This is a genomic window from Mucilaginibacter lappiensis (genome assembly GCF_900155965.1).
GTDB lineage: Bacteria > Bacteroidota > Bacteroidia > Sphingobacteriales > Sphingobacteriaceae > Mucilaginibacter > Mucilaginibacter lappiensis.
Genome location: NZ_FTMG01000001.1, coordinates 576,716 through 634,386 on the forward strand (window position 1 = coordinate 576,716; position 57,671 = coordinate 634,386).

At 40.3% G+C, this 57,671-nt stretch carries 43 protein-coding genes (2 of these 43 running past the window's edge); 13 read left to right on the plus strand and 30 right to left on the minus strand.

Translation table 11 applies throughout. From position 1 onward, the window contains the following. Nucleotides 1-351 carry the 5' end (the start) of a CheR family methyltransferase gene (locus BW976_RS02415; protein ID WP_076370629.1) on the minus strand. 2,538 nt of this gene lie to the left of the window's left edge, so the window shows 351 of its 2,889 coding nt (coding positions 1-351); it begins with the start codon at nt 349-351; its stop codon lies off the left edge, out of view. A gap of 329 nt (nt 352-680) precedes the next feature. Here BW976_RS02415 and BW976_RS02420 point away from each other — a divergent pair, with 329 nt between their 5' ends. The 3 genes from BW976_RS02420 to BW976_RS02430 all read left to right on the plus strand — a co-directional run bounded on the left by BW976_RS02420 (nt 681) and on the right by BW976_RS02430 (nt 4,163). After that, nucleotides 681-1,748 carry a fatty acid desaturase gene (locus BW976_RS02420; protein ID WP_076370007.1) on the plus strand — a complete coding sequence of 356 codons (1,068 nt, stop codon included), beginning with the start codon at nt 681-683 and terminating at the stop codon, nt 1,746-1,748. 140 nt (nt 1,749-1,888) lie between these two features. Beyond that, a complete protein-coding gene (locus BW976_RS02425) occupies nt 1,889-2,671 on the plus strand; it encodes an alpha/beta fold hydrolase (protein ID WP_245834603.1) in 783 nt (260 codons plus the stop codon). 19 nt (nt 2,672-2,690) lie between these two features. Next, nucleotides 2,691-4,163, plus strand: a complete 1,473-nt coding sequence (locus BW976_RS02430) for a sensor histidine kinase (protein WP_076370011.1) — start codon at nt 2,691-2,693, stop codon at nt 4,161-4,163. Nucleotides 4,164-4,241: 78 nt separating this feature from the next. Here the strand turns inward: BW976_RS02430 and BW976_RS02435 are convergent, their stop codons facing one another. The 5 genes from BW976_RS02435 to BW976_RS02455 form a co-directional block, all read right to left on the minus strand. Next, nucleotides 4,242-4,913: a flavodoxin family protein gene (locus BW976_RS02435; RefSeq protein ID WP_076370012.1), complete on the minus strand. Its 672-nt coding sequence runs from the start codon at nt 4,911-4,913 to the stop codon at nt 4,242-4,244. A 61-nt stretch (nt 4,914-4,974) separates the two neighbouring features. Beyond that, entirely contained in the window at nt 4,975-5,430 is a 456-nt protein-coding gene (locus BW976_RS02440; protein WP_076370631.1) for a ferritin-like domain-containing protein, read from the minus strand. A gap of 325 nt (nt 5,431-5,755) precedes the next feature. Further along, nucleotides 5,756-7,099 (minus strand): paraquat-inducible protein A, encoded by a 1,344-nt coding sequence (locus BW976_RS02445; RefSeq protein ID WP_139332172.1) that lies wholly within the window; start codon nt 7,097-7,099, stop codon nt 5,756-5,758. Nucleotides 7,100-7,134: 35 nt separating this feature from the next. Further along, nucleotides 7,135-8,460 (minus strand): paraquat-inducible protein A, encoded by a 1,326-nt coding sequence (locus BW976_RS02450; protein WP_076370016.1) that lies wholly within the window; start codon nt 8,458-8,460, stop codon nt 7,135-7,137. A gap of 75 nt (nt 8,461-8,535) precedes the next feature. Then, the gene (locus BW976_RS02455) at nt 8,536-9,150 is read right to left on the minus strand and encodes a hypothetical protein (protein ID WP_139332173.1); all 615 of its coding nucleotides are present in this window, start codon (nt 9,148-9,150) and stop codon (nt 8,536-8,538) included. A gap of 35 nt (nt 9,151-9,185) precedes the next feature. Here BW976_RS02455 and BW976_RS02460 point away from each other — a divergent pair, with 35 nt between their 5' ends. Beyond that, nucleotides 9,186-9,710 carry a DUF1003 domain-containing protein gene (locus BW976_RS02460; protein WP_076370020.1) on the plus strand — a complete coding sequence of 175 codons (525 nt, stop codon included), beginning with the start codon at nt 9,186-9,188 and terminating at the stop codon, nt 9,708-9,710. A gap of 1 nt (nt 9,711) precedes the next feature. Here BW976_RS02460 and BW976_RS02465 read toward each other — a convergent pair whose 3' ends face one another. After that, on the minus strand, nt 9,712-10,179 hold the full coding sequence (locus BW976_RS02465) for a low affinity iron permease family protein (RefSeq protein ID WP_076370022.1): 468 nt from the start codon (nt 10,177-10,179) through the stop codon (nt 9,712-9,714). A gap of 124 nt (nt 10,180-10,303) precedes the next feature. On the opposite strand from BW976_RS02465, the gene BW976_RS02470 reads away from it, so the two are divergent. The 7 genes from BW976_RS02470 (at nt 10,304) to BW976_RS02500 (ending at nt 17,601) form a co-directional block, all read left to right on the plus strand. Further along, nucleotides 10,304-10,459, plus strand: coding sequence for a lmo0937 family membrane protein (locus tag BW976_RS02470; protein ID WP_139332174.1), 156 nt, complete (start codon nt 10,304-10,306; stop codon nt 10,457-10,459). Between the two features lie 9 nt (nt 10,460-10,468). Then, nucleotides 10,469-10,939, plus strand: a complete 471-nt coding sequence (locus BW976_RS02475) for an ankyrin repeat domain-containing protein (protein ID WP_076370026.1) — start codon at nt 10,469-10,471, stop codon at nt 10,937-10,939. An 87-nt stretch (nt 10,940-11,026) separates the two neighbouring features. Next, complete coding sequence (locus BW976_RS02480; protein WP_076370028.1) at nt 11,027-13,147, plus strand: catalase; 2,121 nt, start codon at nt 11,027-11,029, stop codon at nt 13,145-13,147. A gap of 48 nt (nt 13,148-13,195) precedes the next feature. After that, a complete protein-coding gene (locus BW976_RS02485; RefSeq protein ID WP_076370030.1) occupies nt 13,196-13,726 on the plus strand; it encodes a YciE/YciF ferroxidase family protein in 531 nt (176 codons plus the stop codon). A 71-nt stretch (nt 13,727-13,797) separates the two neighbouring features. Next, nucleotides 13,798-15,285 carry an alpha-amylase gene (locus BW976_RS02490; RefSeq protein ID WP_076370032.1) on the plus strand — a complete coding sequence of 496 codons (1,488 nt, stop codon included), beginning with the start codon at nt 13,798-13,800 and terminating at the stop codon, nt 15,283-15,285. Nucleotides 15,286-16,006: 721 nt separating this feature from the next. Continuing rightward, nucleotides 16,007-16,429 carry a MarR family winged helix-turn-helix transcriptional regulator gene (locus BW976_RS02495; protein WP_076370034.1) on the plus strand — a complete coding sequence of 141 codons (423 nt, stop codon included), beginning with the start codon at nt 16,007-16,009 and terminating at the stop codon, nt 16,427-16,429. 50 nt (nt 16,430-16,479) lie between these two features. After that, nucleotides 16,480-17,601, plus strand: coding sequence for an FUSC family protein (locus tag BW976_RS02500; protein WP_084192029.1), 1,122 nt, complete (start codon nt 16,480-16,482; stop codon nt 17,599-17,601). Nucleotides 17,602-17,923: 322 nt separating this feature from the next. On the opposite strand, the gene BW976_RS02505 is transcribed toward BW976_RS02500, so the two are convergent. The 3 genes from BW976_RS02505 to BW976_RS02515 all read right to left on the minus strand — a co-directional run bounded on the left by BW976_RS02505 (nt 17,924) and on the right by BW976_RS02515 (nt 23,016). Next, nucleotides 17,924-18,586, minus strand: a complete 663-nt coding sequence (locus tag BW976_RS02505; RefSeq protein ID WP_262494180.1) for a M16 family metallopeptidase — start codon at nt 18,584-18,586, stop codon at nt 17,924-17,926. Between the two features lie 352 nt (nt 18,587-18,938). After that, the gene (locus BW976_RS02510) at nt 18,939-21,434 is read right to left on the minus strand and encodes a DUF5686 and carboxypeptidase-like regulatory domain-containing protein (RefSeq protein ID WP_076370633.1); all 2,496 of its coding nucleotides are present in this window, start codon (nt 21,432-21,434) and stop codon (nt 18,939-18,941) included. A 940-nt stretch (nt 21,435-22,374) separates the two neighbouring features. Further along, on the minus strand, nt 22,375-23,016 hold the full coding sequence (locus BW976_RS02515) for a FadR/GntR family transcriptional regulator (RefSeq protein ID WP_076370040.1): 642 nt from the start codon (nt 23,014-23,016) through the stop codon (nt 22,375-22,377). A 336-nt stretch (nt 23,017-23,352) separates the two neighbouring features. On the opposite strand from BW976_RS02515, the gene BW976_RS02520 reads away from it, so the two are divergent. Continuing rightward, nucleotides 23,353-24,534, plus strand: a complete 1,182-nt coding sequence (locus BW976_RS02520) for a cupin domain-containing protein (protein ID WP_175614024.1) — start codon at nt 23,353-23,355, stop codon at nt 24,532-24,534. 105 nt (nt 24,535-24,639) lie between these two features. On the opposite strand, the gene BW976_RS02525 is transcribed toward BW976_RS02520, so the two are convergent. The 16 genes from BW976_RS02525 to BW976_RS02600 form a co-directional block, all read right to left on the minus strand. Next, nucleotides 24,640-25,452, minus strand: a complete 813-nt coding sequence (locus BW976_RS02525) for a PKD domain-containing protein (protein WP_175614025.1) — start codon at nt 25,450-25,452, stop codon at nt 24,640-24,642. A 36-nt stretch (nt 25,453-25,488) separates the two neighbouring features. Beyond that, the gene (locus BW976_RS02530) at nt 25,489-26,922 is read right to left on the minus strand and encodes a PA14 domain-containing protein (RefSeq protein WP_175614026.1); all 1,434 of its coding nucleotides are present in this window, start codon (nt 26,920-26,922) and stop codon (nt 25,489-25,491) included. A gap of 31 nt (nt 26,923-26,953) precedes the next feature. Next, nucleotides 26,954-28,654 (minus strand): alkaline phosphatase family protein, encoded by a 1,701-nt coding sequence (locus BW976_RS02535; RefSeq protein WP_076370048.1) that lies wholly within the window; start codon nt 28,652-28,654, stop codon nt 26,954-26,956. 30 nt (nt 28,655-28,684) lie between these two features. Further along, nucleotides 28,685-30,295, minus strand: a complete 1,611-nt coding sequence (locus tag BW976_RS02540) for a DUF5008 domain-containing protein (protein WP_076370049.1) — start codon at nt 30,293-30,295, stop codon at nt 28,685-28,687. 39 nt (nt 30,296-30,334) lie between these two features. After that, complete coding sequence (locus tag BW976_RS02545) at nt 30,335-31,057, minus strand: class I SAM-dependent methyltransferase (RefSeq protein ID WP_076370051.1); 723 nt, start codon at nt 31,055-31,057, stop codon at nt 30,335-30,337. A 30-nt stretch (nt 31,058-31,087) separates the two neighbouring features. Continuing rightward, on the minus strand, nt 31,088-32,611 hold the full coding sequence (locus tag BW976_RS02550) for a RagB/SusD family nutrient uptake outer membrane protein (protein ID WP_076370053.1): 1,524 nt from the start codon (nt 32,609-32,611) through the stop codon (nt 31,088-31,090). Nucleotides 32,612-32,622: 11 nt separating this feature from the next. Continuing rightward, entirely contained in the window at nt 32,623-35,769 is a 3,147-nt protein-coding gene (locus tag BW976_RS02555; protein WP_076370055.1) for a SusC/RagA family TonB-linked outer membrane protein, read from the minus strand. A 21-nt stretch (nt 35,770-35,790) separates the two neighbouring features. Continuing rightward, nucleotides 35,791-36,897, minus strand: a complete 1,107-nt coding sequence (locus BW976_RS02560; RefSeq protein ID WP_139332175.1) for a DUF5007 domain-containing protein — start codon at nt 36,895-36,897, stop codon at nt 35,791-35,793. Between the two features lie 27 nt (nt 36,898-36,924). Further along, nucleotides 36,925-38,034, minus strand: coding sequence for a discoidin domain-containing protein (locus tag BW976_RS02565; protein ID WP_076370057.1), 1,110 nt, complete (start codon nt 38,032-38,034; stop codon nt 36,925-36,927). Between the two features lie 10 nt (nt 38,035-38,044). Further along, a complete protein-coding gene (locus BW976_RS02570) occupies nt 38,045-39,544 on the minus strand; it encodes a RagB/SusD family nutrient uptake outer membrane protein (protein ID WP_084192057.1) in 1,500 nt (499 codons plus the stop codon). A 34-nt stretch (nt 39,545-39,578) separates the two neighbouring features. Continuing rightward, complete coding sequence (locus BW976_RS02575; protein ID WP_076370061.1) at nt 39,579-42,590, minus strand: SusC/RagA family TonB-linked outer membrane protein; 3,012 nt, start codon at nt 42,588-42,590, stop codon at nt 39,579-39,581. 951 nt (nt 42,591-43,541) lie between these two features. Further along, entirely contained in the window at nt 43,542-44,435 is an 894-nt protein-coding gene (locus BW976_RS02580) for an SMP-30/gluconolactonase/LRE family protein (protein ID WP_076370063.1), read from the minus strand. Between the two features lie 37 nt (nt 44,436-44,472). Beyond that, nucleotides 44,473-45,252 carry an SDR family NAD(P)-dependent oxidoreductase gene (locus BW976_RS02585; RefSeq protein ID WP_076370065.1) on the minus strand — a complete coding sequence of 260 codons (780 nt, stop codon included), beginning with the start codon at nt 45,250-45,252 and terminating at the stop codon, nt 44,473-44,475. Between the two features lie 14 nt (nt 45,253-45,266). Next, a complete protein-coding gene (locus tag BW976_RS02590; protein ID WP_076370067.1) occupies nt 45,267-46,433 on the minus strand; it encodes a mandelate racemase/muconate lactonizing enzyme family protein in 1,167 nt (388 codons plus the stop codon). A 36-nt stretch (nt 46,434-46,469) separates the two neighbouring features. Then, complete coding sequence (locus BW976_RS02595) at nt 46,470-49,388, minus strand: glycoside hydrolase family 2 TIM barrel-domain containing protein (RefSeq protein WP_076370069.1); 2,919 nt, start codon at nt 49,386-49,388, stop codon at nt 46,470-46,472. Further along, entirely contained in the window at nt 49,375-50,082 is a 708-nt protein-coding gene (locus tag BW976_RS02600) for an RraA family protein (RefSeq protein ID WP_076370071.1), read from the minus strand. The genes BW976_RS02595 and BW976_RS02600 overlap by 14 nt, the downstream gene beginning before the upstream one ends. Before the next feature lie 172 nt (nt 50,083-50,254). Here BW976_RS02600 and BW976_RS02605 point away from each other — a divergent pair, with 172 nt between their 5' ends. Next, complete coding sequence (locus tag BW976_RS02605; RefSeq protein ID WP_076370073.1) at nt 50,255-51,154, plus strand: AraC family transcriptional regulator; 900 nt, start codon at nt 50,255-50,257, stop codon at nt 51,152-51,154. Nucleotides 51,155-51,173: 19 nt separating this feature from the next. On the opposite strand, the gene BW976_RS02610 is transcribed toward BW976_RS02605, so the two are convergent. The 4 genes from BW976_RS02610 to BW976_RS02625 all read right to left on the minus strand — a co-directional run. Continuing rightward, entirely contained in the window at nt 51,174-53,336 is a 2,163-nt protein-coding gene (locus BW976_RS02610; RefSeq protein WP_076370075.1) for an alpha-galactosidase, read from the minus strand. A 525-nt stretch (nt 53,337-53,861) separates the two neighbouring features. After that, nucleotides 53,862-56,018, minus strand: coding sequence for a GH92 family glycosyl hydrolase (locus tag BW976_RS02615; protein ID WP_076370077.1), 2,157 nt, complete (start codon nt 56,016-56,018; stop codon nt 53,862-53,864). 80 nt (nt 56,019-56,098) lie between these two features. Further along, nucleotides 56,099-57,271: a glycoside hydrolase family 76 protein gene (locus BW976_RS02620; protein WP_076370079.1), complete on the minus strand. Its 1,173-nt coding sequence runs from the start codon at nt 57,269-57,271 to the stop codon at nt 56,099-56,101. 58 nt (nt 57,272-57,329) lie between these two features. After that, nucleotides 57,330-57,671 carry the 3' end of a SusE domain-containing protein gene (locus BW976_RS02625; protein ID WP_076370081.1) on the minus strand. It continues 795 nt past the right edge of the window, so 342 of the gene's 1,137 nt are visible here — the last part of the coding sequence; the start codon falls outside the window, past its right edge — the gene reads right to left on this strand; its stop codon occupies nt 57,330-57,332.

A 57,671-nucleotide genomic window follows, 5' to 3' on the forward strand; every position in this document is an offset into this window, starting at 1 on the left:
CAGGCTCTGCAAAAAATAATCAATAGGCTGCCGGATGCCGGTAGGTTTCGATGGGGCCAGTAAAAGCAGCTTCCGGTTATGGATACCCATATCTTTATTGGGTGGCAGCAAGTAAACTTTATTCTGTTCTATTGCGATCCCGTCAGTCGCCTCAATAACCGGCATAGCAGTATAACGCTGCATGACCTCGGTAAGCTGGCTTTTGTAATGCGGATCCAGGTGCATAATGATCACGAACGACATACCGCTATCTGCAGGCATATGTGTAAAGAACTTTTCAAATGACGAAAAGGAGCCGGCGGAACCGCCGATACCTACCACGGGAAATGATTTGTCTTTTTGTTTTCCCATTGTCGCAGATCTTCTTTTTACACTGACTTCGGGCTTTATCTTTTTTATTGGTTTAACCATTTCCTATGGCATTATTTGATCAGATGACGATAAAGGTTAAAAGTAATTATAATTAATAGCGATACCTCAATTATTCCCGAAAGATGTTCCCTCTTGTCAAATCCTTTAAGTACAATTGAGTATTTACACCATGTCCCTGGTGTATTTATACCCTCCATGTAAAAATCCGTACCGTTAATTTTGAAAGACACAATTCATGTATAACTAAAAACCGCATCAGGCCATCCGGTGCGAAGTAGCTTTTAGTTGATATCCCTTAAATTTTCAAAATGGCTTTTTTAGATCATATATTAGAGATACCTGCTTATGGTTGGAAGGATGAACAGGGAGACCTGATCAAACCTACAGCCGGACAAATATTAAAGGAATTTTTTTCAAGATTAAATATCTTTAAAACCCGCAAAAACTGGCTGCCATTTTTTAGCTGGCTGAAAGTATTATGCTTGCTCCCCTTCTTCGTAGTATTTCTGCTGTACTTTTTAAGCTGGTGGACAATACTTGCAGCTTTCGTTTACAGCATGATCATTATGGGTACGCATGGCACTATCTGGCATCATCGTTATTGTACCCATGGCGCCTACACTTTCCGCAATAAATTCTGGCGTTTTGTTACCCAAAATTTGACGATCAGCGTTATTCCGGAAGAGATTTATGTAATATCCCACCATGTACATCATGCCAAATCCGATCAGCCGGGCGATCCCTATAACGCGCAAGCTGGTTTTTTATATTGCTTTTTGGCGGATGTTAATCATCAGCCTATCGCGAAAGATTTGAGCGAAGGCGATTATTGTAGGGTTAGATCGTTGATGAAACACACCGGAGTACAGGCTAATACTTACAAGCAATATCAGCATTGGGGCTCTTATGTTAATCCCTGGAGGGCCTTGTTATCCTGGCTACTGAACTGGTCTTTCTGGTACCTGACATTTTATTTGGTAGGTGGTCATGCACTGGCATGCAGTCTGTTTGGGGCGGCCGGTTTCTGGGCTGTAGGTGTACGCACTTTTAATTATGAGGGGCATGCCAAAGGCATGGATAAACAGCGCGAAGGCGTTGATTACAGCCAGAAGGATAAATCAATCAATCAGGTTTGGCCGGGATTGGTAGCCGGGGAGTGGCATAATAATCACCACTTGTTCCCCAAAAGCGCAAGAAGCGGTTTTAAGCCTTTACAAATTGATCTGGCCTGGTATTACATTAAACTGATGAGCATACTGGGCGCGGTAAGTCATTATAAAGATTTTAAAAAACAGTTTTATGAACAGTATCACTTGCCGTATCAGCGAGAAAAGGAACTTGATGTTAAAAAGGGGCTCTCTAAATCTTTTGCATGATCTTTAATAATCAATCTAAAAATTCAGAAGTCTCTGAAATGTAATATTATTGAGGTGGATATCTTTTGGGTGAACAATTAATTAATTCAGTTGTCCTTGGATAACACAAAAACAAGAGGAGCTATCGGCTTATGGAGTCTATGGTAAAAAGGAATAATGTAAAGGTTATCGGCAAAGGAGACCAGGTTATATTATTCGCGCATGGATTCGGATGCGATCAGCAGTCCTGGAAATATATTGTAGATGCTTTTACCGATGATTATCGGGTAGTGCTTTTTGATTATGTAGGTTCAGGAAAATCGGATCTGAACCAATATGATTCAGTCAAATACGGTAACCTGAATGGCTATGCCGAGGACGTATTGGATATTTGCGAAGCGCTGGAGTTAAAGGATATTATTTTTGTCGGGCATTCCGTCAGCAGCATGATCGGTTTACTTGCCGCGATAAAAGAACCAACTTATTTTCAGAAACTGGTGTTTATAGGTCCCTCCCCCCGTTATTTAAATGACGCGGATTATACGGGCGGCTTTGAGCGTACCGATTTGGAAAGCTTATTCGAGTTCATGGATAGTAATTATTTGGGGTGGTCGAGTGCTTTAGCTCCCGCGATTATGGGTAATCCTGATCGTCCAGAACTGGGCGAATTTCTTACAGATAGCTTTTGTTCCAATGATCCGGTAATAGCCAGGGAGTTTGCTAAAGTAACTTTCTTCTCCGATAACAGGGCCGATTTGTCCAAACTTCGCATAAAAAGTCTTACCTTACAATGTTCTGATGATATCATCGCACCGCTTCAGGTAGGAAATTATGTAAACAAGCATATTTCTAATAATTCATTATTCATCATGAGGGCGACCGGCCATTGTCCGCATATCAGTGAACCTGAAGAAACGATCAGGGCCATTAAAGCTTTCATATAATTAGAATTCAAATTTCACCGTGTCACTGCAAGTAGATAAGAACCTTTTAGATGCATTAATTGATACAGAAACCCTATACCAGGAGGCCCCTTGCGGCTATGTATCGTTGCTACCGGATGGAACGATCATCAAACTCAATAATACCTTGCTGACCTGGCTCAACTATACAACGAAATCATTATTGTACAAAAAAAAATTTTCCGACTTACTTTCAAAAGGAGGAAAGGTTCATTTTGAGATGTTCTTTAAGCCAATGATCACTGTCAGGGGGCATATCAAGGAACTAAGTTATGAGATCCTGAAAAAAGATGGATCTGTTTTGCCGGTTCTGTTAAGCGCCAAAGCTATGAAAGACGCTTTGGGTAGCGTAATGGCAATTAATATGGCCGTATATGATATCACTGATCGTAAGTCATATGAGGTGGAACTCCTAAAAGCCAAAAAGACAGCTGAGGACGAAAAAAGGACTTTTCAGTTTTTGGCTGATCTTATCCCTGAAATGATATGGACAGCTAACGCTGATGGTGATATCGACTATGTCAATCAGCGTTTTGTTCAATATTTTAATTTACCGGAAAGGAATTTTAATCTTTCATCAGTAGCTTCCAGAATTTTTAAAGAAGATCGAAAAAAATTCCTTAACGCCTGGAGAGAAAGTATAAGGGCCGGCACCGATTTGCATATAGAAATAAGATTGGATAATTACCAGGGTAATTCGGAATGGCATTTGATTAAAGCCGTTCCATATATCAACCAGGATGGGCTTGTTACTAAATGGTTTGGTTCCTGTATCAGCACCGAAGAACATATTATGGCGCTAAAGGCCAAAGATGATTTTATCAGTATTGCCAGCCATGAACTAAAAACACCCATCACCAGTTTAAAAGGAACTTTGCAGTTGATGGACAAAATAAAAAACAATCATCCGGATCCTTTGCTGCACAAAATGATAGACCGCGCAAACAGAAATGTAAATAAAACAATTTCGCTGATCGACGACCTGTTGAACGTGAGCCGTATTAATGAAGGACAGTTGTATTTAAATAAAAAACGGTCGGTTATTTTTGATCTGATCAACGATTGTTGCAGTCATATCAAATACGAAACTGGTTATGATATCTTAATAGAAGGTGATTCATCGATTGAAGCAGATATAGATGAAGGTCGCATTGAGCAAGTGATCATCAACTTTATTAATAATGCCATTAAATATGCACCTGAAAGTAAATTAATTGAAGTTGGTTACGAAAAAAATGGACAGCATGTTAAAATCGAGGTAACCGACAAAGGTCCGGGTATATCGCCAGAAAAATTATTTCACCTGTTCGAACGTTATTACCAGGTGAAAAACAACAGTAGCGGAAATGCGGGATTAGGGCTTGGCCTTTATATTTGCGCGGAGATCATTAAAAAGCACAATGGTAAGATCGGGGTTAAAAGTGAATTGGGAAAAGGAAGTACTTTTTGGTTTACTTTGCCCGCAAACATGTAAGAAGCACATCATACACTTGACGATTATTACCTTGAATAGTTATCTTACATTATCATTATTACCTTATAGATTATTTATTCAATTGCCTTTTTCTTGCTGATCACTCTCCGCTTCGGCTTTTTTAGCTTCTTCCAGCAAATTGGTAGCGATCGGGTTAGCAGCCAGTAATTTAGCGAACCATACCAGGTTCGAGGTCATATATCGAAGGGTTTTATTAGTGTATAAATAGCGTTCTCCTCCTGCTTCAACATAATCTTTTTCACCGCCCGCCATGCCTACCCAGTAGGCATTCACATTCGGTGGGATGGTAAATCCAACTTCCTGTAAGGCCCAGAGAACCTGTGCCGCACAGCTGTGCGCACCATCTTCATTCCCGGTGATCAGGCAACCACCAACCTTGCCATAAGGCATGTATTGCCCGTTTTCCTTGTTACTCAATTCCTCATCCCGAAAAATAGCGTCCAAACGTTCGATAACTTTTTGCGAAGTGGATGCCAAATTCCCCATCCATATCGGTGTGGCAATAATAAAAATTTGGCAAGCCTTAATTTTACTGAGGATGAGCGGCCACTGATCCCCGTCGCCTTCATCCGAAGAATTGCCGGTCAGAATATTATAATCATTTAAGCGGACGATCTCGGTTTCAAAGCCTTCTGCCTGTAATTGTTTAGCCGCTTTTTCGGCCATCGCACCTGTATTGGAAAACGCTGATTTACGTTTAAGTGTGCAATTAATGATGAATGCTTTCATGGGTTTTGCGTTTAAAAAAAGCCGCTTTTATAGGGCGGCTTTTTTTGATGTTTAAGACATTTTAATTTCTCGCACTATCGCGCAAAGCTTTGATCTGATCATGCGCGGCTTTAATTTCCTCTGCCTGGCTTGAAACAGTTTCTACTGCGCTTGGTGGCAACTCACCACCATTTAACGCATCCTGGTAAGACCTTTTAATGGCATCCTCACCGCGTTCTGCTTCTGAAAGAATGCTTGCCCGGTCGCTTCCACCAAAGATCGATTTCACATCGATCCAGGCACGGTGTAAAGAACCGCCAACGCTGGTACCGGTTTCCACTTCACCGTAAGCGCCCACCAAAGCGGCCAATTCCTGGCCGTTCTTCCGGCTTTGTCCGGCATACCCCTGAAATAATGACTTTAGGTCAACGTTTTCATCTTTGATATCCGCAATTGCTTTTTCAAAACCGGCTACACGGTCGTTGTTAATTTCGATCAGGTCGTTCAATACACCTGCTGATTTTTCTGTAGATTCCATTTTGTTTTTCTTTTGATAGACTAAGCTATAACCCAATACCGTGCCATTGTCTTGATAACCCGACAAGGCCCCTATTCAGACGGTGCAATCCCACAGACATCTGTATGTTTTGCAGGAATAGTGTAATCATTAGGTAAAAACAGATATAAGCACATTGATGAAAACATCAATGTGCGTTTTAAGCCGCATACCCAAGAGACAATTATCAAATACACTACTAAAATATCCGGCTTTGGTGTCGCCCTCACTTAAGTGCCATTCAGCCGGATATTTTCGGAGGCTTGATATTCTTGAAGCTGGTAATCAATGAATCAATAATGCCTGATTAACGCCACTTACCTTTACTTTCAGCCGCATTATAAGCGGTGATTCGTTTTAAGATGTAAGATAAGATCGAAGCAAAAACCACGTAGCCTACAAAAATGAAATAGCCGGGTTGAAGTGATGTATTATTCACCGTTGTGGTAGTTAAGAGGCTGTTATGGATATTCAAATTGGAAAGCTGGCTTTTTAAAATTCCGTTCAGGCCGATATAGGTCATCAGAATGCCAACCACCATCACGTCTGCCATATCCCATTTGGCTGATTCAAAAGCTAAATACCGTACAACTTTATTTTCAGCAATCATTTTCGGGCTTAAGATATGAATACCCTTGGCGACCAACCTCAGCACCGGCAAAATAATAATGAATACCATGATCAGCACCCCTATTAACACGGCGTCGGGTTTGGATTGTTTGATCAGTGTTTCAACAATACCGAGTATGCTTTTACTCTGAAAGAATAGGATTTGGTTTTCGAAAGCCACTTTTTCACCCAACAGCATAAAATTAAAGCTTTGAATACGGGCATCAACTTCAATGATCGAGGCGGTGATGCCAACCGCCAGCAAAACGAAGGCGAACAGCAGCGACATAACAAAAAGTATCGTTTGTAAATGCACCTGCTTTCTCATCAGCAACCATAGTACCAGGGCCATCACAACACAGCCAAGCATGGCTAACGCATAATTATAGGTAACGGTACGAATAGCCGTTAGCTGGCTATTGATCCGGTTATTAAAGGCAACAGGATCTGCCACATGGTATTTGCGGTATTCGTATTTCGTGATCTCGTAATTAGCAGTACTGGTACTATCATAAATCTGCTTACCCAACTGGTTTATTTTGCTGGTAGCAATATTTTTCAACCTTTCCGTGCTGGCCGGGCTATTGACCTTATCAACAATTGTTTTGGCGAACGAGGGTACTTGCGCCTGGATATCATCAGCATTAACCATGGCATTGAAGGCCAGCTTTTTCAACTTACCGCCTAAGGTTTTTTGTGGCTGGTTAATCTCTGCAACCGTTTTATTGATCAGGCTATGCAGTTGTTGCTCTACCTGCGCCTGTAACGCCTTCTTTTGAGCAGGTGTCATTTTAAAATCACCTATCTGGTGATTGACCACTTCGGTGATACGATCCCGCCATTGGTCTACAGAAAAAAGACCAAACGTAATGTTATTAGACATACTATAATCCTCTTTGATCTGCTCCTGCTCGCTGGAAAGTGCATGCAGGCGGAACCCAAAATAAGCCTCGCCACAAAGCAAGATTCCCAACGCAACGATAAGGATGAATTGAGGCAACCCAAATCTCTTTGTTTCTTTATTTTGTTGTTGATTTGTCAAGGTGATAATTGATTTGAATTCTATTTTTATAGGATCTAATGCGAGTCATAAGGTGTAATGTTCTTTAGGATAGTAGAAAGCACCAATCCATACAACACGAAACTGATGAATATGATATACCCCGGCTGTAATGCGGTATTATTGGTTGTGAGGATTGTTAAAAAGTCGCTCTTGATATTCAGGCCAGATAACTGGCTTTCCAGTAAACCGTTCAAACCGATATAGGTCATCAATATGGCGATTACGATAACGTCTGCCATACTCCATTTCCCGGATTGAAAGGCGAAGTATTTGATGACTTTGTTTTCTGCCAGCTTTCTTTTACTGAGGAGGTGTATGCCGGTAGAGGTTAGTTTCATGATTGGAAAGAGAATACTAAAGGCCAGGATCAGGATGCCCACCCCTATCGAATCGACAGCCGGCTGTTTGACCAACACCTCTACTACATCCAGGATACTTTTACTTTGAAAAAATAGCACCTGGTTTTTAAAAACAACGTGTTCCCCTAAAAGTACAAAGTCCAATGATTTGATCCGCGCATCTACCTCGATCATGGAAGCCGTTAATCCCACAGCGAGCAGGATAAAGGCAAACAGCAATGACATCACAAATAACGTGGCGTGTAATTCAACGCGTTTTCTAAATAGCCACCACAATATAAGCACTACCACAACACAGCCCAGCATACCAAAAGAGTAAGCATAAGTGGTGGTACGGATGTTGGCCAGAGATGAAGTCAGTTTGTTATTTAATTTCTCAGATGAAGAAGCATGATATTTGCGGAACATCGTATTTCTCACCGAATCATTGGCAGTAATTGTGCTATCTAAAGAACCACTTTGTTGCGCCTGGTCAAACTTGTTTAATGCCAGCGTACTTAATTTGTTTTTACTATCGGGATTATCCACCTTGGCGAGGATGGTCTTAGCAAAGGCTGGGACCTGAGCCTTGATCTTATCCGTATTCACAAAAGTTTTAACTACCAGTTTCTTCAGCTTCCCTCCGATAGAGGTCGGCTTTTTATTGACCAGCGCCTCGGCTTTATTGATCAGGGCCAGCAGGATCTGCTGTACTTCTACCTGGAGTTCTTTTTTTTGTTTAGGGGTAAGCTTAAAATGGCGAACCTGGTGATTAACGATACCGGCAACCTTGTCTCGCCACTGATCAACAGAGAACAGGCCCAAAGTAATGTTATTGACATTGGAATAGTCTTCCTTGATACTCTCCTGCTGATCAGAAAGGGTGTGCAACCGGTAACCAAAATATCCTTCCCCACATAACAGGATGCCCAGGCCCAGGATAAGTAAAAGTTTAGCGACTTTAAATTCCTTATGGCCGCCGGTTTGTTTTTTCTCAGTCAATTCCTCGTAATTTAAATTGTGGTAGGTAATGAACAGTAAAAAATAATTAATGTTTTTGCTTGTTCATTGGCCTCATCAATTATCACTAACAATCGCTTTTTTCTTACGCTGTTTATTTACGCTGTGAGGTTTCAGGAAATTATAGGTAAAAGCCAGGCCCATATATTGCGTACCCCGGTTATTATTGGTGCCATCATAAAATACATAACCCTGGGTTACCGCTATGGCTATAGTTTCCGAAATATTGAAATTAATACTATTGCATATCTCAGTCATTAACCCCTGTTTAGCTCCTAAAACATAACCAGCACCCAGGCATAATGCCTCCGCAAAACGCCCTTTGGAGAAAACGTTTATTGTTGGCCTGAATTCCAGGTAATGCGAGGTGTCGCCACTCAGGGTATTGGTATAACCGGTTGCCAGACCTATATCAAATATACCATAGGTGCGTCCAAACTCTATAGCCGGTGCGAAACGCTTTGCAAAACCGCCTTTGGTATTCACAAAAACATTAGTATTTACAGAAAGGTAATAGTATCGGGGTTCCTTGTTTTCTTTGGATGTATCCGATTCTGTAGTGCTATCCCGTTTTGACAGCAGTGCCTTAGCTACAATTGGCGCGGTTGGTGGCTTTTGTGCAAAAGCTACGGTGGTCATTAGAAAGCAAATGAGCGTAAATAATTGTTTCATAATTGGTTAATATTACATGTTAAATTCTCCGCACTATGGCAAACGAACCGATAAACGCTGATTCTGGCGATCTGCAATTGCAGTCTTCGCTTAATTTTACCAAGACCAGGACGGATAAGCTGGCCGTTTTTATTATCAATGCGCTCGGCAGCATGATCTTTTTAATGGTTTGCATACTGATTTTTGGTATCTGGATCTGCTGGAATGTTAAATTAATTCCTGGGTTAAAGCCCTTCGACCCTTTTCCTTTTTCTACCCTCGAAATGGCCGTATCCATCTTTGCCATCATTTTATCCATTTCGGTGCTCATCAACCAAAATCGCCAGGGCCGGATAGAAAAGATCAGACAGCAGGTAGAGTTCGAGGTCAACGTCCGTGCGGAAAGCGAGATCACTAAGGTTCTGCATATGCTTCATGAGATCCACCAAAAGCTGGGATTAAATAGTATCGAGGATCTGGATCTGGAAAAAATGAAAGAGCAAACAGACATCAACAAAATCCATCAATCGATAGATGAAAAGCAAAATAACGCCGATTCAACTACTTCAAATAATCAATAAATTACCTCGTCTTTTCTACCATTTTTTTATGACGCACTAATTTTAGCTTATGATTTTCATCGGCCGCGTCAATAGAGTGCGTACAGGTAATATCATCTTCATTTTCTGCCAGATCAGATAACTGCTGATAAAATTTATGCAGATTATCCAGTTCTTTTTCAGTCAAGTCTTCAATATCCACCATCCGGTTGCTGGCCCCATCATGTGCAGCCAGTAATTCATTTAGCTTTAAATGGATTGCCTTAGAGTCTTTATTTTGTGATTTCTGGATCAGGAACACCATTAGAAAAGTAACAATGGTTGTACCTGTGTTAATGATCAATTGCCAGGTATCAGAGTATTTAGCCAGGGGCCCGGTGGCCAGCCAAATCACGATGGCGGCGATAGCGATCATAAAAGCAGCCGAGCTTCCGGTAGCGGCTGTAGCCCAGTTGGAAAAACGTTCAAACAGATTTTTTTTCTTCTTCATTTCTCAAGCTTTTGTTAGGCAACAAAGGAACGGGAGTAATAAATGTTTGAAAATTAATTATTTATAAAAATGAAACAATCGTCTTGTTGGGCGCTTGTCTATGGTACATTTTAATCCACATACCATGAACTCACTACTTTATATTATTGCCGTTATCCTGATCATCGGTTGGGCGCTGGGCGTTTTCGTTTATTCCGTTGGCAGTTTGATCCATATTTTATTGGTAATCGCGATCATCGCAGTCATCCTGGCCGTGATTCGGGGCAGGTCAGCGGTCTAATAGTGCACCATGATTGATATTAATCAACTAATCATACCCGCTTCCCGAGTTGGCGATATCCCTGTATTGGCAGAGCTGATCGCGCAACACGTTAACGTAGAAACAAGAGATGAAAAAGGTTATACACCTTTGATCATCGCTTGTTACAACAATCAATATGCCGCTGCAGAATTACTATTAAAAGCCGGTGCGGATGTAAACGGTGCAGATAGCGGTGGCAATACAGCACTCATGGGCGTGGCCTTCAAAGGTTATCCTGATATCGCAGAACTGCTCATAACTTATGGAGCTGATCTTAATTTGCAGCATGGTAACGGTGGCACGGCTTTAATGTTCGCAGTCATGTTCGGCCGCAATAGCTTGGTTCAACTGTTGATCGAAAAAGGAGCGGATAAACACATAACCAACAAAGGCGGGCTTTTGGCATTTGACCTCGCTGTACAACAAGGAAATCAGGAAGCAGCGGATTTGCTGGCTTAGCTAATATATTAAAAAGCTAATTATTTTCTTATAATGAAACAAAACATTATTCTATAGGTTGTTTTTATTCCTACCTATAAAATAATAATGGCAAAAAAACCTACTGAATCTCCATCTTCTAATAAGAAGCTGGATGAACTTCAACCGGATCTGAAATCAGGCGCAGGCCAGTTCATGACCACAGATCAGGGACTGAAAATAAACGACGACAACAATTCGTTGAAAGCCGGTGAACGCGGCGCAACACTCTTGGAAGATTTCATTCTGCGGGAGAAGATCACCCACTTTGACCATGAGCGCATCCCCGAACGGATCGTCCATGCCAGGGGCTCAGGCGCACACGGTGTTTTCCAGGTCTACGAATCCATGGCCAAATATACCAAAGCCGGCTTTTTACAAGACCCGTCTGTCCAAACACCTGTATTCGTGCGATTCTCAACTGTGGCAGGTTTTAGAGGATCAACTGATCTGGCCCGGGATGTTCGCGGGTTCTCCGTTAAATTTTATACCGAAGAAGGTAACTACGATTTGGTAGGTAATAATATGCCGGTGTTTTTTATTCAGGATGCCATCAAATTCCCGGATCTGATCCACGCCGTGAAACCCGAACCGCATAACGAGATCCCTCAGGCGGCATCAGCACATGATACTTTCTGGGATTTTATCTCCTTAACGCCCGAATCTATGCACATGATCATGTGGGCTATGTCCGATAGAGCCATCCCCAGATCATTACGGATGATGGAAGGTTTTGGTATCCATACATTCCGCTTTATTAATGCCAAAGGCAAATCATGTTTTGTAAAATTCCATTGGAAACCTTTATTGGGTATGCATTCTGTAGCCTGGGATGAAGCGCAAAAGATCTCGGGTAAGAACGCTGACTTTCACCGCCAGGACCTTTGGGAAGCCATTGAGACCGGCGCTTTTCCGGAATGGGAATTCGGTATACAGATCGTTCCTGAAGAAGATGAACATAAATATCCTTTTGATTTGTTAGATCCAACCAAACTGATACCGGAAGAACTGGTGCCAGTAATGAAGATCGGTAAAATGACCCTCAACCGTAACGTTGATAATTTCTTTGCTGAAACAGAGCAGGTAGCTTTCCACCCCGGCCATTTGGTACCGGGTATAGATTTTACCAATGACCCATTATTACAGGGACGGCTGTTTTCCTATACCGATACACAACTTTCCCGTTTAGGCAGCCCGAACTTCCACGAAATACCAATCAATCGCTCCATTAACCCGGTTCATAATAACCAGCGAGATGGGCATATGCGCCAGCAGATCAATGTTGGCAAATCCAGCTATCATCCGAATTCGGTTGGCGGCGGTTTTCCGCAGCAGGCTAAGGTCAGCGAGGGTGGTTTTACTACTTATGAGGAACGTATAGACGCGCGCAAAGTACGTGCAAGGAGTAAAAGTTTTATGGATTTTTTCAGCCAGGCCACGCTGTTCTTTAACAGTCAGTCTGAACCCGAACAAAATCACATCATTGATGCACTTCGTTTTGAATTAGGCAAGGTAGAAACAGTTGCCATCCGCGAACGAATGGTAGGCTTACTGACCAAGATCAATACCACATTAGCGTCCAAAGTTGCCGAAGGATTAGGAATGCCGGTTCCAAAACCACAGGAACCATTGAACCAGAGTTATGGCGCCGATGCTAACCCTGCCGATTACCAGGATCAGCCGCAAAAACAAAGTATAGACAAATCTCCTGCCCTGAGCATGGCTAACAGCCCGAAGGATACGATCAAAACCAGGCAGATTGCCGTACTGGCAGCTGATGGTGTTGATGGCAATCCTTTAAAAATTATGAAAACTGCATTACTGGCCGAAGGCGCGCAGTGTAAACTGATCGCACCGCATGGCGGATTTATTAAGGACGCTAAAGGCGAAGCTATTCCAGTTGATATGAGTTTCCTGACTGCAGCTTCTGTGATCTTTGATGCCGTCTATATTCCTGCAGGAACTAAAGGCTTGTTGGATAATGCAGACGCCATTCATTTTATTAATGAAAGCTATCGCCATTGTAAAGCCATCGCGGCTGATGATGATACGTTGCTCCAGGAAACCTATGTGGCCAAAAAACTCGCTACCCCTGGTGTATTGGTTGGCAAAATACCTAAAGATTTTATCCATGCCATTGCCCAGCATCGTTTCTGGGAAAGGGAGAAAAAAGATAAAGTCCCTGCTTAAAAATTAATTAATCATCTACCTATTATATACTTATTAAAAAAGAGAAACATGACGACTGCAACAAAAAGCAAAACAGGAAAAATGGAAAATTCAGAATTTCATGAATTTTTCGTGGACGAATTAAAAGATATCTACTGGGCTGAAAATCATTTGGTGAAAGCTTTACCAAAAATGAAAAAAGCAGCGACCAGCCCAGAGCTCGCGGCAGCGTTTGATAAGCACACCGCCGAAACACAAATCCATATCGAAACTTTGGAAAAAGCTTTTGCCTTGTTAGGCCAAAAGCCTGTGGCCAAAAAGTGTGAAGCAATGGCAGGTTTGTTGGAAGAAGCCAAAAGCATTATGGAAGATACCGAAAAAGGTACGATGATCCGTGATGCCGGTTTAATCCTGGCCGCTCAGAAAGTGGAACATTATGAAATTGCCACTTATGGTACACTGCGTGCTTTCGCTGCAAACATGGGGCATACCGATGTAGAAGCTTTATTATCCCAAACATTGGAAAATGAAAAAGCGACTGATATTGCTTTAACCACATTGGCAGAAACCACGATCAACGAAGCAGCTGTCGCCGAATAATTAACTATTAAATTTGATTTTAAATAAGGTTGTCTTCCAACAACCTTATTTTTTGTTACCCACCTATTACAATGGAAAACTTTACAATGCTCCAATTTTTTGAATGGTATTATCCAGCGAACAGCAGTTTGTGGAACCATTTCAAAGCTGATGCCGAACACCTAAAGAAAATAGGTATAGACACTGTTTGGTTACCACCGGCACATAAAGGTATGGCCGGTAATCAGGCAAATGGCTACGATTCTTATGATTTATATGATTTGGGTGAATTTGACCAGAAAGGTTCGGTCGCCACCAAATACGGCACCAAGCAGGAACTCATTGATGCAGTAGCGGCTGGTAAAGCGGCCGGACTTAAAATATATGTGGATATTGTTCTCAATCACATGGGTGGTGCCGACCAAACGGAAATTATTACTGTTCGAAAAGTTAACCCGGAGAACCGTAACGAATTTATCAGCGAGCCTTACGAGATCGAAGCCTTGACCAAATTCACTTTTCCTGGCAGAAACGGCAAGTATTCTCAATTTGTTTGGGATTATCTGTGTTTCGCAGGCGTGGATCATGACGTGCGTACCAAGGAGACCGCCATCTTCAGTATCCAGAATGAATATGGTGAAGGCTGGCAGCAGGTAATGTCTAAAGAAAATGGGAATTATGATTTCCTGATGTTAGATGATATTGAGTTTCGTAATCCAAATGTCCGCGAGGAGTTGAAGCGCTGGGGCAAATGGTTTTATGAAACTGTAGGCTTCAATGGCTTCCGTTTGGATGCGATCAAGCATATGGACCCGACCTTTTTTAATGAATGGCTTGATTACTTAAGAACAGAATCGGGCCACGAATTTTTCACCGTAGGCGAGTATTGGGAGCCCAACGACCTGCAACCCATGTTGGATTATATTGAGATCACAGGCGGACGATTTTCTTTATTTGATGCGCCTTTGCAGGGTAATTTCCACGAAGCATCAAACGAAGGCATTAAGTATAATCTCTGCGCGATTTTCGACGGAACTTTAGTAAAGGCTAATCCCGGCTTGGCGGTAACGTTGGTTGAGAACCATGATACACAGCCTTTACAGTCCCTGGAACAACCGGTAAAAGCATGGTTCCGTCCCCTGGCTTATGCACTTATCCTGTTACGAGCTGACGGTTATCCCTGTGTTTTCTACACCGATCTATATGGCTCTACCTACAAGGACAAAGGCGACGACGGCAAAAACCATACAGTAACGCTTAAAAAGATGGACGAAATGGAAACACTGCTGTATATCCGCAAAAACTTGGCTTATGGAAAGCAGCGTGATTATTTTGATCATCAGAACTGTATCGGCTGGACAAGGACAGGTGATGAAGAGCATTCCGATTCGGGCTGTGCTGTTATCTTATCTAATGGAGAGCCCGGCACTAAAAATATGGAAATAGGTATTCAATTTGCTGGTAAAGTTTTCGTCGATTATTTAAATAAAATTGGTGAAGAGATCATAATCAATGGAGATGGTTGGGCAGAATTTAAAGTAAATGCAGGATCCGTTTCTGTTTGGGCCCTGAAAAATTAAGCCACGTGAATTATAAATGAGCAAAGGTTCCTGACCTAATTTCGAGCATTTGTACAATGTTATAATATAATTATCTAACCCTTTCCATTTAATTCTTTTTCCTACCCTTAGGATACAAAATGATTTACAGTTATAAGGCGCTTTGGTAAATGCATACCAAGTAGTTGATAGCTGATGATATATCAGAAAGGCGGTAATTTGTTCGTTTTTTGCCGTGTTTTTAAGATCGTGGCAATCTTTCTTTTAACCCATATAATAAATTGATTTACAGTTATTTATATAGAAAAGTTCAGAATCCTCCGCCACTTAAGGAAACAGCCACTTCTGGTTGTTTCCTTTTTATTTATATATACTACTGATTATCAAAAGATTAATTGTTAATTCATCGAACAAAATTGTGTTCGACATTTAGGGCGTTTTTCTTCTCAAATACTGATTACTCCAAAAAAGTCATTTAGTTCACGTTAAAAGAATATTTTGGGGTTCGACTTTCCTTGGCTCCTCAACAGTTGCAACAGGTCACTTATTTTTTTGTGATTAGCTTTGAGTAAGTTAATCATTTTTAGTAACCTGGTTCGACGGTGACTATATCAGTTTTTATTTTTTGCCATATTTTCTGAAAGCGACTACAAACTGAAAGATAAGGTAATTATAAAAGATTTTTGGCTAAAAATATTAGTCCAAACATCTAGTTAGCCAGCTAATTATTATATCTTTGCATATGGAATCTACTAACATCAGCGGTTTGTTTTATCAGATCTGCAAACAGCGGAGAAACTTACTTACGAAACAATTGGTCTCCATTGGGCTTTATGCGGGGCAGGATATATTGTTACATTACTTATCCCATGGACCTGAGGAGGGTATGATGGTCTTAGAACTTACAGAGAAAATGGCTGTTCAAGCCTCTACTGTCTCTAATATGATCCGGCGTATGGAGGCAAGTGGTTTAATCCACAAGCAAGGCGACGCCCAGGATAGAAGGGCTCTACGCATATTTATTACCCCTAAAGGCAAAGAAATATTAACAGAGGTGGCTTCAATATGGAAGAAAACCCGTGAACAGACAATCAAAGGACTTACAGAAAAAGAACAAAAAACATTAAGTTACCTGCTTGAAAAAGTAAAAGAAAATATGAGTTGATATTTTTTGTAAAAATAGTTAGTCGGCTAACTTTATTATGAGGCAGTAAAATGAATATAAGTAAAAATAGATTAATAATTTCTGCCAAACCGGTCGGGAGGTTTCTTATGGATAGTTGTCGCTGGTCAGCACCTGAAGTATTCCCTCTACATCAGATTCTCTCGTCGATGTTGGGTTTTACTCTGCCTCTTGTAATTGGCATTATTACGGGCCATGTGCCAATTAGTTTGGCGGTTGCCTTCGGTGGGCTTGCGTTAAGCAGTAATACAGGTGAAACATCCAGGCGGCAATTACAAGACGGATTGTATACCTTGATTGCCGGAAGCCTCGCCGTGTTTACTGGAGCCTCTGTTGCGGGTAATGGCCTATGGAGTTTTTTTATAATTCCTTTTATAGTCGCCTTTGCGGGCCTGGTAGGCGGTATCAATAGGATAATGGCATGGGCAACAACTCAATTTATTGTTTTTACTATTATTGCCACCAACTTTAGCGTGCATAAAGCAAGTCCGCTGGCCATAACTATACTGTTTCTTATCGGCGGTATATATACAATAACACTGTCGCTCATTTTAAGAACATTATTTAAACCTGTTTCCCCTATTGGCGAAGCATCGCGATCGAAATACACAGCAAAACAAGTACTAACACGTTGGTGCAAGTCACTTGTCCATTTTTCAGGCTGGTTATACCCGGCAAGGATATTCACATGCTTAATAATTGCAGAAATATTTGAACAGATTTATCCACATCATCACGGCTATTGGGTATTGCTTACTGTAGCAATCCTTGTGAAACGTAAAAATGACACCATGACCCTGCAAATATTCCAGCGTGCGGCAGGCACAGTTTTGGGTGTTATAGTTGCTGATATAGTTTTGCTTTGGTCGCCTTCTGTTTGGTTTACTGTAGCTATAATTGCAGTAATCGCTGGCGCACGACCTATATTAAAACAAGCTCATTATATAAGTTACTCAACCGCTATGGTTCCGCTTGTTATATTGCTTTCAGGATTCGGAAAAGACTTGCCAGGTGATGTTATTTCGGACCGTATAATCACTACTTTTATTGGCTGCTTTCTCAGTCTGACATTGGGTTATTGGTTCTGGATAAAACATTCTTTGAAAGAGCAATATCTTATTAGTAATAAGCATAGTCAAAGGTTACTGGAATAATTGGTTCGAGGCTAATGAGATTAGACTCGAACCAGGGATCCTCTGATTAACGGGCGAATGGCCGACCTCTTCAATATCCTTTGACAAAGCATTGAAGTTATATAAAGAGAAATATCCGGGGTAAATAATGCAATTCAACTTACTTCAAAATATGAATAAAAAGTCAGGGTAAAAGCACACCCTTACTCAAGGGGCAAGGCTTTTAATTATTAACTATTAACTGGTCCTTCATTAACTAAATAAAGGCCTATAAAGAACAGAGTATAAATTGAGTCCACTTTTTAAAATGGCTATGACTTATATTTTTATTTATTTGATTGTTTTATTTTACTTCGCTTTTTTCTGGCAATAACACCAACCGGATATAATTCTTCCCGCTTAAATATTTATTCGTTATAGCTTTTAAACTCTCCGGGGTCACTTTTTCCAGGTTGCTATCATAGGCATTCAGCTCATGCAAATCGTCGTGATTTTGCAAGCTGGTGACTAAATAATCCAACCACCAGTTGTTCGATTTCAGGGATGTTTCCCACGTGCGTCGATCCTCGGCTTTGTACTTATCAATATTAACCTGCGGCGGCCCCGTGGCTTTTAGTTTCTCAATCTCCTCCATCGTCGACGCGATCAGTTTTTCTACATTCTGTGGACCACAGCCAAATGAAATGGTAAAACTATAACGAGACTGAGGGTACTTAGTCGCTTCTTCTCCCACTCTGGGGCTATAAACACCGCTTTCATCTTCACGTAAGCGTTCGATGAGTCTGATCTGCAATACCTCTTTTAAGGCATCCAGTTGCACTTGTTCAGCAGCACTGTAGTCAAAAGTGCCCGAGAAGATCAGATTGACCCTGGCTTTGGGTTCGGTGCCTTTGTACACCGTTTTTTCTATCCTGCCGGTCGGCGGGTATATACCCAGATCCTTATAGTTTTCACTTTTATAGGTAGAGGGAAGCCCACCCATGTATTTCTCCAGTAAAGGTTTTATTTCATCAACTTAATTAGTTCCATTTAAAGATGAAATAATTGGAATTAAAATATTATTTATACCCAAACAACTACTTGATTTTCAATTCACTAATCAATAGTAAAAGAGGAATTAAATGTCCGACCTGACTCCCACCCACTCCACTTAAGGAGATGGTCGATTGAGATCATCTCCTTTATCAGAAAAAGCGATGTCGGTATCGAGGCGTAACCATGCGGAAAGAATGATTGAGAGACCACAGCTGGTATCTCCCCAGTAACAATGATCATAACATTATTATCGCTTTTTATTCCTGATTATTCTAAAGACATTACCAATGGAATTTATCAGAAAATGGCGGAAGTAAAACTGATCAAAAATCAGGGTTGAAACTTAATTTGATACCATAACGGGATGCGCCAGGGTGATCAAGATAGTTAAAGCGTTTTATCCCGTCGATCCGGAGAAATTTGAATATATTTCCTATGCCCACACCTGCTTCGATATAGGGCTTGCTGCCAAGGGCATAGGTACCGTTCGCTCCGTTTCCTGCAACCGGAAAGTTATAGAGACCCGAAGAATAAAGCGGGTTGTTTTCATTCCGGAGTCCTCCAAAAAGTATTTTTCCGGTTAGGTATTCCCGCCATTTCAAATGCTCTATCAACGGGATTTTATTCAGGAAGAAGCCATTAAAGCTTTGGGTAAGATTAAGGCCTGCATAATGATCACTTACAAATTCAAGGTAAGTCATCTGGTTATAGGCATCCGGATCATAAGCGATTGATTGGTTTGCAGGACTGATACTAAGCAGCGGAAAAGGAACCTTACCATTAAGATAACCTCCCAGAAGCGTAATATCCGCAAACCCGAGCTGGGAAAAGTAAAACCGCTTAAAAATATTAAGCCCTAGCGTGGTATAATTGTACGAACCATTGAATAAACCCTTGATGCCATGATTCACTTGTAAGTAAAGTATTGGGTATTTACTGTAAATGGTTCTTCGGTATACAGTACCCTGCAAAATTTGCTCGTGTGGGGCATAACGCAACCCCAGGTCAACCTCACTCGTTCTCAGATGATCAACAATTTGATCATCCGGGGAATTATGCTGGTACACGAGTCTCCCAGCGGCCCGTTGATCCCAGTTCCGGAAAGCCAGGTTATAGGAGAAATGATTTTCAAAATCTTTAACATATTCGGCTTTGAATGTCCGGTTATATATCCAATATGCAGTAGTGCCTGATTGAAAAGAAGACACCGCCGCCTGCTGATTGATGATCGAAAAGTTTTGTCCCGGTACACCAATATCATATTGATAGGTTAATTTGAAATAATCGTTCGGAAACCGGTAGAAAGCCGTCTTATTGATGGCAATATAGGTACTCAGATCGTACTTTATTTGTTTGTCCCTTGTCCCATAGGCTGCGTAACCTTCGAAATATAGAGTCTTACTGAGCGCTGGTGTCGTGCGCCCTCCTATCTGGAAACGGGGGCCTTCTTCGCTGTCATACGAAAAAAACGAACCCACCGGTCCAAGCTGTACAGGTCCCCAACTGGCATAACCACCAGTCAACGTCGCCGCCACCCAGGTAGCCCGCTTAAATTGGGGCATCTTTTCCAGCCTGCTGATACGGGGATAAACCCTCGCCTGTTGAGCTGTCAGGGTATCCGGACGGTGCTGCGCCCAATAAGCTGTATCTGGATTATCGGCATCAGGTACTGTTTGCAGGTCCTTTCCTTTGTAAAATACCTCTGGGAGTGCTGAATTCAATAAATAATTAGAAAAAACAACTGTACGCTCACCGTTTACACCAAAACCCTTATTTTTAAAAACACCAAAGTCTGCCTTAACGTCGCTTTTACTCAGATAATAGCGGCCGTTTGAAAAAGGCAAAAAATCAAGCCGTATCTGGAGTGAACGCATAAAGTTAATGTTGATATGCTTATTCACCTTCAGTTCACAGGACTGCACTGCGAAATGCCCATCCTGGGTAACCAGGAGTTTTCCTTCAAAAAGAAGATCTCCCTGGTTTCTTGGCGTGAAACTGATCTCGATCAGTTTATTTTTCCCCGCCCGAATGGTATCGGTTATGAAAAATTTATAAAAATCGGGCGCATGGTCTGCTATTGGGCTCAGGAACTGGTTAGTGATAATAAAAATATTATTGGCGTAGATGTCAATAGTATTACCATAAAGACGGTTAAGGTATACATCCACACCAGCCGTATCAATAAACTTCAGTATGTTGGCTTCCTTCTGCGCAACCAAAATTTTGATGGCCTTTTCCGGTGATTTCCTATAATAGTTCCTGAATACTTTTTCACTGAAATAGGCAGGTAACAGTGCTTGTTTTTTTTCACCATTACGGACTGTGTCCAGCATAAATTTATACATTTTGAAAAACCGATTATTGATCAGAGCCGCAGGAATATCAACAAACGAAAGATTGATTCGTTCATATTGCTCATATTGCAGATAATCGGCGCTCGTCATCCTATTCTCCTCCTTATGATTGATGACCTCCCTGATCAGATCGACAGCCGGGTTACCTTTATTCCTGTAGCGCTTCTTCTTTCCGGAGGTTATGGCAACTTCTTTCAATTGGGTTTGACTGCTGTGCATCGATACATTCAAAACATTATCCTTACCGGGCGCTATACTTTTAGTCACCTGTTGATAACCCACATATGAAAATGTAACCCGATTATAACTACCGGGAGCAGACAGATAAAAATCCCCCTGTTGATCTGTCACTGTACCATATCTGCTTCCGTTAATTTTCACATTGATTAAAGGAAGCGGATGATGAGTGTCAACATCAGTAACCCTACCCTTAATGGTTGTAAAAACACCAGCATCATTGTTCATGCCGGCGGTCTCAGGTGTCGTGTTTTTTTTCCCTCCGTCTCCGCTGGGTTGCTGAGCACTGACTCCATTGCAAATACCAAAAAAAATTACCAGGACTAATATATTAATAAATCGCTTGGGCAAACTGCATAAAACAAAGCTACAAACTAAAATCAGTTGTCTGAACGGGGTTATCGACTGTAATTGTTTCAATGAAGAATATGAAAAATGTGAAGTAGCTATGGCGTCATTTGGCTGGGATTTGTGAATACTTAACGGTGACGAAATTCGACCTCAATTCTGAATATTTTCTGAAAAACTGTAGGCCAATCTCAATAAATCGATAATGTGCTACTTCAGACAAACAGGAAAAGTGATACCCAAAAAAAACAAGAAGGCTAAATAAATAGTACATATTTGATTTCTACATCTTGATTTTAAACATCCCGTTAAGCCTTCAACAAGATAGATAATTTTCAGATCTTTCAACGGGCTTAACGGAAAAATAATAACGCACTCAGAAGTTCAAAAAAACCAGCAAAGGTTTTTATCTTGAAATAAAACGCGCATCTATTGACTTAAAACGCAGATTAGAAATTGGCAGAAAATGCAAAGTGACTTTAACGATATCGTTAAAGTCACTTTGCTCCTGATCCTCAGCATAATTTGAACCTCTTAGTTGAAAATCCACGATGAAGCGGAAGATCAGAATAGTAATTATCCTAGCTCTTTATAACAATTGTTAAAAAGGAAGAAACGCCCCCTAACCCTTCCTGAATTAGGTTGAATCATTGATATATAACTGTTAAGACATCAACCCGGGTATTAATACCGGCTATTTTTGTATGATAAATACGAAACCAGTTGACAGCAGCGAAATCATAAACCGAAGTTAGTTATCTTCTATCTTTATAAAAAGATAGTATCTATAGTCTAAAAGGAGTACCTCATCTTAAACCCATTAATAGTTATTATCCAGGATTTTTTGAAGCACCGATTGTGACTGGTTAATCCTTTTGCTTCTGATTGCTTTATAAAGCTGCTCGTGCAGGTGATGATTCATGGCAAAATAGCTGATACCCTGTGCATCTCTCGCGGAGAAGAAATTACGTAAAATTAATGTAAAACTATAATATAACTCTGAAAGAACAATATTGCCAGCCGCATTGGCTATAGCCATGTGAAATTCAATGTCGGCGTCAACACACTCCTGTGGCTTCTCTGCTTGAATGGCAATTTTACGATTTTGAAGTGCTTGTTCAATTTTAATAATCTGGTCTTCAGTATGATTCAGTGTGGCCCGTTTTACAATTTCTTTTTCCAACAACGCCCGCACATCATTAATTTCATCAAAATCAGCACGGCGTAAACGTTGTTCCATACTTACGTTCTGAAAGTTTGCATTAATGAATGTTCCAGCACCTTGCTTCACGTTTAAAATACCAGATATTGCTAATGTTTTAATCGCTTCCCGTATGGTTGACCGGCCTACATTATATATTTTCATCAGCTCCGGCTCAGTAGGGATTTTTTCACCTGGCTTGTACTTTTCCTTATTAATATCCTCTTTTATTTGACTTAATATTTTGTTGTAAAGCTTCATATATGCTGTCTGAATGAATTCAACTTGCTATTACAAACATACGATGTTTAATATACAAAACAAGTCCATTTAAGCTTATTTCATAAATACCTCTATCGCCAAAACAATTTCTTTACACACAATGTCGATACATTAAAATAAGATAAAATACTTAAATTTTTAATTATTAGATAGTTATGTAAATCATACAATATAATCTCCCCTACAAAATTGACAGAAGATTAAAATGATATTAGAATTCAACATTCATCATATGTATTATTTAAACATATGATGAATTGTTTTGAATTCTCATTTATGTTATCTAAGTTTGTTCTACATTTTAAAATTAAAGTCATGGAAAACTCAAGACGTAAGTTTTTACAAACAGCATCCCTATCCTCCCTTGGTCTGGTTGCCGCAGCCACAAGCCTTAGCTCATTTACCCCTGGAATTGCAAAAGCAAAGGGTCTATCCCCGACTTTAGCAAAAAAGGACCTGGCTAAAAAGCAGGAAGAACTGGAGGATTTTATTTATGATATAGAAAACGGTAGTACTGGTTATAAAAGCGATGGAGGTTCTGCTAAAGAAGCTACCGTTGAGGAATTTCCGGTTTCCCAGAGTATTGCAGGCGTATCAATGCATTTACAGCCCGGCGCATTCCGTGAAATGCATTGGCACTCTGTTGCGGCCGAGTGGGCTTACATATTAGATGGGCAGGTACGCACCACTATAATTACTCCGGATGGCACCACCTCTACCGATGATTTTGAAAAAGGTGATATCTGGTATTTCCCAAAAGGCCATGGTCATATGCTACAATGCCTGGGCAATAAACCATGCCACTTTCTATTAGGCTTTGATAATGGTCATTTTTCTGAATTTGGCACCTTTAGTATAACCGACTGGATAAGTCATACTTCGCCAACCGTTATGGCCCGTAACACAGGACTGCCTGCCAGTTTCTTTGCCAGCCTTCCAAAAAAGGAATTATATATCGGGGTTGGAAAAATTGCCATTGAACCAAGACCAAAAAATATTAATCCGGCAATTCCCTACAGCAGCTCGTCACACAAGTTCCGCATGGCTAAAGATGGCATACATCAAGAATTTAAAGGAGGATCTGTAAAACTGGTGTCATCACTTGAATTTCCGATCCAAAGCACTTTAACTTCAATGTTAATGGAAATTGAACCGGGTGCCATCCGTGAACTGCACTGGCATCCAAATGCCGATGAATGGCAATATGTAATGAGCGGAAAAGGAGAAGTAAGTATTTTCGGTTCGCATGGCCGTGTAAAAACTATGCCTTACAGCAAAGGAATGGTTGCCTTTATTAAACAAGGCTACGGACATTATATAGAAAACACCGGGACAGAAACATTAAAATTAATTGTACTGTTTAACGCACCTATTTATCAGGAATTATCGCTGAATGACTGGTTGAATTCGAATCCCCCGCAGCTGATTGCTGATCATTTCGGAATGACCCTTGATCAGGCTGCTTCTTTGATCAACCACAAAACAGGAATTTATTAATCAATAATTCTATAGCGGCTATTGGATAAACATCCCGATAGCCGCTCTTTTTTAAAAATTTCTCCCAATTACCTTGTTTTTAAACAAGTAACAATATTTAACTTTTCAGGGTTGTTTTTTATTAACCGTCCATTCAGCCATTTGAAAATCACGGGCACCATTATTGGCCTTAATACTTATCCGGTAAAATTTATAGGCCACATTGTTATTAAAGTGATATATAATCCGTTGAAGACGATTTGCAAAAACTTCATTGTTTTTGCTGTGCAAGTTTATCCAACGTATACCATCCTCCGAACCTTGGAGTACCCAACTTTTGGGATCACGATCTGGCGAGTCATTTGCCGATGTCATGGTATAGGCTCCTGCTACAGCTGCTGATTTCAGTTCAAACTTCATTACCAGATCGCCCGAAAAACCCGACTGGAAAAATTTAGTATTTGGATCGCCATCAACAACTTTTAGTGATCCTTCATTTGAGGTAGGGCCGCCGCCATTATCGCGCGATACAGTGAGCGTGCCCCCTATCGTAGCAAAATAACTTTCGCCAACCTTGGTTCTGTCAAAATTAGGGTCGGCCACATTCAATATGATCTCCCTGGCTGCCGAATACCCTTGGGAATTTCTGGCGGTTAATACTACGTGATACAAACCGTCAAAAGCATACCTGTGTTTCGGTGCCTTTTCTACCGACGTACTATCATCCCCAAACTGCCACAATATATCAGTGTAATTGGTTGACGTACTGGTGAACTGATAACTTAAAAAATCAACACTATCTATTCGGGCAACGGTGAAGCCGGCTGTTGGTTTAGGTCCATCAGGTGTGGGCGGCGGGGCTGGTTTATCTTTTTTACACCCAACAAACAGCATGGCCGCTATTGAAAATACAGATATAATATCTAATACCTTTTTCATGTCCTTAATTTTCATTTAACAATTAGCGTAATTGGTTTACGGAGCTGGATATAATTGACTTTGGGGTACTATTCTTCTGCCATTGATTCCGGCTGATGGCACTTCAAAAGTCAGTCGCGCACGCTTTCCACCCCCATTTTGACGGTGATCCGCTTCTATTTTATAGCGTTTTCCGCGCTCTAAGAATATCTTGGCGGTACGGCTGTCTTTATCCCACTCAGTAGTAAAATCATTGATAATGGCTTTGCCGTCAATAAATAATCTTGATCCGTCGTCCCACTCGTTTTGCCAAAACACATATTCCCCTCGTACCGGAGCAAGGAATTCACCGGTCCACCGGGTCGAACAATTATCATGACTTATATTTGGTATTGTAGGCTGCCAAACCCCATCATTGGGCCAGTCAATAGTGGATTCTACTCGTACCAGATCAGGTTTTCTGCCATCAAAATCAAGCTGTTGATTATTTGAAAAGTATTCTGCCTTTAAACCCGTACCATTACCAGTTATATATGAGTTATTATCCAGGTTTACCTCTGGTTGCACTAAAACAATCAGTTTACTATTTGTTGGATGCAAAATATGTTTGGTAGGACTGACCAGACTCACCGCAAAGCCGAAGCGTTTACCTGCTGCTATGTTCGCATCAAAAACGGGCCAGCCTATTGATAAACGTATTTGCGCAGTAGCCGCATTGGAGTTTACCCTGATCAATGTGTCAATAGTAAACTGATCTGGCTTGAGGGCTATGGTATTATCAGGTAGCACCTTACTTTTTACAAGGGTACTAATGGTATCCATATTTAATTTCACTTTAACATTAAATGCACCAGCTGGCACACCCGCCAGGTTTATGGTTAGAGGAATTGTAATGCCAGCCGGCGATGTGGTATAGTTTTTCTGATAATCAACATTCATAATACCGCCACCATTTAAAAGTGACAGGTAATGAATATCGCTCTCCTTAACAACGGCTTTGGTATCAAGTACCACCAGGATATTTGATTGCCCTCCTTTAATTTGATTACCCTTACCCGGGTCAGTGAGTTTAAATGCAAAAGCTACATTCTTGCCATAATTGGCCTCAATAGCTGATAACCTGATAGTAGCTACAGACGTTGCGGTATCAGCTCCAAATAACACATTAATTACGCTTGAATAATCAATTGTTCCCGCTGGTAATACTATCGCATTTTTTAGTATTCCATTGGCTATCAGCTTATTTACAGTATCGTTATTAAGCGTTATCCCCACCTGAAAAGCTTTAGTTGCCGGCCCGGACAATGATATTTTAAATGGCACCTTAACTGTTTCGTTATCGGTTGTTATACCACCTGTATAGGTGCCCGCACCAGAAATATCCCTTTCTGTATTTTTAATCAGACTCAGATCATTCAAATCATTTTGTCTGCAGGCTCCTGCTATCAGGATAAACAACCCTATAAGCAAAGCATACCTATATTTTTTCATCATCAAATAATTTAGTTTATCATGGTTAATTTTATTGATCAAGCCAAACGCGGCCATCAAGTCCCCAGGCCTGCCTGTTTGGTATCCTGAACCAGTTTATTATTTGCGCCGGGATATCTGCCGTTTGCGGAACAAATACAGCAAGCGCTCCTGCCGGCGGCGGACATATCAGGTCATTAAAATCTTCCCATTTATAACTTCCCTTTAATTGAAAATCGCGTGCTTGGGGGCCAACATCCCTGATCTTATCTCCCTGCCCATCTGTACCCGGCCAATAGGCTGCAAGGAAAGAATAATAAGGATGCCCCTCGCTAATGGATGTTTCGCAGGCATAGTTACCAATAACAGCATCAGGCACATCAACTTTAAAGAACCGAATATCACTTACATACACATCAGGTGTACCGTGTCCCGTACCATTTAAAAAACCTAATTTTAGTGGACTATTGTTGCGGAAACTACCAGACGAGGTTACCTCCAGTTCATTGTTGAAAACGCCATCGGTATATGTCCTGATATATCGCTTACCGGCACGTATTTCGCATTTGGCAGTAAGGTTTTGCCATCTGCCTTTTTGCAGATCACCACCCCGGCATTGATGATAATCGTTATCTTTAGTACCCCTCATTTCAAAATACCAGTAAGAATCTTCCAGGTAAATTACCCAGCCTACACCAGGGTGACCGGCAGACCACTCTTTTCTTTTACCCAGAATACTTGGCCAAAAGAATTTGTCTTCGTTTTTCTTAACCTTTAGCTCAATGGTAAACTTGGTGGTATCGTCGAGGTTAAAAACATCAGCGGTATCTATCTGAGCCCTCACACCTGTATCTTTCAAACGCACAGTACGGCCCAGATACCTGTTGCCTGTAAATGGCTTGCCTATTACCCGTTGTTTGTATTTTGGATTGTAATAAATAGTAAAAGTATTTGCGGCTGTATTGCTGAACACCGTATTATCATCCTGATTAGCCGGTATAGCAAACTTACCGCCGCCACTTGAGGCTATCACCACCAGCCAGTCTTCGCTGGCATAATTCTTCCTGTTTTTAAGGGCAGTAATCATTTCGCCCACATAGCCATCAAACTTTTCAATAGCCGCTTTATACTGAACCCGTGAGTTATCATATCCATATTTGATACCGGCTTCTTCAATATCATTAAAATGCCCCAGTATCAATTGTGCCGTATCGGTATTAAGATTATTTACAACAGCAGTTTTGATCTGTTCGTCTGTATCGAATAATTGATTTATGGCAGCGCTCTGCGTCAGCTTGTTCTTAAAAATAGCTGATGATGAAAAAGACACAATTTTAGCACTCGGTTTTTCTTCTTTTATCCGTTCAAAGAATACGGGATAAGTTGCCAGGTTGTTACCTGTAAGATCATCAGATAAAACCTTGTGTTTTTCTTTTTTTACGCCTGTAAGCATATTGGCCCAATTACTTACATCTCGGGTCGAATCCGGATCACTCAACGCAACCCAACTGTAAATAGAATTCGGCAGCATAGCCTTAATATTAGACACATTGGCACTATTTACAGACGCCCCCCTTGCCCCATCAACAATAAGGTAAAGCACCTTGCGCTGGCCAAATGATGCTTTGGCAGTATCTGTATAATTTTTATCGGGCAGCGTACGTACAAAATCCTTATTACATGATATTGCCGCAATAGCCAATGCACAAATAATCGAAAAAATTATTTCTTTATGTATTTTCCTGTTCCGCATCTCTTTATAAATTATGAGTTCTTTTAAAATTTATTCAATAGTTACGCGTATGATGTTACTAACCTGCACGTTGTCAAAGCGGTCAAATCCACCAATCAGCAGTAATGCTCTTTTTCCATCGGCCGATTTAGTTTGTATGATATCATTCAAAGTACCTGAGAATGGCCCAGTAGAATTATAATTCGCTGCCAGCTCGCCTTTGGCGCTTAATACCATAAAACCGTTACGCGTAACGTTATCATATTTTTTAAAGCTGCCGCTAACTACAATCAGCCCATCATCAAGCTGGCGTGCAAAGCCAGGATACCCTCCTTCAAATAATTTGGCCGTAAAGGTTTGATCAAGCGTACCATCAGTATTGAGCAAGGCCATGCTAATAGCCGGTTTGCCATCATATGTTCTGAATATCCCCGTTATAAGATATTTTTTAGTTATTACATTGTATGTCAAGGATGAAATACTGTTATCAGTACCTACACCGGTTTTAAACGATGCGTCAATTGCACCATCGGCACCTAACCGAACCAGACGACCCGCGGCTTGCTGATCAAACGTGGTAAAGCTTCCAAACAGCACCAGTTTTTCCAATTGATCGGCATCGGTATGCATATAAGAATCAACAGGTCCGTTTGCCGAAGGCTGACCTTTGTTAGTAGAAACATTAAAACGATATGTTTTATCCAGCGATCCGTCAAGATTAAAACGAATCACCTGCCGTATTTCTGTACTATCCAGTATTACCGTATCACGGGTAAAGTCATGATTGTGCTCAGTATAAACCCGGCGTACATAATATCTGAAGTTACCAGTTGCCAGTATCTTATTCTGGTGCTTATATATCTTGCCTATAAAATCATTGGTACCTCCGTTGAACTTTGGAAAATACTTGGTTGTATCGGTTTGCGATGGTCTTCTATAGGTCTTTATACCGATTGTATCAATGCTGCCATCAATATTTAAACTGGTCATATTGCTGATATTTTCAGTACGCTGATTGTAACCACTAAAGCCTCCGGCAATAATATATTTCCCCCCGAGTTCAATAACTCTGGATAAACCTCCGTTTGCTGCTTTACCGGTCCTGAATGTACGGTCAAACTCTCCATCGGCTGATGTTCTTACAAGCCTGTTAAGGGGGGTTATGATCCCTTTATTATCATAGTTGGTAAACCAACCAAGTACCAGATTTCGACCATCTGCTAATGGATATACCTGATTTACATAATTATTTGCTCCTGCCGTGGCCCTGAATGAAGGATCGATATTAATCAATCCTATCACCTTAAATATAGGGCCGATCACTAGCTGGTCATCTATAGCAATGGAGGTAATACCCGTGCTGCCAAACGGAGGCACTTTTACTTTAATGGTTGATTCCGTTACTTCGGTAACCTGGCCTGGTTCACCGTTAAACATAAACTTTATTTTATCCTTAAAAGGAATGAGCCCGGTAGCCTTAAAAGTTACCTCGATACCCGCCGCACCCGTTGCGGGTGCCGGCGCCGCGTCTCTACTCAACGTAACACCCAATGGCAGTTTTCCATCTCCATAGGGATCCGAAAACTCTGTTTTATCCTTCTTACAGGCCTCTATGGTCAGTACAGTCAGGATAAGCGTTATGATGTAATTAATTTTGCTCATGTTTCAATTCATTACCATTGAAAAACTATTTATAATATTTTAATTGGATGGATGAAGCCCTGCGAAATAAATCTCTTCGTAAAAGTCGCTGGGATTAAATCCAAAATATGCTCCGTTATATTGCAGGGTATGCACTACCCCATTTTTAGGTTTAATATCTGAGGAAGATATGAGGGTGCGAAAAACCGCATTTTCCGCATTATTTATATCATTTATAAACCCTATTACCAGCGTACGGGAGCCAATATATTTTACGTTATTGGCATCGCCATATATTACCCCAATATTCATTAGATCTCCGCTATAGGAGTAATAAAGAGCTCCGGGATATTGGTTTTGTAGTGTAAGATCTATCTGCGGGTAATCTTTAAGCCTGTTGATACCCTTAAACATATATCGTTGTAAATACTTTTTCCATATCGCAGAGTCGATGTCCGAAAGCTTTTTCACGGTATCGCGTCCGGCATCGAACAAAAATTTATTTAATGAGCCATCTGTTTTGTTGTTACCGATAGTCCTTTTGATAACATCGTCATCAGGAGCAAAAAAGGTAAAATCGGTTTTGCGAAACGTATCTTCCATCCCAGCCAATTTTACTATCTGAGCGATGGTATCAAACGGAACGGCTTTATCCTGCAGATACTGCAACATATCTCCCGGATAATCGGCTTTGGCTTTACCTCCGTCCTTATAATACTCATCCCGTTTGCAGCTGGTAAAAACCAGTAAAAAGCCGGCAAAAACAATAATTATATTCTTCATATTTCTTATTATTACTCTTTTAGGAATAGGTTAATTGCCTCCATTTACCCAGTACATATTCAATGACATGAAAGGGTTATTGGCAAGTGCATTACTATTGAGCGGCCATGTCCAGGCGCCACGGTTAAATTTGTCTAACGTTAATACATCATACGACCACTCGCTGTTCATGATCCTGCGGGTACGCACCAGATCAAAATAATGATGCCCCTCGCCCACCAGTTCTCGCGATCTTTCCAGAAAAATAAAGTCCTTAAGATCCTGTCCTCCGCCACCGGTATAACGTGCGGCTTCGGCTCTGTCTCTAACTTTGTTTGCCATCGCAATCGCGGCGTCATCCTGTCCCAGTTCAGCAAGGGCTTCTGCGCACAGCAATATTTCACCTGCATACCTGAATATCATAAAGGTGTTATCAGGGTTGGCATCTTCTTCGCCGGTTGCAAAGGCATTTTGGGCAAATTTGAGCATCATGAATTTTCCGTTATCAGCATATATATCTGAATTAAACCATATGGAAACACGCTTATCCGCAGTGCCGGAATACAGCTTCTGCATGTATTCGCCCCGGTAATACGCAAAGCTTACTCTGTGAGTGTATTCGGGTCTTTTATAAGGATAATGCAAAAACATATCACCTATGGGTGCTACATTGGTATTCTGATCGCCATAGTTTATACTGCGGTAAAACTCAAAAAGGCTTTCGTCCGATCGTCCTTTAATAACCGTTGCCCAGTCACTTAGCGGCAATAACCTGTAAGCATTGCTCTTAACGAGTTCCTGCCCCAGATCGGCCGTTTCCTGGTAGTATTTATTTGCATTTGGTTTATCAAAGCCGGCATTCCACATATTCATGTTCATGATGAGCGCTATAATGCTGCCTTTGGTTGCCCGCACACCTTTTAATGCAGGATCGGTATAATTCCATGGTATACCATCTTTGTATTTTTTAAGGTCGGCAATACATTTGTTTAAAACAGATACCATGTTTTCGCGCGGTAAAGCTGTTGAATGAAAAGCATCGGTATAATAAGGTACATCACCATAAAGCCTAACCATGAAGAAGTAAGCAAGTGAACGTATAAAGGCCGCTTCACCTTCAAATTGCTTTTTTTCGGTTTCGTTTACACCAGGCACACCGGTTTCCAGCTTCGAGATGAGGATATTGGCGCTTTGTATTACCTGATAATACCCAGTCCAATCGGTAATTAAACCAAAATTGTAGAAACTCCATGGCGGATTTCCGTTTATAAGTCCTAGCAGATCATTCCGGCCAAGTACCTCCACAAATGCGCGTGCAGGCCCGTTATCAGACTGAGCCTCATACAACACTTCGCCAGAGCGGTATTCGCCGGTAGCGCCAATAAAATGTGTTTCATTGATCTTGCCGAAGAATGTTCTCGACATGTCATAAATATTGGCTACAACGTCGTCTTTTGAGCGGTAAAAGTTGTTTCCCGTTAATTTATCAATGGGCTGCACATTTAAAAACTTCTTACAGGAAGGTAAACACAAGCTTGCTGCCGCTATTAAAATGTATATCACACTTTTTTTCATAATCTTGAATTTTATTTACTTGTATTGAGTTCAATATTTAAACCTAGATTATAAGTACGCGGTACCGGATATCCGCTTGACACATCCCGCCCAAGCGAAGTCACGTTCTCGGGGTTGGGGCCGTTATATCCTGAAAATGTAATCAGGTTGTTGGTTGAGAAGTAAACCCTTACATTGTTGAACCCAAGTTGTCGTGTAAAGCGACGGTTAAACATGTATGAGAATGTAATGGTATTAATCTTTAAATATGATCCATCCTCCTGCCACAGGGTTTGATCGGCACGGAGAGGTTGTATCTGGTTAAACCTTGAAAACGAATAAGGATTAGGATATACCGAGTTATCTCCGGGTTTACGCCATATATCCAGATTGGCCAATGGCACTACCGCCAACAATGCATAGGGATCGCGCATGATGGACAACCTATCAGACAATGCATTATTTAAAATTGTGCGCTTGGCTGTGTAAGTGGCGTAAATGTTTAATCCAAAATTTTTATAGTTGATATTTGTCGATATACCACCCGTAATTAAAGGTTGTGAATTACCGGTTATTTCATAATCACGGCTATCAAGTATATAGTCGCCATTAACATCTTTAAAAATCGGATCGCCGCCTTTAAAGGCCAGACCGTTCGTTTGATACTTTTTACCCGTCACAGGGTCTACGGGCACGTTTGCATCGGTTGAATAAACGCCTTGATTAATAAGCAGGTAGTTTGATAGCGTGTTTTTACCCACCCTGAAAACGATGTGCTGATAATTATTATAATCAAATTTGATGTATTGCCCGTTATACTCTGCAGGTAATTTCAGCAAATAATCGCGATTAATGGCTCCGTTAAAAGATACAGTCCAGTTAAAATCTTTAGAAGTTATCGGCCGTACCGTTACCATGAGCTCATAACCATAATCAGCTATGGATACATCATTGCTTGTCTTTTTCTGAAAACCGGTACTATTAGGTAAAAATCTATCAAACAACAAATTATCTACCTTTTTATAATAGGTATCAAAGCTCAGATCAACCTTACCTTGCAAAAGCGTCATATCAAAACCCAGGTTGTACTGCGTGGTAGTGGTTGGTTTTAATGCTGGGTTGGGTATAAACTCATAGTTAACCCCTATAGTTGGGTTATTATTGAAATTACCATTCAGATTATACAACCCATAAATACTTTGCAAACTGCCTGTTGGCACAATGTTTTGGCCCCAGGTTAATCTTAAACCGCCGGAGGTAAGCCAATCCCAGTTTTTAAACCAGTTCTCTTTATAATAATTCCATCTGAAACCAGCGGCGGGATTTTTTGAATACGGGTTCTCTAAACCATTTGATGATGTACCATCCAAACGATATGAAAGCTCCAAAACATATTTCTTTTTATAATCATAATTAAATGAGCCGGCAAATGATGCTATAGTAGCATTCTTGTAATTTGATAATACGCCCCCACCTCTTGAATTATAAGGGTCGAACCCTATTGGGCCTTCTAATTGGTCGTTCGGGATACGGGTTTGCCTGATGATGCCACTTTGGCCGCCCTGCTTGTATATTTCGTTAAAAGTGTTAATGAATATGGTATGATCTGCACCAAATGTTTTTGCATAAGTGATGGCATTACGGTTATATAATGTGAAATTACGGCCTTCAAAATCATATATCTGGGCAAATTGGGCATTTGCGGCAGCAGGTGTAAATGTTGATTCGGCATCTGAGGTATAATCATAGCTGATACTTGACGATAAGGCAAGACCAGGAAGAAACTCGTATCGGCCATCAATATTGGTGCGTATATTTCTTGTACTGTTACTGTTTTTAGTTTGTAAAGCCGATGTCACACCATCGGGCGAAAGATAAAACGAGGGAGGCGGCAATAACGTAGATGCCTGCCCATTTTGAGCCACTCCCTGCTGCAGTAAACCAACGCCATTTCCCTTGGCCTGACTACCTAATGAACCGAATAACGAACCGAAAAACCTGAATTTATCATTTGGCTTAAACTCCATATTCATATTCATGTTATACCTGTCGAAACCGGTGTTTTTGATAACCCCCTTTTCTGAATAATACCCCATATTCACTTTATAGTTAAAGCGCTCATTTCCGCCATCGAGGGATACATTATGGCTCTGGTTATGTGTTGTACCGTAAAAAATGGATTGCCAGTTTGTGGAATTGTTCCAGTAGGCGTTCAAACTATCAGCCAGGAAACCAGTCATGCCAAGCTTTCTCAACTCATCAATGGTTGTGGCATTTGATAATATTTGTTGAATTTTTGCCTGGCGTTCTGCGTTGCCACCAAGTGTTTCGCGTAGCTTTGGGGTAGCATTAACAAAGAAATTCCCGGTATACCGTACCCTTGGAACTTTTGAGTTTCCGCGTTTAGTGGTTATAATGATTACTCCGTAAGCTCCTCTTGAGCCATACATGGAGGTTGCCTGCGCATCTTTCATCACTTGTATACTTTGAATATCCTCTACCGGTATCAATGATAATGGGCTCACCCCTGGTCCCTGTGTCTGAAAACCAAACTCGGCAGCCTTATCTGCATCCAAAGGCACCCCGTCAATAATGTATAAAGGAGATGTGGGTTGTAAAAATGATTCACTGCCACTACCAGTTACACTCAGAGTTGATAAACCACGCACCTGAACAGACCCTCTGAAACCCGGAGCACCTGTATTATTCTGAACATTTAACCCCGCAACTTTACCCTGTAATAGGGTTTCGACGTTTGAGGTTGGAACATCCTGAATGTCCTTAGCCGTTATGGTTACCGAAGCGCCGGGAGTTGTTTCTTTATTCCTGTTCTGGTAGGCTACAATAATTACCTCATTAAGACCTTTTTTATCCTCGGTAAGTGTTACTGTTATATTTTTTTTGCCAGGTTCAAGCTTTATTTTCTCCGAAACAAAACCAACAAATGTAAATGTAAGTGTAGCATCGGCGGGGACAGTAACAGTAAATTTGCCCTTGGTATCTGTTTGGGTTAAACCCTTACTTCCCATATATATATTTACACCTGGTAAAGTTTTATTGGTTGATTTTTCGACCACTGTACCGGTGATGGTTACATTTTGCGCTTGCGCATGAACATCTGTGCAGCAGATGATCGTGCAAACAACAAGCACTATGTAAAATAGTATGTGTTTTCTCATCGTGATAAGTTTTAAATTCGGTTATTCGTCTTCAAACTTTGGATTGTCCTTTAAAAAGTGAAACACTACCTCCCAGTTCCCTTTTTTATAAATGGCGAAATCAATGCCGAAACTTGCCACTACCCGGCCACCACCAAACCCAATTCTTGAGTATTTAAATTCGGCATGATCCCTGGTTCCTCCAGGCGCATAAATAGTTGGTATCTCTACCAGCGGAATGGGATATGCAACGTCATACTGCACATAGGTTGCCGTTTTTTGCATGTTAAACCCATGTACTATTTTATCCCATACGGTTTCGTTGAATAAAGCAGGGTTCATTTCAACCGAATCCTTGTTCAGAAATTTGAACCTGAGTGAATTTCCTGTACCACCATTAAAAGGGCGTATATAAACCACTACATCCTTTTTATCATCGTTACTTTGCAGCGGTATATCTGTTGTTGCCCCTATTACACCATTTAAAAATGGCCTGATATAGTTTCGGCTGGCAGGGTTGTAAGGAGTTTTAGGATGTGGGGCCGGCGCGCCAGAGTAAATGTTAAAATCATCAGAAGGCTCATACAGGCGTTCGCGAAACGGGCGTACCTGCAGATCCCTGATAACGGTGCTGCCACCGGTATTGCTTATTTTGATGTCGAAGAAACGAGTATCCTGCGGAAAGTTGGTACTATCCGCAGGTCTTGGTTTAATAAGTTCATTGGTAGATGAGGCCCACATAATGAACTCACCGGACGAGCGCACTTCAAATAATGGATGCTCTTCCAGTTTTCTTTTAGACTCTATTTCGGCAAGGCTTTTTTCAAGACCATTATAAGGGGCTGTCCATACATAGGTTTGCTTTTTCTGAAAAAGGTCCGTAACGGGTTTACCATCGCCAAAACGGGCATTAATTATCTCAAACTTTATCGGCTGGGTTGAATTATCCCCGTTAAACCCACCCATTAAAGTGGTGCGCCCTAAAATTGGTTCAAAAATTTTATTGCTGTAGTTTATGTTTGAGCTCAGATAATCCTTTTCGTCCGGAATACCATATAGCTTTCTGCAACTGCTGAGTGCTGCTGCAGCAAACAGGATAGCTATAAATCCTTTTTTTACGAATATTTGCATCTGCATATTTTTTTTCATTGCATTGATATTTTGATCTTCCATAACTTACTTCACTTTGTTTATAGTCCATTCGGCCAGTTGGAAAAGGCCACCGTCGCGTAGTTCAGTGATGTCTACACGATAAAACTTATAAGCGGTAGTATTAGGGCACCTGAAAACTTTTGTCTGGTATCGTTCCTCGAAAAAGAAGTTGCTTCTGCGGTCAAGCTCGGTCCATGCTTTACCGTCATTTGAACCTTCATAGGTCCATGCTTTGGGGTCACGTTCCGGAGCATCGTTAGCAGACGTAAGTGTGTACACCCCTGATACTGCAGGTTCATTCAACTCAAACTGCATCCACAAACGCCCTTGAAGATTGGCCAGAAACTTAGTATGATCATCGCCATCAATTACCTTTTTAGAGCCTTCACCATTATCGGGCCCCCCATCGTTATCTCTTAAAACAGTAAGCTTACCTCCTATCAAGGTCATCAGGTTTGGCGGTGGCGGAACAAATGTTAACCGCGATACAAATTCATCAAAACCGAAGATGTGATCCGGGCTTATTACATGGACAATGCCATTTTTGGTACCGATATTATTAGATCCGGTTGTAGTGGTAGACCAGTTTCTGATGAACTTGCTCCGTTTGGTATTACTGTATTCAATAACATCAGGACCGCCGCTTGTGAGGCCAGATGCCGATATTTTAGAAACCTTGGCATGCATTGGATATCCAAAACGCACGCTATAAAGATCGAGTCCGTCCTGCAGAAGCAGGGAGTCAGTGGTACGTTTACCTCTGATAATATAGTATGAAACCATAGTATCCAACTGTACACCATCAATGTTTGCCAAAAACAGCGGGTCTTTATCACCTTGGCGTCTCAGTGTATTCAGATTATTAATGGCCAATTGGAAACTTGGATTGGTAACCGCGAAAAGGGTAACGCTGCTATCCACCAGCATTTGTTTTAAGCCCATCCTGTCTATCACAGCCAGCAATGAATCATATACACCCGGTTTACTTTTCAAATACTCATAGGTATTACCCGAGAATTTTGTACTGATTCCTGCGGCATTATGATAACCGCCATCTTTTTTACAGGCGCTTTGCAACAACATTATGAGCAACAGGGGCTTTAAAGCGCTCATATATTTTATTAGCTTTTTCATATATGGTCAGTTATTTCCAAAATGGATTTTGAGTTAGCAGGGTATTCTGTGAAATAAGCTTACGCGATACCGGCCAGTATATACCCTGCGAATTAATCAGTTTCAGAAATACAGGGTTGTTTTGCTTGATCTTGTTGTAGCGTATCAGATCATACCATCGATGCCCTTCGCCCAGAAGTTCGCGGTGCCGTTCCTTAAATATCAGGTCAATGATATCCTGGCTGAAATCAATTTCGGTAATCCCTCTTCTGGTCATTACCACAGTCACCTCGTTTTCGGCACCAGTCAAATCGCCTAAAACAGCCAATGCTTCTGCCCTAAGCAGCACGATATCTTCCAGTCTGGTAAAAATTAATGCACTGGTAAAGTATCTGAAAGTTGGATCGGAAACTCCTCCCTGAATAACCTTTATTTTGCTAAAAATGGGGTACTTGCCATTAATATTGGTAAAGTATCTTTCTGAACGGGGCTGGCCCAGCGTGTCTATACTAAAGCGTTCATCTTTAGGCTGATCAAATATTTTCAGGATAGTATCTTTAGGGATATAGATATCAGGCACCTTTTTATTCACCACAGGCTCGGCCAGTGTCAGTTCCTCCAGGTGGCCTGCTACAGACCCGTCGATATGTCCCCAATCGGAATCAAAGCCAAACATCTGACTGGTGTTCTTATTAAAAAAGAACCCGTTTGATTTGGTAAGATCTTCGGTGCTCTGGTAATTGATTCCGCTTTTACCGTAATTGTCTTCAACAAATTTGGTGTAGGTAGCCACATCGGCATAGTTACCCTGCCATGCCGCTAAATGAGCCAAAACCGCATAAGCCGAATTTTTTGTAGCCAACGCTCCGCCCCACCTTGTGGCATCTTCATTATAATAATTACCAGGCTGCTGAACATCATTGCCACTATAAACAAAAGGCAGATCGGTGGCTGCTTTAAGCATTTCCTGCTGCGCCCATACTAGTATTTTGTTGCTGTTCTCGCGCGGCTGGTTTTCAAACTTACCATCATGGGAAGCGGTGACAAATGGCACATCTCCCCATATCCTCACCATATAGAAATATGTAAAAGCCCGTAAAAAGCGAACTTGTGCAACATCAACCTTCAGATAATTGTCTGTGTAGCGTTTATCAGCGGCTTTTACATCACCAATACGTTCAAGAAAAATATTTGCAGCATTAACTATGGCGTAAAACCTTGTCCAGTCAGACAAGGCATCAATAGTTGGATAGGATGCATTTAGCTGGTTACTGGCCAGTGCCTTTAGATCTTGTCGGTTGGGGCTAATAAACTCCCCTGTTCTTACATCGCCATAAAGCCAGTGCCCATCATTGTCAGACAAAGCTGCTCGGGTGAGGGCGTAAACTCCTAATATGCCGGCACGTGCATCTTCAAGCTTATTCCACATGTTTTTTTCACCAACAACTCTTGATGAATCAATATCCAGCGTTTTATTACAGCTCATTAGCGCTGTTATATACAGCAGCACGATACATGGTATCTTTTTCATTTTTATAACATGATTTTTGTGATCGTTCTTCATATCATAATTCCATTTTTACACCAAGGGTGTATGTTCTTGGTATTGGCAAACCGTAACCTGTGTCATAACCATCATAATTTACCAGCTCCGGATCCTGCCCTGTATAAGGAGTTATGGTGAATACATTATTGGCCGTTGCATACACATAAAACCTGGAGAGTTTAATTTTCTTTGAGCGCACAGCTTTGGTAAGGTCATATCCTATTGAAACTGTTCTTAATTTCAGGAATGAAGCATTTTCAAGAAAAAGGTCTTGATCAACACGATATGGGATAACGGTGCTCCAAGGGTTATACAAAGGATACTTGCTGTAGTCACCGCGTTTTTCCCAAAATGTAATCTCCTTAACAGAATTAACATCGCTGTTACCTTCGCGGTTAATAAAATCAAAGCGGTTCGCCATTTCCTGATGGATAAGGTCGCGTCCTAGGTTGAAATAGAGGTTTACGTTTAAGTTCCAGTTACCATACCTAAAGATATTATCATAACCACCTGATATGCGAGGCAATGAGTGCCCTTTTAATGTCTTATCGTTGTTATCAATTACGTTGTCGCCGTTTATATCCCGCCATCTGGGATCACCAGCATGTAATGCGATACCATTATATTTAAGCGGCTGACCGTTTACCACCGGTATTTCGCTTTCCGATTTATAAATGCCATCATTAGTCAGTAACCAATACTGGTCAACCGGGCTGCCTACCTTTAAAAGCTTATTATCGATAGTAATTTGCTTCAAACCTCTTGGCAGGGCTTTTAATTTATTGGCGTTATGATTAAGATTTAAGGAGGAGGTCCATCCAAACTTTCTACTCTGGATAATATTGGCCGATATAGATACATCAATACCGGTATTATTTACAGCCATACCGCTTTCTATTGACTGTTTATAACCGTACTCGGCAAAGGCTGGGATACCAATTAGTAAATTCTTTTCCTGTTTCAGATACCAATCAACCGAAAGGTGCAAACGGTTATTCAATAAACTTGCATCGGTGCCCAGGTTTAATTGATTTGAGTATGACCATGGAATTCCATAACCAACCCATCCGGTGGAGTACGGCCTGGTTAATACACCAAACCCGTTATATCCAGGCACAGTTAAATTACCAGTATATCCTACCGACGCGGTATACTGAGGCCCCTGTGCATAATTGTCAAATGCATTAAGCCTACCTAACCTACCCGCGCTTGCACGTAAAACAAGATCGCTTATAATAGTATTATTGCTAAGCAGTTCTTTTTTAATACTCCAGGCTGCCGATAGCACAGGCGAGTAGAACCACCTGCTGGTAGGTTGGGCGTTTGACGACCCATCGGCGCGTACCGTTGCCGATAAAAAATATTTCCCTTTAAATGAATAATCGGTTTTAGCGTAAAAAGAAACCAGGTTGTCCTTAGTCTTATCCAGGAAACGGTAGGTTAGTTCACGAGGGAAAGCTGTGGTATTCAGATAGTCAGGATTATCAGACCCATCCGGATTTTTAGGATTTGAAACTAACAGGTTTATTTTGATATAGTCATTAACTCCTTTATATGCATAGGCGTTGCTATACTTATAAATATCCCATTGGGTTGATTGCCCAAGTTCAAAATGAAAATCATGTACTTTATTTATGGTCAGATCATAAGTTGCCCTGTTATCTGCCATTATGCGTTGGCTAAACCCAAAATAGTTGGAGGCATAGCTATTGCCTTGTAAAAGTGTACGCGCGTAAAATACATCTCGGTACCCTTCATTGTAGTCCACATTAAATGTGGTCACAAACTTGAATTTCCCAAGGTCGATACCTATTTTGGCATAACCATCAATAATATTGTTCTTATTATTATCAAAACCTTTTTTGTACTGTTCCAGGTAATCGGCATAAAAGTCTTTGTTTGGTGGCAACGGCGCGCTCAGGTCCGGAAAATAATTGATCTGTGCAAATCGGTCACGCAGGTATTTATTTCGTTGCCGCTCAACCCGGTTGGCATTTACCATAGCAGAAAAAAGAAGCCATTTTATAGGCTTCATGTTGATATTGAACATGGCGCTATATCGGTTTAGCCCTGTGCCATCAGCAACACCTTCATTTTTCAAATCACCCAATGAGAAACGAAAATTAGCCCGGTCGGTTCCTCCGGAGATACCGAAGTTGATACCATAAACCACCGCGTTACGATAATAAAGATCGCTCCAGTCAGATTTTCCGCTATAAACATTATTTAACGAATCGCTCAGATAAATAGGATAATTTTCATCATCTGAATATCTTCCATTAGTTGTATAAAGGTCATAAAAACGTTGCCTGAAAGCGTTTTCATATTTGCCATTTATAGTAGTTACATGCGGGCGTTGCGCCAACCCTACATAAGAATCAAAAGTGACGCTTTTGGCAGCCACAGGGGTTTTAGATGTTAAAATGATAACACCATTAACTGCCCGCGGACCATAAATTGCAGTGGCAGCCAAATCCTTTAACACCTCTACAGAAGCGATATTATTCATATCGATATCAGCAAAAGGATTGGTAGCAGTACCCATTCTGTTATAGTTATATAGTTGTATATCGTATGCGAACGGATGTTCCGTTACGAGTGGGATGCCATCTAATACAACCAATGGCTGCGATTGGTAAACGTCCCTGGGAGAAAGCAGCGGCATAGGTACGCCCCTTATAAACATATTTTGCACACTACCCGGCTCACCAGAAGGCTCCTGGATATATAAACCGGCAAATTGTCCTTTTAAAAGTTGTTGCAGGGAAACACCAGGGAACTTTGAAAGGTCATAAGGTTTTTTGCTAACACTGTCTGTCAGTTTATTATAAATAGTATGTCTTTTAATAATATTTATACTGTCTTTTAGTAATGAATCTTTAACCACTGTATCACGGCGGGCATAGACATTATTATTAAAAACAGCATGCTTCATTTTGCCTTTTTTACCCTCATTCCCTTTAGCTAAGCCAGTAAGTGCACACGTGGTAATTGCAGCAAAAACCACAAGGCACAGCCATAAGTATCGCATAATTAATGGATCTTTAGATTGATGAAATAAAAATTTGTGATTTAAAGGGCTATATCCTGTTATGTCCGCAAATGATTTATGCGAACAAAGGATGCCTTTGGATTAAGTAGAATGTAATTCTTTTTCCATAGCGGTGATTTTGAGCAAAAAGAACACGTTATCAAAAATAATCTGCAGGAATATTCTTGACAACAGTGCATAATTATGCACCCACAGGTTTGTCATGAGGACGACGGAACCCTAGTGTTCTTTTCCCTTTTGGTGATTGGGTTAATTAATAAATACTCTTGGCATCTAAAAAACTCAACAAGAGATTTTTATTGATGGCTTCCTTATCAGGCTATTGGCTCCCGGAAGATGTGGTACAGGTAAATCAGATTCTTCATGTTAGTGATATTGGTTAATTTAATAAGTACATAAATCTCAAAAAGAAGTCTTTCAGGTGGACTAAACTATTGAGCAGTAACGTATTTTTTACAATTGGTTTTAACAAATATAATTAACAAAAACGTTTTACCAAGTGATATTAAAAAAATAATAAACTTTTATTATTTCAATCAAAAACAATCGATAAAAATTGAAAAATTGATAAAAAAAAGATTCTTTATTTAACTCATCTTTAAAAATGTGCAACATTACCAACAACATAAAGTCATAAAAACAAGCCCAAATAAGACTATAAACAAGCAAAAATCTTCATAAAATGTAATTTATACAGTTTTAAGTTTAAATATTATGGTATTCACAAAATACTCTCATAATAAGCTTTAACTGAATTAGCTCTTCTTAGGCTTTCTTTATTATATCCCACCTTGGCCGGAGTTCCACATCTATATCATGTAATCTGCTTATTTATTTTGGAATATGCACGAAAAACGGTTCGATCAGTTTACCTGAATCATCTCAGTTATCTGATATTTTTTAAACACAGATATTGCTCAATATATCTTTTTAATAAGGCTTCGTAGCTGGTGATATGAACTGATTTGTATGCGCTCCGAATACGCTTATATCAGCACAAAATAAAGAACCGCTCAATGGATATTGTTTTAGTTGTTCATCGCTCAGATCAGCTCTGGCAGTAGTGATAAATAACTGATTCATACCGTTTCCTCCAAATGCGCAGTTGGTAACATTTGGTGCGTCAACATTTACGCGGCCAATCAAATTGCCAGTACCGGGATCATAGCGATTTACGCAACCGCCGCCCCAGATGGCTACCCACAACATTCCTTCTTTGTCTATACACATCCCATCTGGGGTATGATCAGGCTCTCTTATTTGAATAATAACCCGCTCATTAAAAATATCACCTGAAGTCAGATCAAAATCATAGGCTTTGATATTATAATCAGATGAATCTATATAATACATGGTCCGGTTATCAGCCGACCAGCAGATCCCATTTGATATACTGATATTATCCAGCATTTTTTTTATCCCGCCATCAAATCTGTATAACGCACCTTCATGTAGTTTTGCATCTACATGCATGGTCCCAATCCACAACCTGCCAACCACATCACATTTGCCATCATTAGAGCGATTATTTGGCTTATCTTGCTCAATCGTTACTAATTCTCTCAATTTCCCCGTTTCAAAGTCCAGTTCTTCAATTGAACCCTGCAATGCGACTATCAATTTACCGTTAGTGGCTGGCACAACTGTCCCTACCCTTTTACCAACATACTTTTCCTTTATTTCTTTTGTTACCGGATTAATACACCCTACTTTTCGTCCTTCAATATCCACATACAGAAACATCTTCCAGTCTTCGTGCCAATATGCACCTTCGCCTAGAATCAAATCAGTTTTATAGAGTATTTCTGCGTTCCAAATTTGCATAAATAAATTATTAGGTAGATAATCTGTTACTTCTTTTTTAGATACTATTTTCCTGCATCAGGGCACTTCTACCTCCATCTATCAGGTAAGTGGTACCCGAAGCAAAAGCAGCATAACTGCTTGCAAGAAAAACGCACCAGGCACCTATCTCATCGGTAGTGCCTAATTTTTTAACCGGGTGCATATTTACCGTCCGTGTTCTTTCTTTTTGAGGATCTGGGAATGAGTTAAACCATTCCTGATTGCCTGGGGTATCAATGAAACCGGGAGCCAGGCCCACTGTTCTTATTTCAGGGCTCCATTCAATAGCCATACTTCTCACCAGGCCTGTCAAAGCTGTTTTAGCCACGTTATATGGGAAACAGCCAGGAATGGAACTGTACGCATGATTGGAAGTCATGATAATAATAACCCCATTATTTTTTTGGAGATAAGGTTTACATAGTTTTGCCAATCGCCAATGAGATGCCAGGTTCAGATCGATGTTTTGAGTCCAGTGTTCATCATCACAATCTTCAAGACCTTCAAAAATATTGCCCCCTGCATTGGATATTAAAATATCTATTTGACCAAATTTTTCAATCGTATCCTGAACAAGTTTTTGCAGCTCCTCTTTTTTGGTAACATCACATATACTATACTGTGCCTGACCTCCTTGATTTTCTACTTCATTTATAAACTCACTACCGTTATTTTCCAAACCGCAGCCCGAAATGTTTGCGCCTGCCTTTGCGAGCATTTTGGCTACACCTAATCCTATGCCCGATGAAGCCCCGGTTATCAGTACTGTTTTCCCGCTAAGATCAATTTGAAACATATGATATACTTTTATTATACATAAAAACCAGGTCTCGGAACTGTCACTCCCGGATGTTTCTCCATCTCCTCTTCTATCAAATCCACACCCAAACCCGGGCGATCGCTTAAATGCAGGTGCCCGTTTCTGATCATATCTTTAATAGGATGAGTAATCACAGTATCTCTCCATGCCACATCATTGAACATAAATTCCTGCCTGAAAAAATTGGGTACCGATGCACATACATGAGCAGAAGCCAATGTTGATAAAGGTCCGTTAGGATTATGAGGTGCCAATAAAACATTATAGGTTTCCATCATGGTAGCCATACGTTTCATTTCTGAGGGGCCACCACAACGGGTAATATCCGGCATCATGATATCACAAATATTTTTTTCTAATACCGGGCGGATACCATAGCGCGTATAATGTCGTTCACCAACACATATAGATACATTAGATGGGATACGCTCACGCATAGCCCTTAAGGTGTCGGCACTTTCAGGTCCGGCGGGTTCTTCGTACCAGGTAATATCAAGTTCAGATAATCGTTGAGCCATTTTTACCGCAACCCGGTAATTAAGCATGGCATGGGTCTCAATCATGATATCAAAATCCGGACCTACCGCATCTCTAACGGCTTTACTAACATTAAATGCCAGATCTTGCTGAGCTGAGGTAAGGGTTAGATTGCTTGACAAGTCTTCGCCGTATAAATAATTTGTATGGGCAAAGGGATCAAATTTTAAACCGGTAAACCCGGCTTCCTTTACTTTTTTTGCCTGCGTGGCATAATCATCAGCATTATGTCCGCCACCGGTAAACCAATAATTGGCATATAATAAAATCTCCTTACGGAATGCCCCGCCCAGTAACTCGTAACAAGGGGTATTGAGTACTTTACCTTTTAAATCAAGCAAGGCCATATCAATACCACTAATAGCGCACATGCTGGCTCCGTAAGGTCCAATCCAATTCAGGTCACGATATAATTTTGTCCATATAAAATCTGTCTTCATAGGGTCCAGTCCTATAATACGCTCTCCTACATGTTTTGCGGCATTGTAAACAATAGGGCTGCCAGGCCAGTTGGTGGCCTCGCCAACCCCAGTATGCCCGGTATCTGTATATATTTTCAGTAGTGTCCAGTTGTATTTAACTCCTTCAACCAGCCATACTTTTACATCTGTAATTTTCATATTTTTTTAGTAACAGTTGCTTGTGGTTTTCGCAACTTATTTCAATATAAGCACTAGTCTCCCCTTTAAAATATTATCTTTTATTTTAATTCTCCCGGCTGAGTGCGGAGAACCATAAAATGGTTCTGACCCGTTATTACAATAATCAGCTATCAGCCAGTTTATATGCTCGTCCTGTAACCAGGTCCGGGAGGCTTGAGTTGCATCAGAAAGTACATTAACCAGGTCTCCCTCATTATTCTGTAATGACGCATTTTGAATATATCGCTTGGTAGAACGAAAATCATTACTTCCTAAATCATTTGCATCATCTTTCCAATCTCCTTTTTGTACAATGCCCCAGTCCTCCACCGCCTTCAAATGCTTTGCATTAAGCATGGCTGTACCTATTGCCCGGGCTACATCATTTGCGGGATAAACAGTAAATTCCGCTTTTCGTTTCCAACTGAGCTGATCAAATGATTTTGGTAACTGTAACATCAATCCATACTGGTAAGGAGATATATCAGCCTTATTATATTGTACCTCGTATTCGGTTATCAATTTTCCATCATTTGAAAATAAATAGGTTTGTTTGCCTTTACAATCAGAGTAAGTAATATCCATAGAGAATTCCAATCCAGAATCAATCTTTTGCACTACAATATTACGGGCAAATAAAGTATATAAAGGATAATTTTTGAGCGGATAAATACTATTCTGATATGTTTCACCCGCTACATTGGGTTTCCCGCCATCCTCTTTATTCATGGGTACCATGCTAAATACCGGACCTTGTTTTAATATCTCCATCTCACCTTTTCGTGCCGAGGTAATGATACCTGTATTTTTACTGATGATATATTGTACACCACCTTGTTTTACCATATAAGCGGCATCATTTTCCGTATAAGATATTGCCGTATTTTGACTAGTTGGTACAGTCTGATCAACTGCCATTTCATATTTTTCTTCATCGGCAATAAAGCCCCTTGGGTCTTTAAAGCTTATTTCCAGTGTTTTTACATTATCTGCAGGAATCCTGATAACTCCAGTGCTGCGTGGGGCAATATCTGCTTTAATTAATTGTGGAACATCGTTTAAAACAGCAGTGATGGTTACTTCTTTTAATGATGTAAAATCGTAGCGGTTCTCTACGGTTAATTCAATATACTTTTTACCTGTTGATGGCCAGATGATCTGCTTTACTTTTATAGGCGAATAGGCCTTCTTCATACCAAAATACTCTGGTTTTGGTCGGCGCCACCCATCTATGGGTCCCCAGGGGCCATAACCTATAATCCTCCCATCAGGCATATGGAAGGTATCATCAATACCACTCCATATAGCGCCCCCAAGGCACCCTTTATGATAATACATGGAATCATACATCGTTTCCAAGGGCTTTCCGTAACTGCTTCGAACACCCGGGTCAGTTAATAATTCACGCCGGTTATAACAGGAAATATGTGCGTATTCACCAAAAAGAACCGGACGTTTCATGGTATCACTTGCAGCGGGCCCGTTGATACCAGGATAATGATATACAGCGATATCGGCTTTACTATGGGCATTATTATAACCACCCCAACATTGGTCATGAAAAGTTGTCGGACGCGAAGGATCGAGCATTTTAACAACTGCTAATACCTTTTCCCACAAAGGGCTCCACACCGACTCGTTTCCGAGTGACCAGATAATGATGGATGGATGGTTACGACCCGCCAATACATTTTCGACATCGGCATTAACCATGTAAGGCAAAAACCGTTCATCCTTATAATCCCATTTTTTCCAGATGGGTGATGCGCCATGATTTATCCAGCAAAGAGAGGCTTCACTTTCTACAAACAAACCTAATTCATCACAGGCATTTAAAAATTCTTCGGAGGGTGGGTAATGCGATGTCCGGATGTAATTACAATTGGCGGCACGAAATAGTTCAGCATCCTTACGGTCCAATTCCGGACTAATACTTCGGCCTGTTAACGGATATATGGAATGTCGGTTTACGCCGTGTAATTTTATAACCTTTCCATTCACCAGCAATTGATTACCTTTTATATTAATTTGCCTGAATCCCAGATTTTGACTTACTGTTTCAACGGCCTTGCCATTAACTAATAAGGTACTTTTTAAATGATAAAGGTATGGATGCTCGGGATTCCATTGCTCTGGCTGGTTTACAGCGATACTGGTTTGTGAGTTGATGGTACCATTAGGTGCGATATTTTCTTTCAATGCTGACAGCTTTTGAAAGATCACCTTACCCTTTACATCCATTAAAACATATTGCAGCTGGGCAGATGTTGATTGTAAAGCATCATTGGCTATGCTGGATTGTATTTTTAATGTGGCATTTTTAAACTGCGCGTCAAAAGCTGTTGTGCTTATAACAGACGCGATATTTGTTGAGGGTACCGCAAACAAAACTACTTTACGTAACAAACCGCCAACGGTGTGTACAGCATATTGAGAAGTACATGCCAACCTATCACTAATCGTTAACGCCTGCACCTCTACCTGTAATAAATTCTCATTAAGGTTAAGGGCCTTGGTAATATCCATCTCAAACGGAACAAAGCTACCTTCATGCTCACCTACTTTTATATTGTTCACCCTTACAACCGCGTGAGAACTTACACCATCAAAACGTATTTTTATCTGCCGGCCTTTCCAATCAGCCGGAATGTTCAACTTTAAGCTATATACAGCGGTTTCACCTTCATTTACGGTAAATCCCTGCATTTCCCACTCGCCAGGTACGTTTATGTTATGCTTTGCTACATGGCCCAGCACCTGAAAATCCCATTTACCATTTAATAAAATTTGCGCTTGTTGAGTCCCTGTTGTGCTTGCAGGTAATGGTGAGATCCTGGGAATTTCAAATCCATTGATTGTGTTTTGGCCAAAGCAGTAAACAGGGAAAAAAAAGACCCAAAATAGCCAGTAAAGTCGATTACTATAGGATGCCATATTTTTCAAATGCCTCCTTTGCACTCATACCTTCTTCAATTTTTTTTCGCACCATTTTTTCGCCCCTGGCTTTTTCAATGGCCAATTTGAATACCACTTGTTCAATTTCCCTGGGTACAATACAAACGCCATCTATATCACCCAAAACAACATCGCCAGAATTTATTTTAACCCCATTGATTTTAATTGGCACACGAAAATCAATCACCTTTCCGCGAGTCGCCTGATCCTGTGCATAATTACCGTAAGAAAAAGTTGGAAAGTTCAGCTCTAATATCTCTTTGCTATCTCTTGAATAACCATCCACTATCGCCCCCGCAGCCCCCAACTTAATAGCCCTTGTACTCATTAACTCGCCCCACAAAGCATAAGTTGGCGAAGCTCCGCCACAGATATACACTTCATTCTTTTTTAAATCATCCAAAGCTTCCAGCATCAGGCCAAAAGGTTTATTTAGTATAGGATTATGTTCGCTTTTTTCAGAAACCACATCAGCTTCCAATACCGTCATTGCCCTTCCTACAATATACATATCTTGCCTTAATGGCTTGATTTGAGGAGGTAAAAACTGGTGAAGAAAGCCCATCTTATCCATAATATCACCCACTACAGCTGTATAAATTTCTGCACGTATGAGTTGAAAAAGTTCATCATCGCCAGACCATAGTATTTCCGAGTTATTGTTATTTGTCATGTATTATTGGGTACGCTAAGTATCTTGATTTATTGAGGATAAATATAGACCGCATACCAATCAACTTACAAAAAGCTATTTAGCCATTTAATAAACTATTTTACCATAATTCAATTTACAATTATAAAAAACAGTTAATTTAGTTTTATTTTGAACACTTATACATCTTTAAATGAAACCTCAGTTAATAGATATTAATTTACCTGGCAGTAAGACCATTCAAATAAAGAAATTAGACACCGCTTACCTTACATCACCGTTACATTTTCATCAGCTTTGTGAATTGGTGTGGGTGGAAAAAAGTTTTGGGAAGCGTATTGTTGGCGACCATATAGACAATTTTGAAGCTGGTGACTTGGTATTAATGGGCCCTAATTTGCCCCATATATGGAAAAACGACGAAGCATTTCAGCATGAAATAAAAGAAGGGAATGTTAAATCAACGGTTATTTATTTCCCCCCAGATTTTTTGTTGAATTTAACAGATGAGCAAAATATTTTAGCTCCCACAGCAGAGCTCATCAAAAGATCAGCCAGAGGTTTAAGGTTTTATGGAGAGACCAGCAAAAAAGTAACAAAGATACTTGCAGGGATGTCAGAAAATAATGGGTTTAAAAAGATCATTTATTTTTTGCAAACCATGGAAATTTTGTCAACCTCACAGGAGTATAAGTATTTGGCGAGCCTCTCTTTTAAAAATCAGTATGATGAAAAAGACACCAAACGAATAAACGATGTATACCAGTTTTTAATGCACAACTTTCACCGTAACGTAGAGCTTAAAGAGGTAGCAGATTTATGCAACATGACAACCAATTCATTTTGTCGTTTTTTTAAAAACCGAACCCAAAAATCGTTTACACAGTTCCTGAATGAATTGCGAATAGGTCATGCCTGCAAATTAATCCAGGATGAAAGTTATTCCATATCAGATGTATGTTATCAAAGTGGATATAATAACCTCCCCAACTTTAACAAGTTTTTCAAATCAATTACGGGCTTTACCCCATCACAATACCGAAAGAAATCAAAATTCGCAGATTCTCCTGTAGGTTCTTCACCCTTGTTATAAGGGCCACCGATCTTGTCTTTTAAATAGCCTCCAATTCCAACACCGAACTTGTACGTGCCCATTTCAAATACCATTTCAGTCCTTGCTCCATTAATGTTTCACCGCTAAATATTTGACCATTTTCGGTAAATGTTACCTTGGCCCCACTATTTAAATTTATTTCAGTAATCCTATACTTCTTATTCGGGTCAAGGCCATTCATTTTTAATTCAGGATAAGTATCAGCTTCAATGCTTTCAAGGTTATAAGCAAAAACGACAGCCTTCTTTTTTGTACTGTCTACGTACATAAGCGACGCGAAATTTGTTTTGTACGGTGAAACAAGCCGATACAGGTCGCCATAATTGATTACATTTTGCAGTCGTCTATAATTATCAGTTACTGTGTGGCTTAAAGCAATGTCACGCTCACTCATTTTTTTAACCATAATGTCAAAACCCAACTTACATGACATGGCTACATCCAGTTTGTACTTCAGCGACTCACTACCAGCAGCAGTAACATGTGCACAAATAGCAAGCGCAGGATAAAAGTAGGAATACCCCCATTGAATCTTTATCCTATCCATTGGATAAGTATTGTCACTCGGCCAAAATTCCTGGAAATACTTTAATGCGCCATACTCAACGCGGCCGCCCCCGCTTGCACACAACATCATATCCAGGTTCGGATATTTTGCGCGTACCCGATCCAATACTTTATAAAAACCCTGCGTATAGCGTACATACATAACATCCTGATCTTTTCCGAGATAAGGGCTGTAGGCGTTGTCTATTGAGCGATTGCAGTCCCACTTCATGTAGGAAATATTTGGAGATTCCTTCATCAGTTTATCAATAACCCCGAATACAAAGTCCTGAACGGCTGGATTAGTTAGGTCTAACACTAATTGCGTACGGTAAAGATGCTCTGGCCTGTTTGGAGCTTTTAATACCCAATCAGGATGTTTTTCATACAACTCACTTTTAGGGTTAACCATTTCGGGTTCAATCCATATCCCAAAATTCAGCCCTTTTGCTGTGGCCTGCTTTACCAGGTAGCCTATGCCATCCGGCAGTTTCTTTTTGTTCGCATCCCAGTCACCTAACCCCGCCCGCGAATTGTCGCGCGGATATTTATTGGCAAACCATCCGTCATCCAGCAAAAACATATCAACGCCAAGTTTTTTAGCCCCGTCGAACAAATTTACAAGCGTATCCTGGTTAAAGGTAAAATAAGTGGCTTCCCAGTTATTCAGCAAAGTTTGCCGCTTTTGGTGACCGTTCCATATTCCATAATTAATGGCCCAGTTATGAAAATTACGACTTACCTGTCCTTCGCCATTAGTAGTATAAGTAAATATGAAATGTGGTGTTTCAAAATTTTCTTTCGGTTTTAATGCATACGATGAGGCATAGGCGTTAATTCCCGGTATGATTTTTAGAGAATTACCCATGTCCACATTTTTTTGCAGTGATTCAAACTGGATATCAAAGTTACCGCTGTAGGCAAGAGTTCCGGCAAAAACTTCCCCTGTATTTTCAGTAACGTCATTATTGGGCGATACCATAAAGGATGGATTATAATTACAAGCCGTTCTTACCCCAAGCTTTGACTGAATGCTGAATATGCCTGGGGCAAGCTGGAATTTATGCATTTGCATTTCATAATTGTACTCTCCGTAAAAATGAGTAAGGTAATTTTGCTGCGAATTAATATTAATAAAAGCTGATGCATAGCGGTTAAGTATCACATCCGAATTTTCGATGTGACGGATACTTGTCCAGGTTTCAATGATGTTTTGTGTTTGATAGGCCCGGTAATGCAGCGTTACAAAAAACGGATATTGTGGATCTTTTAAGTCAATCTCTGTATTTACAATGTTATTGTTCTCATTGCTCGTTTTCGACGACACATAATCCAAAACAAGGGACATGTTGCCATCGGCATGTTTTACAGCCAGAGCGGGTTCGTTGAGATATGTTGAGCCACCGGTTGCATAAGCGGGACTCAGGGCCGTATTGATATTTCTGTATCCTGCTGTATCTGATAATTTTTTACCCAGGTAAATTTGCTGCAAATGGCCTTCAACATCCCGCTGATATACGATGGCAAACGCCTTAGTGCCAATAATAATTTTTTGTGCTTGCAAGTTAAAAGGCAGTAAGCACGAAAATATTATCATGTACAATAGTTGTTTCATAATAAAGTTCAAGTTTTTAAAAATGCTAATTAGACGAGTGCTTTTTAATTTGTTTGGCTAATAAATAGCAAATTAATAATGTCGATCATTTAAATATTTCTTTTGATTTTGCGCCTTAATAGCACTGCTGCCAAAAATCAAAATAAATAGAATAGAAAATATATATTTCATAAAATCCATTGAGATAATTGGTATTGTGCAGTTTATTCGCTTTAGCTATTGGTTGGGGTCAAATCTATCACTAGCTGGCTGTACATCCTACTCGAAATTTGCCGAGTTATAACCATATTTTAACCTTATTTGTATTATTTGGCCATCCAGATGGATTATTTATTGGATAAATACAGGTTTTGATGATGTATTTAAGGGATTGTTGAGATGAAATTAAAACCGATTGAAAAGTAAATACCTCCAACCGGTTAAAGGAAATGCTCGTAATTCTTTTAATGAATTAAATTTGTTGACTACAAGGCCTTTGCCAAAAGAGACTTAAATGAATCCTACGATAATTTTCTAGCAGGTTAACTACTTTGTAATAACCTCAATCTTGCTGCCGCTATGAAACAAATTATTTGGCACGAAATAACCTTTAATTTCCTTACCATTTACTTTTATAGATGTTAAGGTTCTTCCCTTTCCGGATTTTGTTATAGTTAATATTTTACCTGTATTTGTTTTCCATTTTACTTCATCGAAAAGCGGAACCGTAACTATATACTCGGGATCTGTGGCCGAAAAAGGATAAAGACCCAATGCACTGAACACATACCATGCTGACATTTCTCCGGCATCATCCATACCGCTAAGTTCCAATCCTCTTTCACCGATGCCATATAAGTTATTTAATATATAATCAATGATCTTCTGTGATTTCCACGGCTTCCCTACAAAATAATAGGCAAAAGGCGCCTCATGATCTGGCTGATTACCCTGACAATACTGCCCTATCATGGTTTCTACATTTCTGGCAATATAATTGGGATTCCATGGTGTGGTAAAAAATGAATCTAATTTTGCCTCAAAGTTCTTCGATCCACCATATAATTTAATCAATCCAGGCATATCATGGGGCGCAAAAAAAGATACCTGCCAGGCATTCGCCTCCCTGTACATATATTCATAGTAAGGATATTGGGGATTAAAGTTTTTAATCCATTCCCCATTTTCTAATCTACCCCTCATAAATTTTGTAGAGGGATCAAACACATTTTTATAATTCTTGGATCTTGCCATCAATATTTTGTAATTGGCAGTATCGCCTAATTTCTTAGCGATCTGGGCAACGGAATAATCATCATAAGCATATTCTAACGTTTTGGATACTCCGGCTTTACCTTTAGTCTCTACATTAGGGTTAGCAATATCGGGATCAGCTATATAGCCTTTTTTAATATATTCTACTATGAATGGACGCGTTCCTCCTTCTACATTGGCATTCCTTAGCAGTAACTGATAAGTACCTTTGATATCGAAATTATCAATACCCCTGAGATAAGCCCCTGCAATAGAAGATGCAGCATGATCACCATGAAAAAAGGTGGGTATAAAGCCCGTCTTATCTCCCTTATCTTTCAAGGATTTAATAACATTAAGTGTAACATCCGGGCTGATAAGCTCCAAAAGTACATCCTTATTACGATAGGTATCCCACAACGAAGGCTCCGTATAGTAGGTAATTCCCGTTTTTACTACATTTTTCTTGATATCTGTAAATTCTCCGTTTACATCACTGCGCAATGCCGGCCACAGAAATGATCTGTAAAAACACGAATAGAACATTTGCCTTTGTTTATATGTTCCGCCCTTTACCTGGATAGATGACAATAAGGTTTCCCATTTTTGATTTGCCTCTTTACGAATGACCTCAAATGTTTTATTACCTATTTCTTTCTCCAAATTTTGTTTCGCATTCTCTACGCTCACAAATGAAAGGCCTATTTTAAGCTCAACGGGCCCTGTACTACCATTGGCTAAATGAACTATGGCAAAACCTGTGTGCTGTCCTTCATCCTTCTTTTCTAATTTTTCAATTTTGGTATTCAGTACCGCATAAAAATAAACGTTTTCACCACTCTGGAAGCCTTGTAAAGCAAACTCGCCAACCTGTTCAATCTTCCAGGTTGATACGTGGCTAAGGGCTTTAGATAAGTCAAAAAGTATTTGCCTGTCTATATTGTTCTTATATTCGTATCTATGGTAACCGCATCTTAGGGTAGATGTCAAACTCACGTTAACATGATAATCATCCAGGTATACCTGGTAAAAACCAGGAGAGGCACTTTCTTTTTTGTGCGTAAATCTTGAACCAAATTGAGCGCCCGGATTTGAGAGAGGCAGGATAGGAATATTACCCAAATTCCAATGCCCTTTATTGGTATGTGTAAAACCTACTATAACCGAGTCTTCATATTCATATCCAGCACCAGCAGGCTGGAATTTTGTCATTGGGCTTAATTGTACCATGGCATTGGGTAAAGAGCTGCCGGGAAAGGTAAGCCCCGACCACGCTCTCCAACCTTTCGGTAACTCGTAACCCAATATTTTAGGATCAGTAACCCCTTCTGAACCAATAAACGTATTTACATACTTTGTATAAGTACTTATAGTTTGACCTTTACTTGTAGTTGATGCAAGCAACACTATCAGTATTATATTTAAAATGCTTTTAGCGGAGTTTCTCATTCTTTAAAAATAAGTTGATTAAATCAATTGATCCCAAATTGTAACTATTCTAAATCTTTAAATAGAACAGCAATATACATTTATTGAATTTTCCCTTCTGTCTTTAGTTTTGCAGCGGCTTCAATCATCATAACACCACTTAGCTGGGTGGTAAGATCTGTACTACCAGATGGAAGTTTAGTCCAATCCGGGCTAATCATCATTGATGGTCTGCTTATACCTTTAGCACTAAGCGATTCGGCGTTCATTTGCAGAAAGTTGGCATATTTAGCTTTATTAGTCGCATCCAGGTCAGATAGCTCAACCAGCAGGGTTAGGTAACGTACCACAACACCTTTAAATAAACCTCCATCCCCTTGTCCTTCATTTTTGAGAATTCCATTTACTGTAAGGTTCGGATCAGCAATTTCATTATTAGCGGTACGTATAGCATCCTGAAGATACATAGGGTCCTTAGTAATATTATAAAGCTCCACAGCCGAACCAATAAATAATCCCTGATTATAGGTAAATATCCAGTTATCAACCTGCCCGTCCTGGTTGCGGTTAATTCCATCCAGCACCACGCCTGATGTTGGATTAACCAAATTGTTTTTCATCCAATTATACAAGCTTTTAGCCAAGGCAAGATCTTCCGGTTTATTTTGTAATTCATAAAAACGAGCAGCTAATATAGTTGCATTGCCGGTTGATGGTATATTTTTATAATATAACTGAGATCGCTGCCAGGCAATTCCCCCTCCTGCAATAGTATTTGACCCTCCTTTTATTTCTGTATATAATTGCTGAGCCACATTCAGATAATCCGCATCATGCGTTATTGTATAATCTCTCAAGCTTGCATTGGCCAGCCAGCCCATATCATCATAAAACTCATTGGGGTATCCCCCACCATTTGTTATCTTAATTCCGTTTAACAACGTTTTCATACGCTGGCTGTAAACAACGCTTTGAGTTCTTAAATACGCATCCGTTAAAACATCCAGCATGTGTGCATTGGGCCAGTAATTAAAATTAGTGTTGCCCGCATTATTTTGGATATAGTAGTTTCCGTTGGCCGATATAAAAGCAGAATAAGTGGTATTCTGCAGTGAATCTGCCAGCGATGAATAATTATAAGTCACACCTTTCACTGTTGTATCTACCGTTTTCGGTGGTGTTATCGGGTCGTTCTTTTTTGAGCAGGAACATACTGCCAGTGCAATCCATATCATGGATATAGCTGTTATATGAAGGATCAATTTCTTTTTCATAAGTATATCAATTTAATTATGAAAGGGTTGCGCTTTATAAAGCACAACCCTTTACATTTTATTTTATAGTGATGGTATTGGTATAATTGGCAATGCCCGGGCTATAATTTACGTTAACATTACAGTTCCTATTATTAGCGGTAGGAATGATCTTGAAACAAAAATTATATTGTGAGTTATCAACCGGATACATATAATAATAAGACAAAGGCGAAGTGGCAGAAGGATCAGGATTGTCTGAATTCACGCTTCCATACCATTCTACAGATTGATTTCCGGCAGAGTCCATTACCACAAATTTATATTTATACCGACTATCTAAACCATAGGATTCCTTCGGTATAACTATAGTTGTATTAGCAATTTCCCATTGACTGTTGCCTATATAAGGTAAAGTGAA

Excerpts from the sequence above, each read along its gene's own strand:
- BW976_RS02420 (WP_076370007.1), top strand. The coding sequence starts at position 681 with ATGGCTTTTTTAGATCATATATTAGAGATACCTGCTTATGGTTGGAAG.
- BW976_RS02425 (WP_245834603.1), top strand. The coding sequence starts at position 1,889 with ATGGTAAAAAGGAATAATGTAAAGGTTATCGGCAAAGGAGACCAGGTT.
- BW976_RS02435 (WP_076370012.1), bottom strand. The coding sequence starts at position 4,913 with ATGAAAGCATTCATCATTAATTGCACACTTAAACGTAAATCAGCGTTT.
- BW976_RS02440 (WP_076370631.1), bottom strand. The coding sequence starts at position 5,430 with ATGGAATCTACAGAAAAATCAGCAGGTGTATTGAACGACCTGATCGAA.
- BW976_RS02455 (WP_139332173.1), bottom strand. The coding sequence starts at position 9,150 with ATGAAACAATTATTTACGCTCATTTGCTTTCTAATGACCACCGTAGCT.
- BW976_RS02460 (WP_076370020.1), top strand. The coding sequence starts at position 9,186 with ATGGCAAACGAACCGATAAACGCTGATTCTGGCGATCTGCAATTGCAG.
- BW976_RS02465 (WP_076370022.1), bottom strand. The coding sequence starts at position 10,179 with ATGAAGAAGAAAAAAAATCTGTTTGAACGTTTTTCCAACTGGGCTACA.
- BW976_RS02470 (WP_139332174.1), top strand. The coding sequence starts at position 10,304 with ATGAACTCACTACTTTATATTATTGCCGTTATCCTGATCATCGGTTGG.
- BW976_RS02475 (WP_076370026.1), top strand. The coding sequence starts at position 10,469 with ATGATTGATATTAATCAACTAATCATACCCGCTTCCCGAGTTGGCGAT.
- BW976_RS02480 (WP_076370028.1), top strand. The coding sequence starts at position 11,027 with ATGGCAAAAAAACCTACTGAATCTCCATCTTCTAATAAGAAGCTGGAT.
- BW976_RS02485 (WP_076370030.1), top strand. The coding sequence starts at position 13,196 with ATGACGACTGCAACAAAAAGCAAAACAGGAAAAATGGAAAATTCAGAA.
- BW976_RS02490 (WP_076370032.1), top strand. The coding sequence starts at position 13,798 with ATGGAAAACTTTACAATGCTCCAATTTTTTGAATGGTATTATCCAGCG.
- BW976_RS02495 (WP_076370034.1), top strand. The coding sequence starts at position 16,007 with ATGGAATCTACTAACATCAGCGGTTTGTTTTATCAGATCTGCAAACAG.
- BW976_RS02500 (WP_084192029.1), top strand. The coding sequence starts at position 16,480 with ATGAATATAAGTAAAAATAGATTAATAATTTCTGCCAAACCGGTCGGG.
- BW976_RS02510 (WP_076370633.1), bottom strand. The coding sequence starts at position 21,434 with ATGAACAATGATGCTGGTGTTTTTACAACCATTAAGGGTAGGGTTACT.
- BW976_RS02515 (WP_076370040.1), bottom strand. The coding sequence starts at position 23,016 with ATGAAGCTTTACAACAAAATATTAAGTCAAATAAAAGAGGATATTAAT.
- BW976_RS02520 (WP_175614024.1), top strand. The coding sequence starts at position 23,353 with ATGGAAAACTCAAGACGTAAGTTTTTACAAACAGCATCCCTATCCTCC.
- BW976_RS02525 (WP_175614025.1), bottom strand. The coding sequence starts at position 25,452 with ATGAAAAAGGTATTAGATATTATATCTGTATTTTCAATAGCGGCCATG.
- BW976_RS02530 (WP_175614026.1), bottom strand. The coding sequence starts at position 26,922 with ATGAAAAAATATAGGTATGCTTTGCTTATAGGGTTGTTTATCCTGATA.
- BW976_RS02535 (WP_076370048.1), bottom strand. The coding sequence starts at position 28,654 with ATGCGGAACAGGAAAATACATAAAGAAATAATTTTTTCGATTATTTGT.
- BW976_RS02540 (WP_076370049.1), bottom strand. The coding sequence starts at position 30,295 with ATGAGCAAAATTAATTACATCATAACGCTTATCCTGACTGTACTGACC.
- BW976_RS02545 (WP_076370051.1), bottom strand. The coding sequence starts at position 31,057 with ATGAAGAATATAATTATTGTTTTTGCCGGCTTTTTACTGGTTTTTACC.
- BW976_RS02550 (WP_076370053.1), bottom strand. The coding sequence starts at position 32,611 with ATGAAAAAAAGTGTGATATACATTTTAATAGCGGCAGCAAGCTTGTGT.
- BW976_RS02555 (WP_076370055.1), bottom strand. The coding sequence starts at position 35,769 with ATGAGAAAACACATACTATTTTACATAGTGCTTGTTGTTTGCACGATC.
- BW976_RS02560 (WP_139332175.1), bottom strand. The coding sequence starts at position 36,897 with ATGAAAAAAAATATGCAGATGCAAATATTCGTAAAAAAAGGATTTATA.
- BW976_RS02565 (WP_076370057.1), bottom strand. The coding sequence starts at position 38,034 with ATGAAAAAGCTAATAAAATATATGAGCGCTTTAAAGCCCCTGTTGCTC.
- BW976_RS02570 (WP_084192057.1), bottom strand. The coding sequence starts at position 39,544 with ATGAAAAAGATACCATGTATCGTGCTGCTGTATATAACAGCGCTAATG.
- BW976_RS02575 (WP_076370061.1), bottom strand. The coding sequence starts at position 42,590 with ATGCGATACTTATGGCTGTGCCTTGTGGTTTTTGCTGCAATTACCACG.
- BW976_RS02580 (WP_076370063.1), bottom strand. The coding sequence starts at position 44,435 with ATGCAAATTTGGAACGCAGAAATACTCTATAAAACTGATTTGATTCTA.
- BW976_RS02585 (WP_076370065.1), bottom strand. The coding sequence starts at position 45,252 with ATGTTTCAAATTGATCTTAGCGGGAAAACAGTACTGATAACCGGGGCT.
- BW976_RS02590 (WP_076370067.1), bottom strand. The coding sequence starts at position 46,433 with ATGAAAATTACAGATGTAAAAGTATGGCTGGTTGAAGGAGTTAAATAC.
- BW976_RS02595 (WP_076370069.1), bottom strand. The coding sequence starts at position 49,388 with ATGGCATCCTATAGTAATCGACTTTACTGGCTATTTTGGGTCTTTTTT.
- BW976_RS02600 (WP_076370071.1), bottom strand. The coding sequence starts at position 50,082 with ATGACAAATAACAATAACTCGGAAATACTATGGTCTGGCGATGATGAA.
- BW976_RS02605 (WP_076370073.1), top strand. The coding sequence starts at position 50,255 with ATGAAACCTCAGTTAATAGATATTAATTTACCTGGCAGTAAGACCATT.
- BW976_RS02610 (WP_076370075.1), bottom strand. The coding sequence starts at position 53,336 with ATGAAACAACTATTGTACATGATAATATTTTCGTGCTTACTGCCTTTT.
- BW976_RS02615 (WP_076370077.1), bottom strand. The coding sequence starts at position 56,018 with ATGAGAAACTCCGCTAAAAGCATTTTAAATATAATACTGATAGTGTTG.
- BW976_RS02620 (WP_076370079.1), bottom strand. The coding sequence starts at position 57,271 with ATGAAAAAGAAATTGATCCTTCATATAACAGCTATATCCATGATATGG.